Source organism: Granulibacter bethesdensis CGDNIH1, from assembly GCF_000014285.2.
GTDB classification, from domain to species: Bacteria; Pseudomonadota; Alphaproteobacteria; order Acetobacterales; family Acetobacteraceae; genus Granulibacter; species Granulibacter bethesdensis.
The window spans coordinates 1979833-2027500 of record NC_008343.2 but is presented as its reverse complement, the minus strand read 5'-3'; the positions used below and the strand labels follow the sequence as shown (position 1 = coordinate 2027500).

The following is a 47668-nucleotide window of genomic DNA, read 5'->3' as shown; positions in this document are numbered from 1 at the left end:
AGCGACTGTTTAGTAAAAACACAGGGCTCTGCGAAGTCGAGAGACGACGTATAGGGTCTGACGCCTGCCCGGTGCCGGAAGGTTAAGAGGAGGTGTGCAAGCACTGAATTGAAGCCCCGGTAAACGGCGGCCGTAACTATAACGGTCCTAAGGTAGCGAAATTCCTTGTCGGGTAAGTTCCGACCTGCACGAATGGCGTAACGACTTCCCCACTGTCTCCGGCATCGGCTCAGCGAAATTGAATTCCCCGTGAAGATGCGGGGTACCCGCGGTCAGACGGAAAGACCCTATGAACCTTTACTGCAGCTTTGCAGTGGCACCAGGAAAATGCTGTGTAGGATAGGTGGGAGGCTTTGAAGCATGGGCGCTAGCTTGTGTGGAGCCAACCTTGAAATACCACCCTGCGTTTTTCTGGTGTCTAACCGAGACCGGTAAGCCCGGTCCGGGACCCTGCATGGCGGGCAGTTTGACTGGGGCGGTCGCCTCCCAAATGGTAACGGAGGCGCGCGATGGTGGGCTCAAGCCGGTCGGACATCGGCTGTTGAGTGCAATGGCATAAGCCCGCCTGACTGCGAGAGCGACAGTTCGAGCAGAGACGAAAGTCGGCCATAGTGATCCGGTGGTCCCGCGTGGAAGGGCCATCGCTCAACGGATAAAAGGTACTCTAGGGATAACAGGCTGATCTCCCCCAAGAGTCCACATCGACGGGGAGGTTTGGCACCTCGATGTCGGCTCATCACATCCTGGGGCTGGAGCAGGTCCCAAGGGTTCGGCTGTTCGCCGATTAAAGTGGTACGTGAGCTGGGTTTAGAACGTCGTGAGACAGTTCGGTCCCTATCTGCCGTGGGTGTTGGAGACTTGAGAGGATCTGTCCCTAGTACGAGAGGACCGGGATGGACGCACCTCTGGTGCACCGGTTGTCGCGCCAGCGGCACAGCCGGGTAGCTATGTGCGGACGGGATAACCGCTGAAAGCATCTAAGCGGGAAACCCACCTCAAAACCAGGTCTCCCTGAGGGCCGTGAAAGACCATCACGTCGATAGGCCAGGTGTATACGTGCGGTAACGCACTCAGCTAACTGGTCCTAATAGCCCGATAGGCTCAAGAACTTCCATCATGCACAGAAGTCATCCACACATGACAAACAGCACATCCTAAAAAACACCAGAACATCCCATCACAACACCACCCAAAAAGGTGGGTTGGACGACCTGGTGGCTATGGCGGGGAAACTACACCCGATCCCATCCCGAACTCGGACGTGAAATGCCCCAGCGCCCATGGTACTGCATCTCAAGATGCGGGAGAGTAGGTCGCCGCCAGGTCTTCCAACCCACCCCTCACGCTACCTACCACCACAAACGCGGGGTGGAGCAGCCCGGTAGCTCGTCAGGCTCATAACCTGAAGGCCGCAGGTTCAAATCCTGCCCCCGCAACCATACTTTCCAATGTCATAACCGCCCGGATCATCCCGAGGCGGATTTTTTGTGTCATTTTTCCGTGAGTTAGCCCTCGCTCAGCGGCTCTCATCGCGTCCCGGTCGAGGCCTCTGGGTGCCACGACGTCGATTTGCCTTTGGGGGTATTTTCGTGGGTATCATCCCGGCCTCGGCAGGAGATACCCCCATGGCCCTCAAGGAGCTCGAAGTCCGCTAAGCCACCAAGCGGGCAAAAGACTATAAACTCACCGACGGCGAAGGCCTCTACCTTCTCGTCCGCCCCAACGGCTCCAAGCTGTGGCGGATGAAGTACCGCTATGGCGGCAAGGAAAAGCTCTTGAGCTTTGGCGCCTATCCCGGCGTGTCGTTGGCGGAGGCGCGGCTGCGCCGCGCCAAGGCCAAAGTGGTGCTGGGCGAGGGGGGCGATCCTGGCGCGGGCAACAAGCCTAGGACGCAGATGACCTTCGAGGAAGCGGCACGCAAATGGCATGGCCACCGCCTCGACGCGCTCGATGCCGGGCATGCCACAAGGCTGCTGACCCGGCTCGAGCGCGATGCCTTTCCGGTGCTTGGCAAGCTTGGCTTGTCTGTCATCACGCCGACCGATGTGCTGGCGATGGTACGGCGGGTCGAGGCGCGCGGCGCGCTCGACGTCAGCCGGCGTTTGAAGCAGCATGTCAGCCAGATCTATCGTTTTGCCATCGCCCATGGCTGGGCCGAGCGGGACCCGGCCGAGCATCTCGGCCAACTGCTCAAGCCCAAACCGCGTACCCGGCATATGCCGCGGATTGGCCGCAGCGAGCTGCCTGCGCTGATCCGGGCGATTGACGGCTATGACGGCGAGGAGACGCCGCGGCGTCGCGCAGTGACCCGGGCGGCGCTGTTGTTCACGCTGCTGACCTGGGTGCGGACCAACGAGACGCGTCATGCCCGCTGGGAGGAGTTCGAGGATCTCGACGGGGCGTCCCCGGTCTGGCGAGTGCCGGCCGAGCGCATGAAGATGGTGCGTGAGCATGTCGTGCCGCTGGCACCCGCGGTTGTCGCGCTCCTTCAGGAGGTGCGGGTCTATAGTTTGGCGGACTATGTCTTTGTCGGTGAGAAGCCCGACCAGCCGATCTCGCAGAACACGATGATCTATGCCTGCTACCGGATGGGCTATCGTGGTCGCCAGACCGTGCATGGTTTTCGTGGGCTGGCCTCGACCTGGGCCAATGAGGCCGAATGCTACCAGCCCGACTGGATCGAGATGGCGCTCGCTCATGTCGAGCGCGATGAGGTGAGGGGGGCGTATAACGCCGCGCTCTATCTTTCCCCGCGCCGGCGCATGCTCGAGGACTGGGCCGGTTTCATCCAAAGCCATCTGAGCGCGGCGCCCGTGGCCGATGAGGCCTTGGCCGTGGCCAAAAGTAGCGGGCAGGGTCGGCTGCTCGAAGCCAGCCCTGCCTGACCGATTATTCGCCTGACAGATGCGCAGCCGCGGCGCTCTTGGCGGCCTTCACGCCCTTCGGCTTGGCTGCGCTTGCGACCTTGGTGCCCGGCTTGCGGCCGAGGCCGATCTTCTTGGCCATCACCCGGCGGCTTTCCGAATAGGTTTCGGACACCATCGGATAGTCGGCCTTGAGGTTATAGCGCTCGCGATACTGCTCGGGCGTCAGGCCGTTGGTGGCGAGGTGGCGGCGCAGCGTCTTGTAGGGCTTGCCGTCGATCATCGAGATGATGTGGTCCTTCGAGGCCAGCGACTTCCGCACCGACACCGCAGGCGTGTATTCGGTGGTGTCGACGGCGTCTGCTGCCGCCGTCTCGCTGCCGCCGGCCAGCTTCAGGATGGCGCTGTGCATGCTGCCGAGAAACGCCGGGACCTGCTCGGCGTCGATGCGGGTATTGGGATTGCCCAGCCAGGCAATGGTCAGTTCGGTGGCGAGTTCGACCGCATGTGCGGCATCGGTGATGGTTTCGTCAGCCATGGTCTATCCAGATGGGAGTGGCAGGAGAGTTGAAACGCTGCGCGTGAGCTGCCCCCTTCTGAGTGGTCCATCGACTATGACAGTCTGGATCAAGGAAGGGACGATGCATGCCTGCCAAGAAGCACAAGCCTGAGGAGATCATCGGGAAGCTGCGTGAGGTCGAGATCATGCTGGGCCAGGGCGGGACGACCGCTGAGGCATGCCGGCGGATCGCGGTCAGCGAGCAGACCTACTACCGCTGGCGCAAGGAGTACGGCGGCTTGAAGACGGATCAGGCGCGTCGGATGAAAGATCTGGAGAAGGAGAACCTGCGGCTGCGGCGTGCGATCTCCGACCTGACACTGGACAAGTTGATTTTACAGGAGGCGGCGCGGGGAAACTTCTGAGCCCCGCGCGACGCCGACGCTGCATCGACCAGGTGCGAGAGGTGCTGGACATATCCGAGCGGCGGGTGTGCCGCGTGCTGGGGCAGCACCGGTCGACACAGCGCAAGGTGCCGTGCGGGGCAGATGACGAAGAGGTGCTGACCGACGACATCGTCGCGCTGGCCAAGCAGTACGGGCGCTACGGCTACCGCCGGGTCACCGCACTGCTGCATGCGGCGGGCTGGTCGGTGAACCATAAACGGGTGGAGCGGATCTGGCGGCGTGAAGGCCTCAAGGTGCCGCAGAAGCAACCTAAACGTGGCCGGCTATGGTTGAACGACGGCTCATGCATCCGGCTGCGACCGGAGTATCCGGGGCATGTGTGGGCGTACGACTTCGTCGAAGCGCGGACGCATGACGGGCGCAAGTTCCGGATACTGACCATCATCGATGAGGCCAGCAGGGAATGCCTGGCACTGGTCGTCGCGCGCCAGCTTCGACACGAAGACGTGCTGGCAGCGCTTGCCGACCTGTTCATCGCGAGGGGTCCGCCCGCGCATATCAGATCGGATAACGGCAGCGAGTTCATCGCTACCGCGGTTCAGAAATGGCTTGGGCAGGTTGGCGTGAAGACGCTGTACATCGCGCCGGGTTCGCCGTGGGAGAATGGCTACAACGAGAGCTTCAACGGCTCGCTGCGCGATGAGCTGCTCAACGGCGAGATTTTCTACAGCCTCGCTGAAGCAAGAGTACTGATCGAGGCGTGGCGCCGTCACTACAACACCGTCCGGCCGCACAGCAGCCTGGGCTACCGGCCGCCCGCACCACAAGCGGCGACACCGCCATTGCCGGCCTCCGGTTCCGCTTCGCTCCACCTACGACCGGCAATGGCGGCGGAGACGACAATGCACTAACTAATAACCCGGACCACCCGATGGGGGCTGCTCACTTGTCGTAACGGATGGTACGTTTGCGGTTTCGCCGTCCGGGAATGACGGGAATGGCTCCGACGTCACGGAGCGAACGGCGCAGCCGGTCGGCATCATAGCCTTTGTCAGCAAGGAGATAACGCATCCGGCCCGCCCGTTCGAGAAGCGCGGGGGCTGCCTTCACGTCGCTGACATTGCCGGCTGTCAGCATCAGGGCATAGGGGCGGCCGATGACATCGGTGAGCGCGTGGACCTTGGTCGTCCATCCGCCGCGTGAGCGACCGATCGCCTGGATCTGGCGCCCCCTTTTCCACCGAAGGCCGCGCGCTGCGCCTTGATGTAGGTGCTGTCGATCGCGGTGCTTTTCGTCACCACGCCAGCATTCACCAGCGCGTCGAGCAGCTTGAGCCAGAAGCCACGGCGCGACCAGCGGTTGAACCGGTTGTAGATCGTCGTGGAGGGCCCGTAATCGGCCGGACAGTCGCACCAGCGACAACCGACCTTTAGCACATGTACGATCCCGGAGATCACCCGCCGGTCGTCCACTCGCCGCGCGCCGGGCTGGTTCTTCGGCAGATGCGGCTCGATCGCCGCCCACGCTTCATCCGACAACCAGAACAGCGCCATGCCTCAATCCTCCTGATCCACCCGACAGTGAATCAGGAAAAACAGCATCCCTCAAGATGCTGATTGGGTTTCGACCCTAGCATTACAGTTGCGTTCTTGATCATGATCTGAATCAATGGGTGACCATGACGAGGGAGGTCGTGGTGACGGGGGCATCGATCGAGGCGACGCTGGAGCTTTGGGCATCATCGCTGCGCGAGGTGAAGGCGCGGATGCGGCCCTTGTTCAGCCAGGCGCGTGTGGCGGCATCGGCGAACAGTTTTCTGGATGGCTTGCTGGGCGACGAGCGCCGCAAGACCGGGTGGATGCGCGCCGAGGCGGCGGGCGATGCAGGACCGTGGCGGCAGCAGGCGATCCTGGGGCGCGGGCGGTGGGATGCGGATGCGCTGCGCGACATCGTGCGCGACTATGCCGTCGAACATCTTGGCACCGATGATGCGGTGCTGGTCATCGACGAGACCGGGTTCCTGAAACAGGGCAAGGCGTCATGCGGCGTGGGGCGCCAGTACACCGGGTCGGCCGGCAAGGTGACCAACTGCCAGATCGGCGTATTCGCCGCTTATGTCTCGCCCAGGGGCCATGCTTTCGTCGACCGGGCACTTTACCTGCCCAAGAGCTGGACGGCCGACCCGGCCCGCCTGGCGGCCGCGCATGTGCCGGAGGGCACGGCATTCGCCACCAAGCCGGCGCTGGCAGTGCAAATGATCGAGCGCGCGATCGCGGCCGACATGCCGTTTGCCTGGGTCTCGGCGGATGCGGTCTACGGCGTCGGCGACATCGAGCAGAGCTTGCGCCGTGCCGGCAAGGGCTATGTGCTGGGCGTGAAGGGCGACCATCGCTTCGGCTCATGGGGCGACAAGCCGGTCGTCGCGGGCACCGCCGCGCAGATCGCGGGCGAACTCGATCCTGCTGCATGGCAGCGTCTGTCCGCAGGTCAGGGCACCAAGGGCGAGCGCTTTCACGACTGGGCCTATTTCGAGCTCGCCGACCTGGACGCCGACGAGTACGTCAATGGCGCAATCGGGACATGGACCAGAGGCCTGTTGATCCGCCGCCACGTCGCCGGTGACGACCTCGCCTTCTTCACCACCTGGTGCCCGGCCGGTACGACCATCGAAACCCTGGTCGGGGTCGAAGGGCATCGCTGGGGCATCGAAGACAGCTTCGAGACGGCGAAGAACGAACTCGGCCTCGACCACAACGAAACCCGCTCCTGGCATGGCTGGCACCGGCACGTCTCGCTCGTCATGCTGGCCTTCGCGATGCTGGCGGCCATCCGCACCCGCGCCAATGCCACGCCCCCAAAAAGACCCTGGACGATACCACGGAGATGATCCGCTGGTCCGTCCAGGAAATCCGCCGTATCGTCATCAGGCTCGCACAGCGGCGCATCGCGCCTCGCCACGTCATCGCATGGTCATGCTGGCGACGCGCCCATCAAGCCGCCGCTCGACGCGCGCATGTCCGATCAAGAACGCAACTGTAATGCTAGGGTCGAAACCCAATCAGCATCTTGAGGGATGCTGTTTTTCCTGATTCACTGTCGGGTGGATCAGGAGGATTGAGGCATGGCGCTGTTCTGGTTGTCGGATGAAGCGTGGGCGGCGATCGAGCCGCATCTGCCGAAGAACCAGCCCGGCGCGCGGCGAGTGGACGACCGGCGGGTGATCTCCGGGATCGTACATGTGCTAAAGGTCGGTTGTCGCTGGTGCGACTGTCCGGCCGATTACGGGCCCTCCACGATGATCTGGCCCCCGTTTCACCGGACGGGTTCAAGCGGTTGCAGAAACCAATGCGCGATGTTCGCGCGGTGAACGCATTTTGAGTCCTGAATGGGGGTGGTTGTCGTTGTAGTCTTCGATCCATCCGGCAAGCGATGTCAACGCGGTGGATGCATCGGGCAGCGGCGAGACGCGGACGTAATCGCGCTTGAGGGTATGGACGAAGGCCTCGGAGATGCCGTTGGACTGCGGGCTGCGGACGGGGGTGAAGCAGGGTTTGAGGCCCAGCTGCCGGGCAAAGGTGCGGGTTTCGCGGGCGGTATAGGCCGAGCCGTTATCGGACAGCATCTCGACCGGCACGGGCGCGCGCATTCCGCCGAAGCGGGTTTCCACGGCCTCCAGCATGATATCGCGCACGTCCGAGCCGCTGATGCCCGCATTGGCGACCGCGCGCCAGGCGATGATCTCGCGGTCATGGGCGTCGATGATGAAGGCGCCGCGCACGACCTCACCGTTCCAGCAGGTGAACTCGAAGCCGTCCGAGCACCAGCGCAGGTTCGAGCGGATCGCCACCACGACGCCGTCATGGCCATAGTCGGCCCGCTCGGTATAGCGCCGCGCCAGCAGCAGGCGGTCCGCCGCCATGATGCGGTAGACGCGCTTGTGGTTGACCAGCGCCAGTCCATCGGCGCGCCGCTGTCGATTGAGGACCGCCGCGATGCGGCGGTAGCCGTAGGTGGGCCGCTGCGCGGCGATCTGGCGGATGCGGGGCAGCAGGTCCGCGTCGTCGGCCTTGGCGTACGGCCCGCGAGTCCGGGTGCGGCCGGTCAGGCGGTCGTACACCGTCGAGCGCCCGACCCCGAGCGTCTTGGCGACCAGGCTCACCGGATAGTCTCCGGCAGCGGCGAGTGCATGAGCAAGCTCGCTTTTTTTGGGCGCGAGCGCTCCAGCGCTTCCTTCAGAATCTCGACCTCCAGCGTCTTGCGGCCGAGCTGGCGCTCCAGTTCGCGGATGCGGGTCTCCATCTCGCGGACCTGGCGATTGCTGGTCACGTCATCGTCGCCGGCGACCGCCACGCTCCCGCCTTCCAGCATCAGTCGCCGCCAGCGGTACAGCAGGTTGGGCGCCACGCCGTTGCGGCGCGCCACCACCGATATGCTCTCGCGACCGTCGAGCGTCTCCTCGACGATCCTCAGCTTCTCAGGCGTGCTCCAGTAACGGCGACGACCGCCGTCGGTGATGATCTCGGACACGGACATAAGCCTATGCTCAGGGGATAGCCCCAAGCCTCCTTCTTAGAGCCCGACCGAAAATTGAGTTGAGCGATTTCAGTCAGTTGTGATTCACCGGGGGTTGCGAAGACCACGGGGATCACATGGGCTGGACCGAAACCGCTCGCCGGAGACATGACAGAAGAGGGCTGCGGTACGCAAGCGACTGCACCGATGGGGAATAGGCGCTGGTTGCTCCGTTTCTGGCCCGAACGACGAAGGTAGGCCGCCCGCGGCTCCACCGGGCACGGGATGTGTGGAACGCGATCCAGTACCTCGCAGCGACGGGGTGCCAGTGGGCGCAGTTGCCCCGGGACTTTCCGCCGTTCACGACGGTGCAGTATCATTTCTACCGGATGCGCGACAGCGGCCTGCTCGATGCGATCAACGCGGTGCTGGTGACCGGGGTGCGGGTCGCGGAGGGCCGCGAGGCCGAACCGACGGCAGGCATCATCGACAGCCAGTCGGTCAAGACCACCGAGGCCGGTGGGCCGCGCGGCTATGACGCCGGCAAAAAGATAAAGGGGCGAAAGCGTCACGTCGCGACCGATACGGCAGGCAATCTGCTCGACGGACTGGTCCGTCCTGCCGACATCCAGGATCGCGATGGCGCGCCGGAACTCATCGCACGCTGCCGGGACGCCTATCCGTCGCTGTCACGCCTCTTTGCCGATGGCGGCTATGCCGGACAGAAGCTGGCGACCGCCATCGAGCATCTCGACCGCCTCGCAATCGAGATCGTCAAGCGCTCCGACGCCCATCGCCCTTCGACTTCGCTCAGGAGAGCCTTCGTCGTCCTGCCCCGCCGATGGGTGATCGAGCGCACCATTGCATGGCTCAATCGATGCCGCCGCCTCGCCAAGGACTGGGAGGCAACCATCGCCTCATCCGAAGCGTGGCTCCTCATCGCTTCCATCAGGCGAATGACCCGACGCATCGCAAAGATCGAATTATGAGTCGGGCTCTTAGCACGCTTTCCCAAAATGCGATCCCGATGGGAAAGCCGTTAGCTTTCCCGCGCCGCGTCCTTTTGCTATGAGGCGGCGTCGAAAATGGCTGGCTTGGTCTGGGTAGGCCCAAGCCCCTCCTGATCGGAGGCTCTGTTCCGGCCCCCGCCGTGAACCCCCGACAGTCCCGGTGCCGAAAGGCATCATCGGGTCTGTCCGGGTTGTCATCGTGACGATGCTCCTTGGCGGATCGCCAAAGGAGTGAGCCATGCCTGTATCCGGTCCCATCCTCGTATTCCTCGCCAACGGCACTCAGGGGAGCGCCGTCGCGCGCGTCGCTCGCGAGCGCGGGCATCTGGCGCGGGGGCTGATACGCAAGCGATCCAGCGACAGTGCCGGCCACGCCGTGATCGGCGATCTGGACGATCCGGTCAGCCTTGCCGCGGCAGCGGAAGGGTGCGCCCACGCCGTGCTTCAGGTGCCGACCGGCGAGCAGCCCACCATGATTCGCCAGGTCGGGAACGCGCTCGATGCGCTACGCCATGCCCGCGTTCGCTCGATCGTCCTGAAGCTGGCGAGCGCCAGTCGCCCCGCTCCCTGCAACGAACCGAGCTTTGTCGCCAACGCCGCGATCGAGGCACTGGTTCGCAGCGCCGGCATCCCCGTCGCCATCGTGCGCCCGACCATGTACCTCGACAACCTCCTGAAGCCGTCCGCCCGCGCCGATATAGCGGAGCGCGGCGTCTTCTCCCCGCCGATCGCGAGCGAGCAGCGGATTGCATGGACCAGCGCCGACGACTGCGCGCTGGCTGCGATCGTGCTGCTGGAGCAGGATCGCTTTGGCGGCGATCACCTCGTGAGTGGACCGGAGAGCGTCACGGGCGACGAGCTGGAGTCGCGCCTCTCGGCCGCGCTGGGCAAGCCGATCAGCTATCATGCCGAGCCGCTGGACGTGTTCGAGCGTGACGTAGACGTGGCGATGGGCCTTGGCATGGGCCGGCGCATCGCATCCAAGTTCCGCTACTTCCGCGAACATCCCGACGAAGCCGACCAGATACTCGCCACGGTGCAGGACCCGAAGGGGCTGCCGGGCTTCACCCCGACCAGCATTAAGGCTTGGGCGCGGCAGAGACGCCAGCTTTTCCAATAAAAACTGGGTCATCGCGTTCTCGAAACATCATTCGGTGAGTTTCGAGAACACGATCCCTATTCCCGTTTCACCATCCCAAACGAGACGGTGCCGGCAGTCTCGTTCGCCGTTCCCAATGGGGACTGCCTCAGGCGTCCTGATTGAAAACGGGCGGATCAAAGTGGCTTCAACGCCAATGTCGCAATGAACGTCGGCAGATAATCGTCGATGACGAAGCGCGACGCTGGCGCACGGGCCTCTGCAAAGCCTGCGATCCTAAAGCCCGCCTCGGTCTGGCCACCAATCTGATCGGTCAGGCTGTGGCCGAAAACCAGCGTTTCACCGCGCTCGACTTTCGCATCCAGTTGGCCGGGTTCCATGTCCTGCGTGTCAGCGTAGGGTATCATGTGCATTGGGCGAATGAGCCCTTGCTCCCGCCATTGGGGATCGCGGTCGCCGACGAAGACGACCGGGTTATAGAAACTGGCCAGCAGCCGGCCGCCCTTGCGAAGGGTCCGGTAACATTCCTTCCAGACAGGCCGAACGTCGGGCACATATAGGTTTGAAATGGGGTGGAAGATAACGTCGAAGGACTCGTCCGAGAACGCCGACAGGTCGCGCATATCTCCCTGGATCGTGGACAAGGCCAACCCATCCCTCGCTGCCACCCTACGGTCCTGTTCCAACTGCCCTTCCGAAGCATCGAGGACGGTAACATTCGCGCCCGCCGCAGCAAGTATGGGGGCTTGCTGACCGCCAGCGGACGCCAGGCAAAGGATGTTGCGGCCCGCCACTTGGCCCAGCCAATCCTCGGGCATATCGGCCGGGATCAATCGTACCGACCAATCGCCTTGCAGGGCTGCCGCAATGGTCTGCGGCGACGCCGGACGGGACCATTCGCAATCCTGCGCTGCGAGATTGTCCCAAGCTGCTTGATTATACGCGACAATGTTATCCGGCGAACTATTTGAGAATGTCATGATGATGCCTGTAAAACGCTCACTCTGACGCAGTCGATCATGCGAGGCCGATGCGGAACAGAACGTGAGGGAATGACATAAAACCAAGTCATGTCTGCGCCGTTTAAGCGCAGGCTCAACAGGGATCGCGCGATGCGATCGACCGAGATGACTTCGTTACAGGACCACTGTCAGGGCACTCCAGTATCACAGAACAGATAAGCGCGGACTGTCTGAAAAGCAAATTGCTCGAATGGCGGGTGTCTCGATACTCGATCCCAATGGGAATGCGTCGGTCGTCTCGCGGCCCGTTCCCAATTGGGAAGGGTGTTGCCTTGGTCGATCCCTCAGAGCCCGACTCATAATTCGATCTTTGCGATGCGTCGGGTCATTCGCCTGATGGAAGCGATGAGGAGCCACGCTTCGGATGAGGCGATGGTTGCCTCCCAGTCCTTGGCGAGGCGGCGGCATCGATTGAGCCATGCAATGGTGCGCTCGATCACCCATCGGCGGGGCAGGACGACGAAGGCTCTCCTGAGCGAAGTCGAAGGGCGATGGGCGTCGGAGCGCTTGACGATCTCGATTGCGAGGCGGTCGAGATGCTCGATGGCGGTCGCCAGCTTCTGTCCGGCATAGCCGCCATCGGCAAAGAGGCGTGACAGCGACGGATAGGCGTCCCGGCAGCGTGCGATGAGTTCCGGCGCGCCATCGCGATCCTGGATGTCGGCAGGACGGACCAGTCCGTCGAGCAGATTGCCTGCCGTATCGGTCGCGACGTGACGCTTTCGCCCCTTTATCTTTTTGCCGGCGTCATAGCCGCGCGGCCCACCGGCCTCGGTGGTCTTGACCGACTGGCTGTCGATGATGCCTGCCGTCGGTTCGGCCTCGCGGCCCTCCGCGACCCGCACCCCGGTCACCAGCACCGCGTTGATCGCATCGAGCAGGCCGCTGTCGCGCATCCGGTAGAAATGATACTGCACCGTCGTGAACGGCGGAAAGTCCCGGGGCAACTGCGCCCACTGGCACCCCGTCGCTGCGAGGTACTGGATCGCGTTCCACACATCCCGTGCCCGGTGGAGCCGCGGGCGGCCTACCTTCGTCGTTCGGGCCAGAAACGGAGCAACCAGCGCCTATTCCCCATCGGTGCAGTCGCTTGCGTACCGCAGCCCTCTTCTGTCATGTCTCCGGCGAGCGGTTTCGGTCCAGCCCATGTGATCCCCGTGGTCTTCGCAACCCCCGGTGAATCACAACTGACTGAAATCGCTCAACTCAATTTTCGGTCGGGCTCTCAGAACCGGTTCCCAACAAGCTGCCGCACGGTGCCGTTATCCATCTCCACGGCAGCATCCGACTGATCACGCCCGAGAATGTGCGAGAGAGCCTCGTTCTCGGCGAAGCTGAGGAGCCCCTAGAGGCTGTTATGAACCTATCACACTACGAATATTGCTTTTTTGTTTGATGCTGCCGACGGAGGGTGCCTTGTCGGTGTGACCGGGGCTCTCTGATGACCGGTCGATCAACATCATTATAAAGCACATAGCTCAACCGTAGTATTTCGATGCCCAGCCCCACACGTTGTACCAGTATTCACGACATTACCGGTCCATAACAGCCTCTAGTTTTCTAGACGCCTTCCGCTTTAAAAACCTGCTGCCGTTCGAACGCGACGGGCGACAGCATCCCGTTCCTGACCTGCTTGCGTACAGGGTTGTAGAACATCTCGACGTAATCGAACACGTCCTGCCGGGCTTCCTCACGGGTTTTATAGGTGCGGCGCCGGATACGCTCGCGCTTGAGCGAGGAGAAGAAGCTCTCGGCGACGGCATTGTCATGGCAGTTGCCGCGTCGGCTCATCGAGTGCTCAAGATCGTGAGCCCGGATGAAGGCCGCCCACTCCATGCTGGTGAACTGCGAGCCTTGGTCGGAGTGGATCAGCACCCGCTGCTTCGGCTTGCGCCGCCATACCGCCATGTGCAGCGCCTGCAGCACCACATCGGTGGTCTGTCGGCTCTGCATCGACCAGCCCACCACGCGGCGGGAATACAGGTCGATCACGCAGGCCCGGTCTGGCGCAGCGACGTCGAACTGGCGGTCCAGCGTGTTGTCGACCGCCAGGGACGGCTTGCCGCCATGGCTCCAAGGCCGGCGCTTATAGCCGATCTGCGCCTTGATGCCCGCCAATCTGGTCAATCTGGCAACCCGGTTCGGGCAGCAGGTTTCGCCGTGATCCAGCAGGTCGTCGTGCAGCTTGCGGTAGCCATAGACCTTGCCACTGTCTCTCCAGGCCCGCCGCCGCAGCTCCGTTTGCCGGGCATCTTCCCGAGCCCGCCGGCTCAGCGGGCTCTTGGGCCAAGCATAGAAACCGCTGGGCTGCACGGCGAGGCAGCGGCACATGGCCCGCACGCCGAAGCGATCACGATGCTCGGCAATGAACGCGTATCTCACTTTGCATCCCGAGCGAAATACGCGGTGGCTTTTTTTTAGGATGTCGCGCTCCTCGGTTACCCGAGCCAACTCGCGCTTCAGCTGGCGGATCTCGGCATCCTTGCCGACATCGCCGGATACGACCTGCGCCAGCTGCCGCTTCCACGCATACAGCGAGTGCGCACTGACCCCGAGCCGCTGCGAGACCTCCGCTACCCGATACCCGCGCTCGGTGATCTGGGCCACCGCGTCACGCTTGAAGGCATCACTGAAATTCGGCTTCCCCATCATCGCCTCCTGTCCTCAAAATTAGGATCCAAGGCGTCCAGAAATCTAGGGGCTCCTCACAAGGCGATTGGCGCGACCGGCTCGCTCGACACCGAGGAGCTGCTGGAGGCGGAACTCGCGAAGTATCAGTTGATCCGTGACACGCTTCGTGGCTGGCTCGCGGCCGCCGAGGTCAGGGTAGAACGCGACTGGCAGCAGCTCCTTATGAAGTTCCTGCTGCTGATCTTCCCGAAGTACGTCGCGATACTCGAGAACGTGCAGATCGCCGACGTGTACTCCACACCGGGTCGAGCGCGCAGGCGCTTCATCGACATTGCGCTGGTGGACGCCGCCGGGAACCTAGACGTCATCGAGATCAAGCGGCCTCGTGGGGGCCTGCTGGCGGGTGGCGACTACCGCGAGAACGGCTTTCCGAGCCGGGAGCTCTCCGGGACGATCATGCAGGCGGAGAAGTACTTGTTCCACCTGTCTAAGTGGGGGCTGGACGGCGAGCGTGTGCTGACGGAGCGGTACGCCGCGAAGCTGCCTCCCGGGATGTCGATACGGGTTACGAACCCGAAGGCCATCGTGATCCTCGGGCGGGATCCGACGGGTGGGGTCGGTGGCGAGCAGGCGGTGGATCTCGAGGTGGTCAGGCGGAAGTACGCGAACGTGATGGACATCATGTCCTATGACGACCTTCTGCGCCGCCTCGACAACGTCATCGCCTCGCTTCGCAGCCGGATCGACGAAGAGACTGACATCTGAGCGCGTGAAGGGTCAAAACCGAGCGGTTCTGACACCAGAAAGCCGCGCCAAGGCGAGATGAGCGAACGGCAGAAATTACGCCTGCAAAAAATGGGGCTTCCAATGTCTGCATCCTGGTCGCCAGGACGGAAGGGAAGAGCGGCAGCTCCCGACCAACATACGTCGTCTGTATGCCGTGGTGGGAACGTCGGCTCAATCCAGAACCCGTCATTCACTGCGGCCAGCCCTGCGAACTGGGATACGTCCTAGTCTAGGTCACTCGCCGATCGATAGCGAGTATTGAAGGACAACAGCCGTCACTATGCCAACAAAGAACCGGATTACCTGAGCAGCGCTTCTGGACGTGCGGCGGAAGCGCCGCCTTACGCCGGAACTCACCATTCGCCATGCGACATCCAGGTTCAGCCGACCATTAGCGCATGAGATCGTCGGCAAAGCGGCGGAGCAGCTTGCGCAGTTCGTCCAATTCCGCATCCGTCCAAGACGCCAAGATGCGATTGGCGAGCCGTTCGCGCGCCGCATTCAGCGCAACGATCATGTCGAGCCCCTTGGCGCTGACTATCGCCTCACGCACACGCTTGTCCGTCGCCGATGGTCGGCGTTCGACAAGGCCCAGATCCTCCAGTTTCGCCATCTGACGGCTGACCGTCGTATGATCCCGACCGGTGCGATCCGCCAGGTCGACGACCCCAATCGGTCCATATCGCCAGATCCGCCCAAGCAGGGGGAACAGCGCCCGGTCGAGCGCGATGCCCGCCTCCTCGATCAGCCGGTCATCGCGGCGGGGGCGGTTCATCTCGTCAACCAGATCGATGACGGCGCTGTGCAGGTCGCGCAGAATTTCGCTGTCGTGTGTATTATTCACGCTTTTGGTTGCTTCGTGGGTTGTGTCCATATATGTGCATATTGCACATTTATTCGTGGAGAGGGCAATTATATGTGCATATTGCACATTTATTCGTGGAGAGGGCAATGTCGTACGACACCGACGTCCTGATCATTGGCGCAGGGGCCGCAGGCCTCACCCTGGCCATCGATCTCGCGCGCCGCGGCGTGGCCTTCATGCTCGTCGAGCAAAACGAGCAGCCGTTCGGCGGCTCCCGGGGCAAGGGGATCCAGCCCAGGACGCTGGAGGTGTTCGAGGATCTCGGCTTTGTTGATCGGCTTGCTGCAATGGGGGCGCCCTATCCCCCGATGCGGGAATATCGTCCAGACGGAAGCACGCATGACACGTCGCTGACCGGAGACGCCATGCCGACCCCGGCCGAACCCTACGCCGCGCCGTTGATGGTGCCCCAGTTCGTAACCGAAGCCGTCATGCGGGAGCGGCTGGCCGAACTCGGACACAGGCCCGCATTCGGCCGGAAACTTTTAGAGTTCGACCAGGATGCCGATGGCGTCACCGCGCGAATCGCGGATGCCGCTGGCGACCATGTCATTCGCGCCCGCTATCTGGTTGGCACGGACGGCGGTCGCAGTGTCGTGCGCCATGCACTCGGCATCGGGTTTTCCGGAAAGACGCTCGGCATCCGCGCATTCGTCGCCGATGTGCAATTGGAGGGACTCGATCGGACCGCATGGCATCGGTTTCAGCACGGCAACGGCGCGACGCAGGTGATGATCTGTCCGCTCGCCGGGACGGACCTCTTCCAGCTTCAGGGGCCGGTGCCTCTGGAGGGGGAGGTCGACCTGTCGCCCGCTGGCCTGACCGCACTGGTCGCGGCGCGGAGCGGCATGCCGTGGATTGTCATCCGTTCGGTCCAGTGGTCGTCGATCTATGCGATGAACGCGCGCTTGGCGGACCAATATCGGAACGGGCGTGTCTTCCTCGCCGGTGACGCTGCGCACATCCATCCCCCCACCGGCGGCCAGGGTCTCAACACCAGCGTACAGGACGCCTATAATCTCGGCTGGAAGCTGGCGGCAGTTCTTGCACACGCGCCGGTGGCTTTGCTCGACAGCTACGAGGAGGAACGCCGCCCGATCGCGGCGAACATGCTCGGGCTGTCGACCCGCCTGCTCGGCGAAGCACAGCAGGGGCCGATGCGTCGCAACCGCGAGGTCAGGCAGCTCGATCTCGGCTATCGTGGCTCGTCGCTGTCTGTCGCGGCATCACAGACCGGCACGAGGCTCCAACCCGGCGATCGTGCGCCGGACGCACCGTGCCGCGGCCGCGCTGGCCAGCCGACACGGCTATTCACCGTGTTTCAGGGGCCGCAATGGACGCTGCTCGGCTTTGACGCCGGGGCGCGGCCAGTCGCTCGTCCGGGCCTTCGCATGGTGCTGATCGGTGATCGAGGCGACCTCTTGGACGATGGCGGTCATATCGCCGACGCCTATGGATTGCGCGCCGACGAATGGGCGCTCATCCGGCCGGATGGCTATTTGGCCGGGGTGTTTGGCACCCACGAACGCCAGAACGGGCTCGAACGCTATCTGGACGGCGTTCTCCCCGCCAAATTGCGATGACGCGCATCAGCGTCATCTGCCATCACTCGCTATCCCACCGATACGGCGGTTTCGAGAGCCATTATGATGAAGCGGGCATCACGACTGGAGCATGGATATGAGCGATCAAGAAACCGGCGTGATGGTGCAACGCCGTATCATCCCCTTTCCGTCCTCGATCAGCGCAGAGGCGCGCGCCAGTCTGGAACGGCTGGTGAACGCGGATGGCGTTCCGTTGAACGCGCTCTACACCATGCCCTCGCCCGACGATCATGCTGGCTGGATGAGGGTCAAGGCCGCTGCGGACGGACATTATGCGGCCGCCATGAAGGAACTGGCCGGCACGCTGCGCGCGGGCGTGGAGACGATCCGAACCTGTGATGCCACCATTCATGTCGCGACGCCCGATACCGTGACCGCGCCGGACTGCGCCTATCTGGACTTCCATGGCGGCGCACTGGTGTTCGGGGGCGGCGATGCCTGCCGCGCGCAGGCGCGGATGCAGGCGGATCGGCACGGGGCGCTATGTTACGGCGTCGATTACAGGATGCCGCCCGAACATCCCTATCCCGCAGCGCTAGACGATGCCGTGGCGGCGTATCGCCATGTGCTCGAATACCATGCGCCGTCACGCATCGTCGTCGGCGGACGATCGGCAGGCGGCAATCTGGCGGTTGCGATGCTCCTGCGCGCAAAGGATGAAGGGCTTGCCCTACCCACAGGGTTGGTTCTCTTATCGCCGCAGGTCGATCTGACCGAGTCCGGCGACAGTTTCCAGATCAACCAGATGGTCGATGTCGTGCTGCCCAGCTCGCTGATACAAAACAACCAACTGTACGCCGGTGGTGCTGACCTGTCGCACCCCTATCTCTCGCCCTTGTTCGGTGATCTCAGCGACTTCCCGCCGACCTTCCTTCAGTCGGGTACACGGGACCTCTTTTTGTCCAATACGGTCCGCATGCACCGCGCGTTGCGCCGGGCGGGTGTGGATGCCGAACTCCATGTCTTCGAGGCGATGCCGCATGGCGGGTTTCAGGGAAGCACACCGGAAGACCATGAGTTGGCCGGTGAAATGTCGCGGTTTGTCGCCGCTCGTTGGCGGTGACCCGCTTTGCCGGTTGTGTCCCACGGGGTGGTGTAGCTGAGGGGTGGCCATCGGCGATCTTCGGATAGGTTTGGGTTGCGACACTCAACCGACGGAGACCCCGATGACCGACGATACGATGAACCTGCAGGCGCTGGTGGGAAAGAGCGCGGATGCGGATTTCCTGCGCGAGATGATCGGCTTTGCCGCGCAGCGTTTAATGGACCTGGAGGTCGGCAGCCTGACCGGCGCGGGCTATGGCGAGAAGAGCAGCGATCGGCTTGCCCAGCGCAATGGCTATCGCGAACGAGACTGGGAAACCCGCGCCGGTACGGTCGAGCTGCGCATCCCCCGTTTGCGGACCGGCAGTTACTTCCCGGCCTTCCTCGAACCCCGGCGCCTCGCCGAGAAGGCGCTGACTGCGGTCGTGCAGGAGGCGTACATCCAGGGCATCTCGACGCGCTCGGTCGATGATCTGGTCAAGGCGATGGGGATGAGCGGTATTACCAAGAGCCAGGTTAGCCGGCTGTGCGAGGAGATCGACGTGCGCGTGAAGGCGTTCCTCGACCGGCCCATCGAGGGCGACTGGCCGTATGTCTGGGTCGACGCCACGTACCTGAAGGTGCGGCAGGCCGGGCGCATCGTCTCGGTCGCGGTGACCATCGCGGTCGGCGTGAACGGCGACGGGCGGCGCGAGGTACTGGGTATGGCGATCGGCGCGTCCGAGGCTGAGACGTTCTGGACCGACTTCCTGCGCAGCCTTGCCCGGCGGGGCCTGCGCGGCGTGAAGCTCGTGATCTCGGACGCGCACGAAGGCATCAAGGCCGCCGTCTCGCGCGTGTTCAGCGCGACCTGGCAGCGTTGCCGGGTCCACTTCGCCCGCAACGCCATGGCGCACGCCGGCAAGAGCGGGCGCCGTGTCGTCTCCGCCTTCATCGCCACGGCATATGCGCAGGAAACACCGGAGGCCGCCAGGAACCAGTGGCGTAAGGTCGCCGACCAATTGCGCCCCAGCGTCCCCAAGCTCGCCCGGATGATGGATACCGCCGAGGAGGATGTGCTGGCCTACATGTCGTTCCCGCCGCAGCATCGCACCAAGCTGCACAGCACGAACCCGCTCGAACGCCTGAACGGCGAGATCAAGCGGCGCACCGGCGTGGTCGGCATCTTCCCCAACGAGGATGCCATCACCCGTCTCGTCGGTGCCCTGCTGCTCGAGCAGAACGACGAATGGGCAGTCCAGCGCGGGCGCTACATGACGCTGGAAAGCGTCGCGCAATTGAGCGATGATCCCACCGTCTCGCTGCCCGACATGGCAGCCTGAACACCCCGGCCTGACCGGAGATCAATGCGGCTACGCCGCCAAAGCTACACCACCCCGTGGGACACAACCGCTTTGCCGGGACCCGATTCCGGTGGGGAAACCGCATGCCGAGATGAGCGACTGGTAATTCTTTAAAAGTGCCAGGGCCATGCTGAATGGCCGACTTGGATCAAACCAGACGTATCGCTCCCCCAGCGCGGAACGGCGGGTTTGTCCCAGAATCCATCATTCCCCAGTTGCTCGTCGAAAGGTCGGCCGGACATGAACGGATGTCTGATGTTGGGGAGCGTGCAAGGACGTTTAAACGTCGCATTGTGGGTCGTTGCCGCCTCCGGGTTGTGCTCTCCGGATCAATCGTCATGTGCGTCCAGTAGCATGCGCAGCTTTTCAGCATCTTTCGGCGTGGCGGGATTGTAGATGATCATTCCCAGCTCCGGCCGGCCTTCCACAGCGAATGACGAGTAATCCATCGCGAGCAGTCCTGCATTGGGGTGACGGATTCGCTTCACCCCTTCGCCATGAGCGATCACGTCGTTGTCCTGCCACAATGCAACGAACTCGGGGCTGACCGCGCTGAGGTCTGCTACCAGCCTCGTGACCTCGGCGCTGGTGCTTGCATTTACCCGCGCTACGTCCGCGCGAAAGGCGCCGACGACGAAGCGCGCGATGCTTTCCCAATCTTTGTTCCGGCTGCGGACATGCTTGCTGCCGAACATCAGGCGAAGGATGTTACGATCTTCGCGCGGCAGCTTGGAATAGTCGGTCAGGAGTACCGTCGCTGCGTGGTTCCAGCCAACCACATCCCACATCGCCGTCTTGATGATCGCCGGGCTCAGCACCATCCCGTCAAGCACGCGTTGCAGCCGGGGGGTGATGCCATCGACCGGCTGATAGCGCGCCTCGGGAAGGCGACCCAGGCCTAGCATGTACAGATGCTCACGTTCCGGCTCGGTCAACATCAGGCCCTTGGCGATCCGGTTGAGAACGTCTGCGGATGGCGCACCGCCGCGCCCCTGCTCCAGCCAGGTATACCATGTCGGACTGATATTGGCCCGGCTCGCCACTTCCTCACGACGCAACCCAGGAGTGCGTCGCCGACCGCCGCCAAACCCGAATGCCGCCGGATCGAGGCGGGTGCGGCGATCACGCAAATAGATGCCGAGCTGGTTAGGCGCTTCGCTGGCCATCATCGATCCTGTTGCAGCTTATACCACGATAAGCTCACTACTTTAACAGGGTTCAGCGAACGGCGATACACCGCTCAGACAACAAGGAGATAGCTCATGCGGGTGTTCCTGACCGGCGCGACCGGCTTCATCGGTTCGCATATCATTCCCGAACTGCTCGACCGTGGCCATCAGGTGCTCGGTCTCACGCGATCCGACGCAGGCGCACGTCAGCTTGAAGCAGCCGGTGTCGATGTCCATCGCGGTAATCTGGAAATGCCCGAGACGCTTGCACGAGCCGTCTTGGAGGCCGATGCGGTGATCCACTGCGCGTTCGACCATGATTTCGCGAACTTCGTCGAGAACACCAAGAAGGACGAGCGCAACATCGCGGCCATGGGAGAGGCGCTGGAGGGAACGAGAAAGCCGATCCTGATCACTTCGGGGGTCGGCATCGGCACCCCGCTGAATGGCGGGCCAGCGACAGAAGACGTGCTGAACCCGCACCACGCCAATCCGCGCATCGCGACGGAACTCGCAGGCGCGGCACTCATGGCGCGACGCATTGATGTGCGTACGATCCGATTGCCCCAAGTGCACGACACTACCAGGGCCGGGCTGATCACGCCGCTGACCGCCGAAGCACGTCGGGCGGGGGCGGTGGCTTATGTCGGCGAGGGGCAAGCGCGCTGGTCCGCCGCGCACGTCAGCGACGTGGCGAAGCTCTACGTGCTAGCCCTCGAAAAGGGCGAACCGGGCGCACGTTACCATGCCTCGGCGGAGGAGGGCGTCACCGCGCGCGCCATTGCCGAGGCGATCGGCAAGGGCAGCGGGCTACCAGTGCGCTCCGTCGCGGCGGACGAGGTCGAACATTATTTCGGTTGGATGAGCCCCTTTGTGAGCCTCGACATGACGGCGTCGAATGCCTGGACGCGCGCAAGGATCGGGTGGGTGCCGACCGGGCCCGATCTCCTCACCGATCTTGCCGCGATGGACTATTCAGTGATCACCGCGGCGTGATCCACTACCGTTGCTCGCTGGCTGGTGGGGTCACCACCGAGCCAGTCAGCAATGCCATGAACGCATGGTGCGTGGCATTGCTGGCCCGTTAACGCATGAGCCAGCAGCCGAATTGCAAACCCACGAGAGGTTTTGAAGGTCGCCTTATAGGTCTGTCACGGCGCGAACGCCCTGCCTCCGCAGCCAGTCGGCGTACCAGCTGGGCCAGGGGGGCGGTCGGTGAGCCCGGATGGCCTATGCCGAAGCCATGGCCACCGCATGTTGCGGCAGATGATTGGCCGGCCACCCTCGCGCACCAGATTTGGGTTCATTGTAAGGGGAAATCAGGCTCCGCTAAGGCGATTGTCGAAGTTGCGCGGCTGATATTTTCAGGACCACCCCTGGGTGGCCAAAGGCCGGCTTGATAATGCTCACGCCGCAACTCGTTGCGCTCCCCTAAGCTGGAGAAGCCCCACAAATGCGTGATCCGCAGGTCTCCGTCCAAGGCGTATAGGGCAGTGACGAGGTGTTCGGTGTAGCGGCGGGCGGGCCCGACGGCCTCTTCCCAGCCGGCGAGCGTCGGTGAAAGGCCGCCGGGTACGAGATGGTAGGTCCGGAATTCGAAGATACCGCCATAGTGTCTTGCCACGGGATCGTCAGACGCGCTCCAGTGGACGCACTGCCGAATGGATCATCGCTGCGTAGCGCTCGCTTCCTTTCCAGGCCAAGTTCCTGCGCATCGGAGAACGAACGCAACACGATGAGATCGCCGATCCCCCCATGTTCGGTCGTCTACATGCCCAAGGTCGATCCGGTTAGTGCGTCAGCCAGCCAGGCCCGCGCGCCCTGTTTGCTATCTCGCGCTGCGAAGACCGAACCAGAGAGCGTAGCGATCTCAAATAACATGTCCCCTCCCAGGCGCCTTTGAACCCAATCCGGCCGCTGGATAGATCGGCAGGATATCCCCAAACCGGCAGCTTCACCAACTTGCAGCAGTCCGGCTTCTCCGTGCCCGAAGGACCGTTTTGGGCAAATACAATCGGGAACAGGTTTCCGGAAAACGGCTCAATGTGAACGCATCGGAGACCGATCCTACCTTTACTGTCCCGCTGCGCCTTTCCAATCACAAAATCCCGATGATTGCCCCCGCCGCCCATCTGCTACAAACCTGCAGTAGACAGGTGAGGCAGGCGATGACGGGCGTACAGCACGACGGGCATATCAGTACGGTGGAAGAACTAGCGGCGCTGTATGGCGCCGTCGCACCGCCCTCGGTCATCAAGGAGGTGGATCATATCCATCCGATCTATCGCCCCTTCATCGAGGCTGCGCCCTTTGCCGTTCTGGCGACGGCGGGGTCGGGCGGACTGGACGCTACCCCACGCGGCGACCCGGCAGGTTTCGTCCACATTGAAGACGCCAAGACCCTGATCCTGCCCGACCGGCGCGGAAACAACCGCATCGACAGCCTGCGGAACATCATCGGCGATCCGCGTGTGGCATTGCTGTTCATGGTGCCGGGCATCGGCGAGACGCTGCGGGTGAACGGGACCGCCGAAATACTGGCAAGCCCGGATCAGCTCGCCGCTTTCGCGGTGGCAGGGCAAGCGCCCAAGTCGATACTTCGCATCACAGTGACCAGCGTCTTCTTTCAGTGCAGCCGCGCCGTGATCCGCGCCGGATTGTGGAAGCAGGAGAGTATGGTCGCGCGTGACAGTCTGCCCAGTGCTGGGGCCATCCTGCGAACGCTATCGCAAGCGGCGATCGACGGGGACGCTTATGACCGAGCATTACCGCAGCGGATTGCCGACACCCTATACTGAGATACTGACGCCGGTGCGCTCTCTCGAAACGCGATGCCTCGGCCGTCTCGCTGTCAGTCCCCAAATGGGAAGCTTCGCGAGAAGGTCGGCTTCAAGCATGCCGCCGTCGCTGTTGCCGCAAGCTCGCGGTCATCATGCACGCCATGCTGCGCTCCAGCGAACTATTCACTAGGAGCGCCGCTACCGCCTGATCCAAGGCCTCGGCAGCGCCAATGGCGTGGCGAGGCGTCCCTGCTGGGACGAAGGCTGGTCCATTCCGCTTCGGACGTTGCACCGCGAACCCCGGTTCGATGCGTGCGGAACGAACATCGGAAGGACCACCTGGGAAGCCCCATGATACGGCGGCTCATGTCGACCGTGAAGACGACCGTGACCTAGCAAACAACGTCCGTACACAAAGGTGCTTGCAAACCCCGCTATTAGACGACGTCTGAGGTTCAGAAGCGACGAAAACGGCGCGAATGACCGGATGTGGGTCCTCCCAGTCGCGAACTGCCAAACGGCTTCCAACCCGTCGGGTACTATATGGCTCGGAACGTCGCGCGGACGTGCTCTACGAACGTTTCGGCGTTCTCCATTGCCGCAAAATGCCCACCGCTCGCGGCCTCTCCAAAATAGCGTAGATCGGCAAAGCGCGCCTCAGCCCATCGGCGGGACAGCCGCACCTGCTCACCGGGGAACATGCTGATACCGGCTGGCAGCGGCACGGGTGAACTCGGCATCCCTTGCCTCATTTCTCGCGCGGCTTCCCAATAGAAGCGAGCCGAACTGGGCCCCGCGTTCGGCAACCAATACAGCATGATGTCGTCGATCAGATGGTCGAGCAGAATGACCCGTTCGGGTTGCCCATCGCAGTCAGATACGTCCTGAAAGAGCGCATAAATCCAGCTCGCCAGTCCAACGGGCGAGTCTGCAAGCGCGAAGGCAAGCGACTGCGGTCGTGTGCATTGCAGCTTCATATACCCCGAATAGTCGCGGTCGTAGCGCGCCGCATCATCCAGCATCTGCTGCTCCGCCGGCGTCGCATTCGCCCGTTCCTCGGGTGTCGGCTGGGTCATCACCATGTTGAGGTGGATGCCGGCGAGACCGGGCATACGCATATGCGCCAGCGCCGTGGTGACTGCAGCACCCCAGTCTCCGCCTTGCGCCATCCAGCGATCGCCATAGCCGAGCCGCTGCATCAGCACGCCCCACGCTGAAGCGGTGCGGCCGACGCCCCAACCCGGCTCGGTTGGTTTATCGGAGAAGCCGAAGCCGGGCAGCGCTGGAATAACGAGGTGGAAGGCGTCTGACGCGTCGCCGCCATGCGCGTACGGGTCGCTGAGCGGGCCAATCACGTCGCGGAACTCGAGCACCGATCCCGGCCATCCGTGCGTCAGGAGCAGCGGTGTGGCATCCGATACAGGGGACCGAACATGCAGGAAGTGGATGCCGAGCCCATCGATCACCGTGCGGCTGCTGCCCCAGCCATTGAGCAGCTTTTCCGTGGCACGCCAGTCGTAACCGTCCTGCCATCGCTGCGCGAGCGCGCGGATGCGGTTCGATTGCGGACCCTGCGACCCGTCCTGCACCGTGTCGGCATCGGGCCAGCGGGTGCGGGCGAGGCGATCGACCAGATCGTCGAGGTCGGCTTGGGGAATGCGAATAGAAAACGGCTGGACGGCGTTGCTCATGATAAGACTCCGGAATGAGCGATCAGAGTGTCGGGGCAAGGATGGCTTCGACGCGCGTCCAGTCGGTCTTGCCGTAACGATCATTGTCGAGGGGTGAGAGCTTGCCCCGCCCGCTCGACATGTCCCGAACATATTGCATGCCCTGCCAAGCTGGGAACGGCGCATCGGTGCGTGGCGACAGTGCGCGCGCAACGCGGATCAGCTTGGAGAGACGCCCAAGCCCACCCGCGCGGAACGGTTTCCAGCGGCGACCATCAAGCCGCGTCATCAGTATCGACAGGTCGCGTGGGGATACGACGTCGCCGGCGATACGCAGGAAACGGGGCGCTTCGGTATCGAGTGCCACGTCGGCGGCATAGTCCGCGACATCGTCCTTCGTCGTGAAGTCGAGCGGCTGGTCGGCGTCCCCCCAGTAGAGGATGCGCCGAAAGCGCGGCAGCACAATCGGCGCCTCACCGGTCAGCAGGTCGGCGAAGGCGCCGTTGAGGATCGAGGTTGCGCGGATCGGCGCTGCATCGACACGCGCCATGAAGCGGCGTCGGAGGTCCATGTTGCGATTGTCGCCGGGGCGGGTCTTCGTGAAATCGAGCGAGAAGTCCGACGAGATGAAACGGGGTACGCCTGCCGCGACCGCCGCATCGAGAAGACGGCCTTGAAGATCGAGAATGACCGGTTCCAGTCCGTTCAGGACTGAGACGATGCATCCTGCACCCGCCAGCGCATCCGACAGCGCAGCGTGATCGGCAAAATTGACCGGAACCGGCGTTCCGCCCCGCGCACGCACGGCATCTTGCGCCGCAGTTGGCGTCCCGCTGCGGACCAGCGCCCGCACTTCCACGCCACGCCGAACCAGAGCAGACAGCACACGTCCACCGAGATCGCCCGTCGCACCCGCAAGCGCGATCGTCCGCTGCGCGAACCCGCCGTCATCGCGGCCGTTCACGTCCTGATGCGTCATCCCCGCCATCATCAAACCCTTCGCAAGAAACTGAACTATACCGTTCAGTTTTATCTAACGGACGCATGGCCTATATGGTTGCGTGATGCAAACGCTTACCGACCCGAAGCCCGGTTCAGCCAAACGACGACGCGGTGGTCGACCGTCCGCCGACCAGGCCGGCGACGTCGATCGCCGGATCCTCGATGCCGCCACGGACCTGTTTCTGCGGATGGGATATGACGCGACGAGCTGTGATCAAGTCGTGGCTCAGGCGGGGGCGGGGAAGGCGAGTCTCTACGCCCGTTATGCTAATAAGGAGGCGCTGTTCGCGGCCGTGGTGCGGCGGATGGTGGATCACACGCTGGTGCCGTCAGGCGCGGTGCCGTGGCATCTGTCCGTCCAAGACCGGCTGCGCGCGGTGGGGCATAGCCTGCTGGAGCATGCGTTGACGCCCGAGGCGGTCGCGCTGATGCGTGTTGTTGTCACCACCGCGCACCGGATGCCCGATCTTGCCCGGCTGGTGGACCGGATCGGTCGCGATGGCGGCGTGACGTGCGTTGCTCAGGCGATTGCTGGAACCAACGCGGTGCCCGACCGGATCGCGCAAGCATCGGATGTTGCGGACCGGTTCATCGACATGGTTTTCGTGCCCCACCAGATGCGCGCACTGATTGGCGACGATCGCGCTCAACTCAATGCGACCGCAGCACGTCGCATCGACGATGCGATCGATCTGCTCACACGCGCGGGGTTATTAAATACAGTCGACGCGGTTTAGGTCGCCTCGATCCGTATTTTTTTATATGCCATCCTTATAAGAACGCTGCCGAGCCATCGGGTAGGAAGGTGTTTGCCACATCACCTTCCGCGGACATGAATAAATAACTGAAGTTGGGAAGCGGAAAACGACCTGCCAATGACCGCAAGTGGGTCATTTTACAAAATTCCTACTGTTTTTGATGCCGTTCGCCTCAGCATCCCATTCCTACGAAATCGAGGAATGGGATGCCAGTTAATTCACAAAACCCTGTCCGATGTCAGCACTGGTTGACATTGAGGCCGTTGATGACGCTATTGTAGGTCTGGAGCAGCGTTTCGGCGTCTTCTACCGCCCTCGGCTTCATCATTTGGAACGAGGCGCCATTCCTGCGATCCTTGGCATAGGTGCCGTCCTCGGTACGCTGGATGATATCGCGTCCCGCTGCGAGATAGGCATTGGCGTGCAGCATAAAGCTCGCGCATGCCGTCTTGTCCTTCTCGCGGACCTTGTTGTCGAACTGGACGGCCATGGTATTAAACTGGTCCAGGGACGCTTTGAATGCTGCCTTCTGGTCGCCCAATCCCTTGCCATTGAGTACGCCGGAGGCATGATCCATGCTTTCCTTGAGATAATAGACGGTGCCCTTGCGATAATAGTCCAGGGTATCCTTCTTCGTTGCCTCGAACGCGGCCTTGATGCGCGCGCGGTCCGCGGCGTCGATGGCTTTTGCATAGGTAGCCTGGGCCGATGCAACATTGTCCAAGGCGGTAAGCAGCGCTGGCTGGAGTTCCCGGCCATGGGCGCCGTTGTCGCTCACATAGGTCTTGGCCTCAATATAGTTCGCCATGTCGCGATAGAGCGGCGCAATCTTGGCAAGCGCTTGGCTATAGGTTCGCGCCGCCCCGTCGAGTTCCGGCATGGCGGGCTTCATGGCCAATGCCTTGTCCAACTGCACTTTGATTCGGTCGATGCCCGGATCGGACGGAAAGAAAAGTTTTGTCAGGTCCTTGCCGCTGTCGAAAACCGGTTTGATGGAGCGCTGATAGGTGGCCACTATGTCGGCAAAGGGCGTGCGCGCCGTATTGGCCGCTTCGACATAGGCATTGTATTTCTGCATCTCGTTCTGGTCGGCAGCCGCTGTCACCGCGCTTGAATTTCCCTCTCCCTTGCTTCCGCACGCAGAAAGCGCGAGCACGCAAGCGGGAAGAGCCATGGAGCGAAGCAGTATCCTGAACACAAAAACGACCTCAGTTTGGTTGATGCCAACAGGCGGTTCCAAGTCTTTGGTTGGAAAGACTTTCGGACCGCGGCGCTCCCTATGCCCCCCTTGGGTACGCCTTTCAAATTTGGGAATTTTTATAACCGCACTGATGGGTAGAGTTTTGTGCTCCATCCAAGCGGATCTGCTGTTCTTCGATTGCGATCACTATCTCGTAGCATAGTGATGGTCAGCGCCTGGCTACACCGATGAGAGCGGTTGAAGGGATGGGCAGGATCATTCGATCACCAGCCATGTCTCGCACCTCAGCAACGACGGCGGCCCTCTCGGTATCACTCAAGCTGATCCAGTCGGGGGACATACCGAACAAGGTATCGGGCTCGGCAAGTGCGCTGACATCGAGCGCATAGTCGCGGGTGACATGTTGGATCTGGGGATCCTGATATCCCGCGGCGATGAGTTCGCGGGCAAAATCGCTCGGGTCGCTCAACGCCTTGACCGCATTCGGCATGGTCATGCCGTCGCGCCCGGGAAACAGCTTGCGACGGATCTGGCCGAGCAGGAGAAAGGTTGCCGCCCCGCCATCCTGCCAAGTCGTGACCACGCCGTGGCCACCCCGCCGCGTTACTCGTGCCATTTCCGATAGACCCTTGCGCCAGTCAGGAAACATGATGACGCCGAAGATCGAGAAGACCGCATCAAAGAGGCCGTCTTCCAGAGTCAGGGCCTGTCCATCCATGACGCATGCTTCGACATTGGGCAGGTTCGCAGCAGCGATGCGTGCCACCATGCCGGGGGAGAAGTCGGTTGCAAGCACGCGTGCGCCGGTACGTGCCGCTGCCAACGTCAGCGCGCCAGTCCCGGCCGCCACGTCCAGCACGTGGCTTTCTGATGTCAGAGCGACCTTTGCGAGTGCCGCCTCGGCATAAAGGGACGTGAATGGATGCGCCGTTTTCTCATAATGCTGGGCGGCTGTGTCCCAATGATCTGGGTTTTCATAGGCAGGCATAATCGACGCTCCACGAATCATGTAACTTGATAAGTATCGTGATATGGAGCCCTTGCCAATCTCGATGGCGCCGTGAAGGATCACATCGTGCGTAACGACAGCCGCCTTTCGCGAATGCTCCATGTGCTGCTCCACATGGCGCGTCATGAGGGACCAATGACCTCCGAGGCGCTCGCCCGCATGCTGGGTACCAACCCGGTCGTGGTACGGCGCACGATGGCTGGTCTTCGGGATGCAGGGTATGTGCGGTCGGAAAAGGGCCATGGCGGCGGCTGGGTGATCGCGCAGCCCTTGAAGAATGTTTCGTTGCTGGACGTACACCGCGCGGTTGGCGGACCCCGCCTGTTCGCTATCGGCCATGAGAACGCCAATGCCGACTGCGCTGTCGAGAAAGCCGTTAATACTGCGCTGGAGGGTGTGCTCCGTGACGCCGAGGCGCTCCTGGTGGCGCGCCTCGATTCCGTCAGCCTGGCCGAACTGGCGCGCGATTTCGACGCACACTGCGATGCGGCTAGCTAGAAAGCCGCATCCTCACCCGATCTGATCATATCGATTACCGCGCGCAGGGCCGGTGCCATCTGCCGTTGCTGGGGGTAACACAAATAATAGCCGGGAAAGGGAACCGACCACTCCGCCAGCAGCGGAACGAGGGCACCTTGCGCAAAAGCGTCGACGACAGACTCCTCCTTGAGGAAGGCGATCCCGATGCCAGCAAGCGCGGCGTCCACCATCACGGCGCGGCTGCTGGTGATCAACGGCCCTTCGACCGCCACCGAGAACCAGTGGCCCTTCTCGAAAAACTCCCATGCATAGGGGCCGGGCTGCCCCGGCCAGCGCCAGCGGATGCAACGATGCTGGAGCAGGTCCTTTGGCGTTTGCGGAACGCCGTGCTCGGCCAGGTATGCGGGCGCGGCGACAGCCAGCTGGCGAATATCCTCGCCTAGCCGAAGTGCGACCATGTCGCGTTCGATCACCTCGCCGATACGGATTGCGGCATCATAGCCGCTGCCGACGATGTCGACGACCGTGTCATCAATCGTGAGATCGAGCGTGATGTCGGGGAACGCGCGCGCCAGCCTCGGAAGGATCGGCACTACGAACCTGTCTGCGGCAGCATGGAAGCAGTGCAGGCGGACTGTACCGGCCGGCAGCTTCGCGGCAGTACGCGCCTGCTCCAGGGCGCCCGTCAGGCTGTCGATCGCGGGTGCGATATCACCGAGCAGCGCGGCGCCAGCCTCGGTCAACGACACGCTGCGGGTGGTGCGATGGAGCAGGCGGATGCCTAGCCGCTCCTCCAGGCCGCGGATCAACTGGCTCAGCGCCGAGGACGATACCCCCAACTGCTCGGCCGCCCGGCTGAAACTCCGTTGCTCGGCGACGGCTGCAAAGGCGCGCAAGGCACCGAACTCGCTGGGATGGATCATAGGGGGCATCTCAGCATTGTGAAGCTGACCTTACAAGCCTGGGTAGCAAATGGTCGATTATCCGCTTGGAGTGAAGCGCTACATCTGGCGGTGAAGGAGAACAGCTATGAAGACATGGTTCATCACGGGTATTTCCCGCGGCCTCGGCAAGGCGCTCGCGCAGGCAGCGCTCGCTCGAGGCGACACCGTCGTCGGCACGGTGCGCGAGGCTGCGCCGGATTTGGAAGTGGGTCATGGTACGCTGCATGTCCTGACCGTCGATCTCACCGATGCGGCGGCGATCGCGCCGGCTGTAAGTGCGGCCTTCGACATGGTTGGCCACATCGACGTGCTGGTCAACAACGCCGGCTATGGCCTGCTCGGGGCGATCGAGGAAGCGACGGACGCCGAGTTTCAACGGCTGTTCGCGGTCAACGTCTTTGCACCCTTTGCCATCATCCGCGCCGCGCTTCCCGTCTTGCGGCGGCAGGGCAGCGGTCACATCCTGAACATCACCTCGATCGCAGGCCGTGCGCCAGCGGGATCGTCCGGCCTCTATTCGGCGACCAAATCCGCGCTCGAAGGCCTGACACAGAGCCTAGCCCAGGAAGTCGCGCCTTTCGGTCTCAAGGCCACGGCCATCGCACCCGGTGCCTTTCGTACCGACTTTCTCAGTGGTCATTCGATCCGCCGCAGTCAGGGCAGCGAGCAGTATGCCGAAAGCGTCGGGAGCGGAATCGCACGGCTCGACGCGATGGCCGGGCGCCAGATCGGCGATCCGGACAAGGCAGCTGCGGCGATCCTCGAACTGGTCGACACGCCCAATCCGCCGCTTCATCTGCTGCTTGGGAGCGACGCGCTGCGACGTGCCCGAGAGAAGCTCGACGTGGTGATCGACGAGATGGATCGCTGGGAAAGCGTAACGCGTTCGACCGATTATGAGGAAGATGCCTGAGCGGCCGGGCCTGAGCAGCTATCACCTTAAACGAAGGGGCCACCCAGCGGTGCAAGACCAACCCGCCCAAGGTCCGTCTACGGGAACAGGGGAGGGGGCGCTTTGACGCAATGCTTGGGCCCCGTCAGCATTGGTTGCGGCGCAGCTGCGATCCGGCGCGCGTCATGAGGAGCGCAACGACATGACCAACCAGAAGAGCGGCATTATGGTCCAGGGCCGTTTGATACCGTTTCCCTCATCGATAAGCCAGGAAGCTCGCGCCAGTCTCGAACGACTGGTGAATGACGATGGCGTCCCGATCAACGCGCTCTACTCGATGCCACCGCCGGACGATCATGCGGGTTGGATGAAGATCAAGGGGGCAGCGGACGGGCATTACGCGGCGGCAGTGAAAGGGCTGGCCGGTACGTTGCGTGCCAGCGCCGAGACGCTTTGCATCAGTGAGACCACGATCCATGTCGCGACGCCCGAGACCATATCGGTGCCGGATGGCGCCTATGTGGATTTCCATGGCGGAGCGTTCGTGTTTGGTGGCGGCGAGGCGTGTCGCGTGCAGGCGCGGATGCAGGCGGATCGGCTTGGGGCGCTCAGCTACGGCGTCGATTACAGGATGCCGCCCGAGTATCCCTATCCGGCGGCATTGGATGACGCGATGGGGGCGTATCGCTACGTGCTGGAACGGCATGCACCGTCGCGTATCGTCGTGGGCGGGCGATCGGCGGGCGGCAACCTTGCTGTCGCGATGCTCCTGCGCGCGAAGGACGAAGGACTGCCCATGCCCGCCGGCATGGTTCTCCTGTCTCCAGAGGTCGATCTGACCGAGTCCGGCGACAGTTTCCAGGTTAATCAGATGGTGGATGTCGTGCTGCCCGGATCATTGATGCGGAACAACGCGCTGTATGCCGGTGGGGCAGACCTGTCGCATCCTTATCTCTCGCCATTGTTCGGAGATTTAAAAGGCCTGCCACCGGCCTTCCTTCAATCCGGCACGCGAGACCTCTTCCTGTCCAACGCTGTACGGATGCACCGTGCACTGCGCCAAGCGGATGTGGATGCCGAACTGCATGTCTTTGAAGGGATGCCGCACGGAGGATTTCAAGGGAATACCCCGGAGGACGACGACTTGGCGGCCGAGATAGCCCGGTTCGTTAAAGCTCGCTGGCAGTGACGTACTCTTCAAAATTGTACCCAATGAAAACAGCGATGCATTCGGTTTCAATGCGACTTGATGCCTCATAGTCGAGCCGCCGCTGCTTGGACCATTTGTCGCAGATTTTTACCGCCTCGGCGCCTTCAGACCTAGCTGGGGGTATCGATGGGGGTGCTGGCCCGTAGCGCAACAGGAATAGGCAGATGATTCATATAGATAGGTGTTAGCGTGGGTGCAAAATTATCCTGCCCCCGCAACCATCTCAAATCAACATACTAATATAATACACAAAACCGATCCCCAATTCCTAAAGGGGACCGGCTGTACATGCGTTCAAGCAAAATACGCGGCAGAAATCGCTGACGTATCAGTGCTTACCAATAATATTTATGTGGCCTTCTGGTTCCGGTGTAAGAAAAAACAGCCTCAACAGGATCAATGGAACCTCTGGTAATGAGACGGCCAATGGCCTTGTCTTTACGACGAGCCGGGCAGATATCATGCAGATGGCTGTACCAGTTGGGAGATTCAGAGGCATCACGTGATCCTCCATACCCACAGCGATCCAGGCGATTGGCCCATCGATGATTACGACCATACTTCAGGCTGTGATGATAGGTGCGAGACATGGGAGTTTCCCTCCATGACGCACGGAGTCATTTCCGAGCGTACCTACATCGTGCGCACTCCGTTATTGGAAATGATGATTTTCATAATGTTCTCCGACAGGATTGATAAACGCTTGCCCTCCTTGACTGCCCAACCAGCGTATGTTCGGCAATATAAAGGTGCTCGGCTGCGTTAGTCGTTTTTATCGATGTGAAAAATAGGCAGACTCCATCTGGGACAGGATTTTTTCTTCCTGCAACTTGAGAATGGTCCTGTCGATCTGATAACGCATAGGGAAACCGGGCCGCATGACGAAGCCGAGATTTTCCGGACGTAGTGTAGCGCCTGTTACGATCAGTGATTGGGTGGGGTTCTGTTGGATATAATAATCGAGCTGTGATGCATCTCCCAGAATGGCGGATGTTTTGCCCTGGATCAGTTCATCTACAGCATCGGACAGGAGCGTATATCCGTGAACGTTCAGGCCGGTATCCAAGGCAAAAGTCATGGCGATGCTGCCTTTCATCGCACTGACCGGGCGATGGCCTAGTTCAGTGATATTGTCCACGCGCTGATTGATTTCTGAAGCCGTCATCACGCTGGTAATGCTGGATGTGACATAGGCCACAATGCCAACGCCACAGAGCAGCCAGATGGCGGCAATGATCCGTGCACCGGCTCGCTCTGGCACGGTGCCGGACGTTTGATTGCCGGTCAGCATCGCCATCATATCATAGAAGGCGCCCGACAGAGAGGAACTCCAGTGGGGTGATGAATCCTTCAACACATGCCGGTGCATGATGGCTGTGATCAGTGTCGCCACCAGGATCGCCAGAAAAATCAACAAATAGTTACGCAGATGGCCGGAAGCAGCCAGTTCGCTCAGAAGTCTGGAAAGGCCGGTACTATTGTGTTTGACGATCATCATCCGCAGCCCGGTCTGAAACCAGGGCTGGCTGAAGATCACTTTCTCCATACGCTGGCTGCTGATTGTCAGGCCGACCGTACCGACATCGATCTCCCCGCGCTCAAGAGCGGAGAGAAGATCGGCTATCGTTTCATAGCGGTGATAATGGGTGATCCAGCCCTGCATCTGTGACGTCTTGTCCCATAGATCAATGGCCAGCCCGGCCGGATGATCATTCTTCTGATGCGGCAGCACGAAAGGCGGATCGATAAAATAGCCTGCATTGATTACACCATGCTCGGCGGTATTTTTATCCGCTGCCATAGCATGGGCAGGAGGGAGGACGACTCCCATCAAGCCTGCCTGAGCCAGTATGGAGAACAGAAGGAAACAGAGCCTAAACACAGAACGGAGAGGGCGTCTGAAAGCGTTAGAAAAAAACGGTGTCATGGGCCTATGAATAACCGGGATGCCGCGTTCTGTACCTTACGGCGATATGAAAAATGATGGATCGGTGTGCGGGAGTGATAATTGCCGATCGCCATCATCATATTTCCGCCTGATGCATTCAGATGATCTCGGAGGATGGCTCCTGCCGCTGCGATATTGAAACAGGGATCCATCAGCAGCCTGACCCGTGTGGCCTGAACGGAAAGACCGGTAAAATGGGCAATCGGCTCTATCCAACTGGTATTGATCTGCATCAGACCGAGATCTTCTGTCCCGTTCGCATTGCGATGCACAACTCCGACCGCCCCTTTTTCCACCGCCTGAATTGATGGCAGTACACGGGGCGGAAGGTGGTAGTAAGATGCAGTCGATGCCATACAGGCAATATAGGGTATGCTCACGTCAGGTTGATCTTTGGTGGAGTATCCTGTGAAGATGAGGGAGGAAACATCATATGACAGCTAAACGCAATCAGTTTACATTCGTAATAGCTGGAATGCGGTTTCGCCTGTTTCCTTGGAGCCAGAGTGGTCAATTTCAGGCCCGTTCTTCTGCGGATGCGGGTTTTACCCTGATCGAGATGCTGGTTGTCATCGCCATTCTGGGAATTCTGGTGGGATTGGCTGCTCCGGCCGTGTTGCGCCAACTGGGAGGCGCACGCCAGTCTGTGGCAAGGCAGGCCGTGCAACGCATTGGCTCAGTCCTTGATCTCTACAGGCTGGATATGGGCAGCTATCCTTCGACGTCCGACGGCCTGGGTGCTCTTGTCAATCGGCCGGCCGCGGATGCCGATGCGTGGAATGGCCCCTATCTTAAGGATCGCAGATTGCCACAGGACCCCTGGAATCATCCATTCCTGTATCGGTCACCTTCAGCGCGGGAGGAAATGCCGTATGATCTGTGCTCTCGTGGTGAGAAGAATGTGTCGGGCGATGTTCCTGCGCCCGGCATGATCTGCAACGAATGACAAGACATTCAGGGGCAGATCCCCGGCTTGTGCTTCAGCGCCCTTTAACAACCCTTTCGGCGGCGCGGGATAAGGGCACCCGGCGCCAGTCCAGCATCGTGACGATGCCTTTGTCCGGATTCAGCTGCACTGTTGCCACGCGCGCGGCGGCCTCCCGACCATCTGCTTTCCGGATAATCAGTACTGCGACAGTCACGGCGATATGATCACTGCTGCGTATATCGGCGGGACTGGAGGCTGATGGCAGCCTGATCCCATCCACCTTCGTGGCACGGAGCAGTGCATGCATAACCAGCGGATCAGAAGCCCCGGTATCCGGTATATCAGGCTGATAGAGAGACAGATGGGGGCGCAATCGGTCCAGCAGGGCAGGAGTCATTCCAGGTAATGACAACAGGCCATCCAGTGACGTGAAATAGTGACCCGCTACGGCCTCCATTGTGCTGGAGGTAGCAAGCCGGGCCAGATCCGCCTGTTCCTCCGTTGTCATCAGGGCAGGGGGAGTGCGCCAGAGCACGATATTGCGGGCCACCATCGCTGCCGTGGCCGACCTTATCCCTGTTGCCTCCATCAGATATTGCAGGGCGAGCACGGAGGCCGTGTTAGGGTTTATTTTATCTTTTTCTGGTTCGATCCGGATAACGGCCTGAGCATCCGCTAGTGCCCAACGATAAAGGGCCGCCTTGATCGGCCATTGACCGGCTGCAAGACGAAAAATGGCGTCCTGCACGGCCCCATCTGCTTCCGCATCGGCCTGTTCCGCGGCGACCAGAGCCGTAGAGAGTCTCAATTCACTTTGCCCGGTGGCAACAATACGGCTGCTGATGATCGTCAGCGGCACAATGCCCCACAGCACAATCAGCAATGCAAAGCCACGATCGCGGCCTGATCTGGTCAGGCCAGTTGCTGTCCGATCTTTTCGCGGCCGCTTCAGCGTTCCAGCCCCAGCGAGTGTCTTACATGGCGGTTCGGATCGGCGGAGCCGGTAGGGCGCAGATGATTCAGCTCCTGCGGGACAAGGGCGGCATCACGCAGATTCTGCCTCAGATCTTCGGTCAGGGCACGCGCATCCCGCTGGTCATGAATGACATGGGGCGTGACCAGAATCAGAAGTTCGGTGCGGCTACGATTATTATTCTGCTGCCCGAACACACTACCGAGTACCGGCACGTCTTTCAGGAACGGCACACCGCCATTGGCGCGGGAGTTATTATCGCGGATCAACCCGGCCAGCCCGACAGTCTGTCCATCCTGCACCACGACGCGGGACTGTACGCTACGCTGCTGGAAAGCGGGGGAGGAAATGCCGTTAGTGTTGATACTGGTATCAACATCGCTGACTTCCTGTGAAATATCGAGCGTGACCAGACCGCTGTTATTGACGCGGGGCGTTACGTTCAGGATCACGCCGGTTTGCTGATAGCTGACCGCGTTGATGATGGCTGATTGCCCGATTGTCGCCTGTGACTGGGCTGTCAGATAAGGTACCAGCGCTCCTACCTGAAGCCTTGCAGGTTCGTTATCCAGCACCATCAGCTCCGGCGAGGAGAGAACCTGCACCTTGGTGACGGATTGCAGCAGCGTCATGGCCAACTGGGAGCTGCTGCTGCCGGTCAGCAGGAAGCCGTTGGAAAATCCCGGTATCGCCGCGGCAAGAAGACCGCCAGTACTGGCCGTCGCGGCTGTCGCTGCCGCGGTTTGCATGGCGCTGTTGAGGCCACCTTCACGGAAAAAGAATTGTGTACCATATCGCAGGGTATCGTTCAGCGCGACTTCGGCAATGATAGCGTCAATCCGCACCTGAAGTGGCAGAATGTCGATTTTACGGAGCATGGTCTCAATCGGGCCATACTCGCTTTCCGTTGCGAAGATCAGAACGGCATTATTCTGCGTATTCGGCACGATGCGCAGTGTATTAGGATCGGTACCCGCATCATCCATATTGCCGGCAGAGCCACCGCCCGCACCGGTCAGGGAGCCGAGCAGGGGGTTGCTGCTGCCCGATTGTGGTTGTGAGGCATCTCCCGTATTGCCGGCCTGCGGTAATCCGCCATTGCCGCCGGGGGTCATGGAGGAGGTTCCTCCTGTCATGCCGCCATTGATTCCACCGGCCCCTCCCTGTGCGGCGGAGGATTGTGACTGGCCCGCGGGACGTGTGGTGTTGCGTGGTGTTGGCTGGGCAGTCACGCGCCCCGGCGTGAAGGCTTGTTGCAGGACATAGGCGACATCGTTGCTGCGGCCATTTTGAAGGTAATAGACATGCCAGCTTCGGGTTGATTGCCGCCGCCTTTGCCCGACCATCGTATCGATCCGTCGCAAATCCTCGATCTGTCTTGCACTGCGGGCGACGGCCAGAACGGCATTGATCCGGTCCATCGGCAATATCCGTACTACGCCGGCCAGTGCGCCTCCCTGCTGACTGGAGGCGGCGGTCTGAAGAGCCTGTGCGTATTCCTTGGCCCCTCCGGCATCGGCGGGGAAAAGTGCAAAGGACTGTCCGGCCAGCATATCCACATCAAAAGCCTGGATCAGTCCGATCATGACTTCCCGCGCCTGTGGATCGCCGGAAACCAGCACGGCATTTCGCCCGGCATCGGCTGCGATTTTCGCGCCATTCTGTGCATAAGGCTGTAATGTTTTGGCCAGTTGCTCGGCCGAGGCGTAGCGTAGCGGTACGATGGTGGCCCCGCCATTCAGAATCGCTTCACCATTTTGTCCAGCGGAGGCTGTGATGCCCGCAGCGGCACCGATGGGCAGAACACGATACAGCCCTTCTGTCTGTACGACCGCCGCTCCGTTCTGGTTCAGCAGAACCTGAAGCGTCGGCAGGAGGGCCGTAGCACTGAGCGGCTGGGATGTATGAAAAGTCGCCGTGCCATGCACGGATGGGTCGATAGTATAGTTTACCTTGAGCAGGCCGCCCAAAATCTGGGCGCTGACATCACGGATATCGGTATCCGTGAAATTGAGAGTTATGTTGTTGCCACCGGCCTCTGCCATATGGCTGCCTGACGCTGTGCCGGACTGGATCGGAACCCGTCCATAGCTGATCTGCCCGTGTGGCGGAAGGCTGGGTGCCAGGGTGGTATTAACCTGTCTTGCGGCAATGCCAGCATCGCGGGTCAGAGGTGGCAAGGGTTCCAGTTGCGGCGGTTCGTCTTTTCCGCAACTTGCCAAGAAGACAGGCATGCACAGGCAAAGGGACTGCAAGGATACAGCAGCCGAAAAGGAAAAGGCCCGTGAGAAAACGTGTTTACCCGTGGGTGTCATGAATATTCCGGCAAGCCGTTTCAGGGGCCGGTTTATGGTAATCCGTCAGAGAAAACCGCCACTGCCTCAAGATAGGATATCAAGGTGGTCATGGATATGACGTGCGGCTTTATCAGTGGAGAACCGGGTAAGCAAGTCACTTTTACTGCCTTGCAAGGTCCGGCCTCCACTATAAAAAGCACACGTTATAAGCTGAGGATCATCAGGACGCTATCATGCGACAGAGGAACTGCGCTGACGGGTAACGGCAATAGCAGTGGATGTCATCGCGTTGTCAGCGAAGTCATTCAGCAGCACGAGCGGCTGGCGCGGCAGGAAACGACCGCCCGCTACGCCCCGGACCCAGGGGATCGTTGCAGCATCAAACACGGGCTTGGTGGCTAGCAGTGGTGAGGAGGCATCTCCATCTCCCAGAATAGCTGCGGCTGCGCCTGATTTCGTGTTGGTGGCGGTACCTTGAAGCTGCAGCACGGTGTAATCCGCACTGGACTGTCCGCCAGCATTCATATTGTTGAGCGCACCCAAAATAGAGGCAGGGCAGGTGGTCCCATAAGCACCATCGCTGTAGGAATCATATCGAGTGACGGTTCGGTAGGAGCCGCTTTGATACAATACGATCAGGCGTTTGTTGGCTGAGATCAGGGAAGCATAGGAAGAGCCGAACGCAGTTTTATCACCGCTCTTGATCCCCGCCCCATATTGCGACAGTGCGGAAGACAGTGCGGAATCCAGCGTGCCCTGTGAAGGGATCATGGCATCGTTGTAAAGACCCTGTGAATTGATGTGCAGGACTACGATTTCAGAGGGGTTGGCTTTCAACCAGTTCAAAACATCTGCCAGGAAGGTAGTATAGGAACCGCCTGGGATCATGTTATGTTGGTGAAACAGGCCAAGTGCCTGTTCTGACGCACCTGCCGGAAAAATATAACCGGGGCGGAAATCGAAATACCGGATCCCCAGATTCAGCATTGTGGCCGTATCATCTTTTTGAGTCACGGCCAGATTGCGGATCACACGGGACAGGGTGCTTTGGGGCAGTGCGCGCAGGAACCCGGTGCCTCCAAGGCTTAGCAATTGGCGACCAACCGGAGAAATATTATTCAGCAGAGAATTCAGCAGAGCATCCAGGCGACGGTTATTGGCGAACAGATCGCCAAGACGCGGCATCCCATTCATGCCGGCATCATGAGCACCCGGCAGCACGAATACACCGAAAGGCTGTGAAGCAAGCCGGGGTGTGGCGTTTACCAGATCCCCCATCCACGTATTATAACGATCCGTCAGATACATGTAGAACTGATATGCATGCGATAGATCGCTGCATGCAGGGGGGGAAACGCCTCCGTCGAATGCGTTCAGGATCGTGTCGCTGATTGCCGCATTGTAAAAACCGTAGCTGAGGCTGAAATTGCCGCCTGTGATTGACCGCTGGGAGGCCAGCATGGATCCCAGATCGGTGCTGCTCAGGCGATCCCCGAACGGAGCGATTTCGGTATTGCTGCGCTTGATCTGGTTGCCTGCAATCTGTGCGAACCAGTTGACCGATTTTGTCTGAAAAGCAGCGGTCAGTCCCGTTACGCTAAGCTGAGCGGTACGGCTATCGAATACCCCAGGATTTTGAACGGTATAATTTTGTGTTCCTGCATTCACGCCGATGGTGCGGAATGCTGCAGACAGGGCGGAATCCAGAAAAGTCGTGATCTGGGCATTGACAGTATAGGTGGGATAAAAAATGGATCTGAGCCAGCTGGTAAAGCTCCATGCGTCGGCTTCTTCAGCGATGGCCAGCCCGGCCACAGAAGCTGCTGTTCCACCGGCGATGCCTTTGAGCAGATTACGTTTTGTTATTGATGTGGGGATACGAGGATCATTGTGCATGTGATACAGCCATATAAAATTATTTCGTCATTAATATTTTGAGCTATTAATGATTGAAATAAAAAATGTGAATTTTCTGAATGAAACCGTAAAATTTTTCTTTTGGATTTTCAATAAAATTTTTTAAAATCCTATTCCCTGGCGTTCCTCGCTGTATAAAATCTGCAGTTTTCACTCTCCTGTCCGCTGGGTTCCGAGTAATCGCCGTCGCATCTCATCGATGATGGCTGGGGATGGCTGTTCATCCGGTTGTGACGTAAGGGGTTGGTTCGACCCGGAGGATTGCGGGGCGGTCGTGGTGCTTTGGGAGGGAGTGGTGACCGCGTTATCGGCGGCACGCTGCGGGTGTAATGTCATGGTTCCCACCGGCCCACTCAGCGTGACTGTTCCTGCTTCGATGCTGGTCACTGTATAGCCTTCGATGCTCCCGCCTGCGCTGATGGCGATGGAGTGAGGTTCTCCCGCGAAAATCGCCTTGCGGTCACCTGGGCCGGTGATAATGCCGGTCAGGCGAGGCAAATTGATATGACCCGTTTCTGAACTTGGCAGCGGGCGTCGCCGTGGTGCGAACAGGGGCCGTGCAAGAATGACTTTGACTGCTTCCTCCGACGTAAAGGCGGGAAGGGGCGGGGTGGCAGCGGTGGTTTTTGGGGCAACAGTGCCCGGTTCGGCTCCCACGTGGGATGCCTCTGGTGCAAAAGCCAGTTTGAAGATGACCCCGATCAGGAGACAGCACAGGAAAAGAGGCAGCAACAGGCGGCTGATTGTCATGGCTGCGCCTGATGGGAGGAGGGGACAACAGCCAGTGCGGATACGGTCATGGTCATGTCGATGGGGGGTGAGTACCCAATGTCGCCAGGCTTGATCGCACCTGCAATGGAAGCGTGCATCTGTATTTCATCAGCAATGATCTGAGGGGAAGCCTCGCCAAGGCCGGCAATCAAGGCGATGATGGCGGGCCAGCTTCCTCGTACGGACAGGCGAAGGCTGATTTTCCGGTAGGTGCCGAGAGTGTCTGCGGGCAATGTTTCCACACTCAGCAGGGAAACGCCAGTTTGCTGGCTCAGTGCCCGCACGCTTTCCTGAATCTGGGCCGCATTGGCCGCATCGTTCGGGCTTTGCAGAAAGGCGGTATTCGCTGCATTTCCACGCTGCATGAGCGTGCGGGTTTTTTGTAGGGCAGGCAGGGATGCAACAGCCCCCTGCATATGTGCCAGCAGCGTAGTGCGATCCTCGATCCTGTACTGTCGTGCTGCGTACCAGCCCAGCAGCGGTGAGATGATGCCCAGCCATGTCACAACCACAGCCAACAGGGCAAGCCCGAAGGCACAGAACTGGCCTGCCCGGCCGGTAGGAAGTTTAAAGCTGTCGTTTGTGCCTGCCTGTGCCAGAAAACCCCTGATCATGGTCTTGCCTCCGGTCTTATATCCAGCCGGATGGCGAACAGGTCGGTTTTCTCATCCGGACTACGCATCACCGGAGCGGTAAAGGCCGCGTTGCGGATGAAAGGATTGTTGCTGAAGGATGCCATCAATTGGGCGGCTGCTCCTGACTGGCCGCTGATGGTGATGGCGCGGCGGGACAGGGTCAAATCGCTGATGAAACTGTCATCCGGCAGGGCATCGGTCAGAATTTTCAGCATGCCGAGTACATCTCCGCTGCGGCCGCCTCCTTCGGCCAGAGCCGCCTGTTTTGCCTGTTCCGCGGTATTGGTGCGGCGCAGGGCAGACGCTGCCTGTGCTTCTGGTTTGAGGCTGGCGATGGTCTTATCCAGCCGTCCCAGTGTCATCGATTGATGGATGAAAGGGGTTGCCACTGTGAGGATCAGCAGAGCGGCGCATCCTGCCCATGCCCATCGTGCCGCAATAGCATAGCGTCCCCTGTTCCGCTCCCGAATGTCGGCATTACGGATCGGAAACAGGATTGTTTCCGCCTCTACCTGACGGGGGAAGAAGCCGAGGCTATTCAGCCACGAAAGATGCGGTGGAAGCCAGGAGGAGGGGAGCAGATGCAAACGAATGGTCAGTTTCTGCTGCGCCTGATCGCGTGACAGGATGTCGTAGGTCCACAGCACAGTGTCAGCTGTAAAGGGTGTCAGGCGGTCCATTTCATGGGCCAGTACCTGGTCGAGCCATTCTTCGGCTGTCGTCGACAGGGTTACTGTGCGCATCAGGGGCAATATCCCGACGCTGTGCAGAACCGGAGTGGCCCGTTGTTGCCACTGGTCGAGAATACTGCGCAGGACGGCAAGCTCGGCGGCCTGTGTCGTGCGATAAATGCCCAGATTCTGCACGCGTGTACCCCGGATGAGGGATAGGGTAACACGGGGAGAAAGAAGGGGATCATCCTGTTCCACAATGGAAAGACGAAGCAAATTTTCGTGTCGCCCGGCCAGTGTCAGCAGACGTGCGCGGACCCTGGCAGGCAGGCAGGCAGCAAGATGCGTGCCCCACCATGTGAAAAAAGCGCCGATTTTGTCCGATAGCGGCTTCAGAGCCGTCCGGATGGGCGCCAGCAGGCGCGTGATGTGGGATGCTCCTGGAGCAAATGAAATCGTCATGGACGTTCCGTATCAATACGCGGCGCGATGATCAGAACCTGCTCCTTCTGGGTCAGGGAGCGGCGCAGGCTGAGGCGGATCAGGGATGGAATGGCAGGCCCTTCCCAGCGGCCGGACCAGTGACCCTGATCATCCTGATAGGCAATGGCCAGTGCCTGAACCGGCGCCAGCAGCGTGGCCTCCTGCCAGTGTAACGGATGCCGTGGGGTGCCGTTGATATGGCGTGTCCATCGCAGGGTCAGCGCATTATCCCGTACCAGCAGAACCATGTCGGCAAGAGTGGAGTCGGGGCTGGATGGATCATCCTCGCTGCCCGGCATCAGGGCGATGAAGAATAACATTCGATTGTCCCCGTGCGGCCAGGGAAGGGGATTGCTGTCATCGGTCGGCAGGCCGGGACGCATCGTACGCAGCAAGCTGCGCAGGGCGCGATCTGCGCCTTCCAGCGCGGGGCCACCTGCCTGCATCGCGTCCTGATGCTGCTGTGCCAGAAAACCGAAACGGGTGCCTTCGGTCAGCCCCACGATCAGAAAGCCCAGCACCACCAGCGCCACCAGAACTTCCAGCAGCGTAAATCCGGCATTCTCTTGCCTTCGATCGCCTGATCGCATCATCGCACCCCCGCCATTTGCCGGGTCACCAATGTGACGAGGGGCGGCATGCCATCTGTGCTGCTGACGGAGGAAGACCAGACCGAGACAGTGATTTCCGACAGCCACAGCGGCATTTGCAATCTCGGCGCCTGCATCAGCGGTCTCACCACGACACGCCAATGCATGGCGTTACGGTCCTCACCCTCCCATATATGGGTACGGGCCAGCGTTGCGGGCGCGGCATGGATCGTCTCATCCAGATGATTGCGCGCTATAACCAGAGCCAGCCTCATTTCCTCCGCCCGCCGGGCAGAGCGCAGGCCGATCAGACTGCCATCAAAAATTTCACTCAGCGCCAGAGCCAGAATGATGAAAGCGATCAGCGTTTCCAGCAGGGTGAAACCGCTCTCCCGGCCAGTGCCGTGTCCAGCTGTGGAGACATTACGGCACGACATTGACGGTGCCGGTCAATGGATTGGTCCGCACGTTGATAGAGGTAGACCCCGCACTGACAACAAGCCCGTCACCCTTCGCGCCGCCATGAGGCAGAAACAGCAATGTGACCTGGGTATCGTCACCCTGCTTTGCTGCTTCACTGTCTTGCGAGAGGCGATGCAGTGTGACGCCGCGCAGCTGTACAGGCATCGCGTTGTCCCGTTGCAGCGTGGCATGGTCCAGGTTGGCGGTGACCCTGACTGTATGACCTGACCAGATTGCCTGGCTGCGGGCGAGGCGAAATTCGATGGCGATGGCGCGTGCCGCATCCCGGGCTTTCAGTCCCTCCGGTATCCGTGTGCCGTATAACAGGGCAATCCCCGTCCCGACCCCCAGAATGGCCAGCACCACGAGCATTTCCAGCAGGGTAAATCCTGCTTGCCGACGGCCTGAATTGGAAGTCGCCTTTTTCATTGCGCGGCCAGATCGTTCAGGCTGAGCATAGCCATCAGCACGGAGCTGACAATTCCGGCGACCATTGCCCCCATGGCAACGGTGATGGAGGGTGTGACCAGCGACACGGCTCGCTGCATCCGGATGCGGAACGTATCTTCATGAATATCGGCAGCGCGCAGACAGAGCGGGCCGAGCCGGGCGCTTTCCTCACCCAGCCGCAAAAGCGCAATGGTACGGGCCGGGAACACGTTCTGTTCAGCGAGAGCATTGGCGAAGGAGCCCCCCTCACTGGCATTTTGCGCTGCCAGTCGTACAGCGTCGACGGCAGCGCGATTACCGAGGGTTTCACGAGCGATCCCGAGCGCATTGATGAGCGGCACGCCATTGACCAGCAGGCTGCCGAGCGTGCGTGTCAGCCTTGCGGCCAGCAATTCCCGCCAGATAGCCCCGATCAGCGGCAGGCGCAGGCCGAACCGATCCGCGACCAGACGCGGCCCGTCCCGTCGCAGCAGCCACCACACCCCTGTCAGCACCCCAAGCATGAGCATCAGCACTGTCGGCAGCCAGACGGACAGATTCCGGCTCAGCCCGAGCAGGAAACGGGTCGAGGCCGGCATCGCCGCCATGTTCTGCTCAAACAGAGGGGCAAATTCCGGCAGCACCTGTGTCAGCAGCAGGAGGACGGCACCGGTTGCGGTGACCAGCAGCAGCGCGGGGTAAATCAGGGCAGAGACCAGCGCGGCATTCATAGTCTGCTGTCGTTCCAGATAGGCTGCCAGCCGGTCCAGCGTGGCGGCCAGACTGCCTCCCGCCTCCCCCGCGCGGACCATACCGGTATAAAGGGGGGGAAACGCGCGGGGATGCTCAGCCATGGCATCGGCCAGCGGGCTGCCATCCCGCACCCGGTTCCGGACGGCTTCGATCAGGCGGACGGACTCCCGCCGTGCGCTGTGCTCTCCCACGAAGCGGAGCGCACGGTCCAGATCCTGTCCAGTTTCCAGCATGATGGAGAGTTCACGGGTGATGCGTGTCAGCTCCGCCTGCTTCATGCCGGTAATCGGACGGCGCAGGCGCTGCATCAGCGTGTTCAGCCTCAGCGGGGCAATCTCAAGTGGTACAAGGCCTCGCCCATGGAGGGCTGTTTCGGCTTCAGGCACGCTGGCGGCATACAGGGTTCCCTGAGTGATCTCTCCCGTGGTCGACAGGGCGGTGAACCGGAAGGCTATACCTCCTGTAGGGCTACCTGAATAATGCGCGGACTCACTCACAACGCGTCCTCACCATGGTGCAGGCAGCGTGTGATCTCCTCCAGCGAGGTTTCTCCGGCCAGTACGGCATCCAGCCCGGCCTCGAACATGGTGCGCATGCCGGCGGCGCGGGCTGCTTCCTCAATCTCGGCCTCCCCGGCGCGGGCATAGATCAACCGGTCAATCGCAGCATCGGGTTCCAGAAACTCCGCAACGGCCATCCGACCGCGATAGCCGGTCTGGCGGCAGGCCGGGCATCCAACGGGGTGCCATAAATGGGGCGTTTGCCCGGCAGGAGCGTGCTCGTCCAGTCGGAAGCGCTCGATCAGCGCCGATGGGGCCGGGGTCGATGTTTTGCAGGCCGGGCAGAGCACACGCACCAGACGCTGGGCCAGCACACCGCGCAACACGGCGGTCAGCAGGTAATCTTCCAGCCCCATATCGCGCAGCCGGGTTACGGTTGCGGCGGCGGAATTGGTATGCAGGGTGGACAGCACCAGATGTCCCGTCAGCGCCGCCTGTGCCGAGATCTGTGCGGTTTCGAGGTCGCGCACCTCGCCGACCATGATGACATCGGGATCTTGCCGCAGGATGGCACGCAGCAGTGCCGCGAAACTCAGGCCGATCTGGGGCTTTACCTGTATCTGGTTGATGCCCCGGAGCTGATATTCCACCGGGTCTTCGATGGTGACGATCTTGCGGGTCGGGCTGTTGAGACTGTTCAGCCCGGCATAAAGCGTCGTGGTCTTGCCGCTGCCGGTGGGGCCGGTGACCAGAACGATGCCATTCGGCATGGACAGACAACGTTCCAGCTTTTCCCGCACTGTCGCGCGCAGACCCAGACGATTGAATTCGAAAGCGACGGCGCTGCGGTCCAGAATACGCATCACCACTGTTTCGCCATACAGGGAAGGCACGGTGGAGACACGGAAATCGACCTCCTGCCCGCGTACGGCCAGCTTCAGCCGTCCATCCTGCGGCAGTCGGCGTTCGGCGATGTCCAGCCGGGCCATGATCTTGATACGGGATGTGATCGCCGCGGCCGAGCCGCCGCGCGCGGAGACGCCTTCCGCCTCATGCAGCACACCGTCATAGCGGTAGCGGATTGCGATCCGGTCTTCGAACGGCTCGATATGGATGTCGCTGGCACCGGTTTCGACTGCCCGGCTGATGATCTGGTTGACCAGCCTGATCACCGGCGCATCGCTGGACAGATCGCGCAGTCTCTCCGTGTCGTCGGCCCATCCGTCACTGTTTGGTTCCGCCTCGTTACCAGTATCCTGAAGTGCGTCTGTTTCAGGGTAAAGACGTTGCAGCGCGGTCTCCACCATGATCGGCACGGCGATGCCGATGCGCACAGGCCTGCCCAGCGCTGCTGCCACGGAGTCGCATGCAAATTGATCCAGCGGATCAGCCATGGCGAGGGTCACTGTGCCGTCCGTTGCGATAGAAACCGGTAGAATGCGGGAGGTACGCAGGAAACGCCGCGGCAATGTGCCGGCAAAAAGCGGAGTATCAGGAAAATCAGCCTCCT

40 protein-coding genes, 1 tRNA gene, 2 rRNA genes and 5 pseudogenes (2 of these 48 running past the window's edge) are annotated in these 47668 nt (G+C 61.2%); 21 read left to right on the top strand and 27 right to left on the bottom strand.

Annotation, left to right across the window (positions count from 1 at the left end; translation table 11 throughout):
• The 5 genes and pseudogenes from GBCGDNIH1_RS21505 to GBCGDNIH1_RS25090 all read left to right on the top strand — a co-directional run.
• Positions 1 to 1109: ribosomal RNA gene (locus GBCGDNIH1_RS21505) — 23S ribosomal RNA — on the top strand; it begins 1629 nt to the left of the window's first position.
• A 101-nt stretch (positions 1110 to 1210) separates the two neighbouring features.
• Positions 1211 to 1325 (top strand): 5S ribosomal RNA (rrf, locus tag GBCGDNIH1_RS21500).
• Positions 1326 to 1362: 37 nt separating this feature from the next.
• Positions 1363 to 1439: transfer RNA gene (locus tag GBCGDNIH1_RS21495), tRNA-Met, on the top strand.
• A 243-nt stretch (positions 1440 to 1682) separates the two neighbouring features.
• A pseudogene (locus tag GBCGDNIH1_RS25095) lies at positions 1683 to 1862 on the top strand (Arm DNA-binding domain-containing protein); the annotation flags it as partial.
• 33 nt (positions 1863 to 1895) lie between these two features.
• Entirely contained in the window at positions 1896 to 2885 is a 990-nt protein-coding gene (locus tag GBCGDNIH1_RS25090; RefSeq protein WP_332455268.1) for a tyrosine-type recombinase/integrase, read from the top strand.
• A gap of 4 nt (positions 2886 to 2889) precedes the next feature.
• Here GBCGDNIH1_RS25090 and GBCGDNIH1_RS21485 read toward each other — a convergent pair whose 3' ends face one another.
• The gene (locus tag GBCGDNIH1_RS21485; RefSeq protein ID WP_011632501.1) at positions 2890 to 3402 is read right to left on the bottom strand and encodes a MucR family transcriptional regulator; all 513 of its coding nucleotides are present in this window, start codon (positions 3400 to 3402) and stop codon (positions 2890 to 2892) included.
• Positions 3403 to 3509: 107 nt separating this feature from the next.
• On the opposite strand from GBCGDNIH1_RS21485, the gene GBCGDNIH1_RS21480 reads away from it, so the two are divergent.
• Positions 3510 to 4681, top strand: a protein-coding gene (locus GBCGDNIH1_RS21480) for an IS3-like element ISGbe1 family transposase (RefSeq protein ID WP_095206541.1) whose coding sequence is annotated in 2 segments (ribosomal slippage) — positions 3510 to 3774 and positions 3774 to 4681 — 1173 coding nt in all. Because the reading frame shifts where the segments join, the coding sequence is not laid out codon by codon here.
• 34 nt (positions 4682 to 4715) lie between these two features.
• Here GBCGDNIH1_RS21480 and GBCGDNIH1_RS21475 read toward each other — a convergent pair.
• Positions 4716 to 5323 (bottom strand): annotated as a pseudogene (locus tag GBCGDNIH1_RS21475) (IS5 family transposase); the annotation flags it as partial.
• 125 nt (positions 5324 to 5448) lie between these two features.
• On the opposite strand from GBCGDNIH1_RS21475, the gene GBCGDNIH1_RS21470 reads away from it, so the two are divergent.
• Both GBCGDNIH1_RS21470 and GBCGDNIH1_RS21465 read left to right on the top strand, forming a co-directional pair.
• Complete coding sequence (locus GBCGDNIH1_RS21470) at positions 5449 to 6657, top strand: IS701 family transposase (protein ID WP_080504511.1); 1209 nt, start codon at positions 5449 to 5451, stop codon at positions 6655 to 6657.
• A gap of 234 nt (positions 6658 to 6891) precedes the next feature.
• Positions 6892 to 7104 (top strand): annotated as a pseudogene (locus tag GBCGDNIH1_RS21465) (transposase); the annotation flags it as partial.
• Here the strand turns inward: GBCGDNIH1_RS21465 and GBCGDNIH1_RS21460 are convergent.
• Positions 7096 to 8303 (bottom strand): IS3-like element ISGbe2 family transposase gene (locus GBCGDNIH1_RS21460; protein WP_232449641.1). Its coding sequence is split into 2 segments (ribosomal slippage): positions 7096 to 7979 and positions 7979 to 8303, totalling 1209 coding nucleotides; the frame shifts between segments, so codons are not numbered across the junction. The pseudogene GBCGDNIH1_RS21465 and the gene GBCGDNIH1_RS21460 sit on opposite strands and share 9 nt — an antisense overlap.
• Positions 8304 to 8419: 116 nt before the next feature.
• Here GBCGDNIH1_RS21460 and GBCGDNIH1_RS21455 point away from each other — a divergent pair.
• Together GBCGDNIH1_RS21455 and GBCGDNIH1_RS21450 are read left to right on the top strand one after the other, a co-directional pair.
• Positions 8420 to 9271: pseudogene (locus GBCGDNIH1_RS21455) on the top strand (IS5 family transposase).
• Positions 9272 to 9530: 259 nt separating this feature from the next.
• A complete protein-coding gene (locus GBCGDNIH1_RS21450; protein ID WP_011632494.1) occupies positions 9531 to 10412 on the top strand; it encodes an NmrA family NAD(P)-binding protein in 882 nt (293 codons plus the stop codon).
• 155 nt (positions 10413 to 10567) lie between these two features.
• Here GBCGDNIH1_RS21450 and GBCGDNIH1_RS21445 read toward each other — a convergent pair whose 3' ends face one another.
• The 3 genes and pseudogenes from GBCGDNIH1_RS21445 to GBCGDNIH1_RS21435 form a co-directional block, all read right to left on the bottom strand.
• A complete protein-coding gene (locus GBCGDNIH1_RS21445; RefSeq protein ID WP_025318651.1) occupies positions 10568 to 11371 on the bottom strand; it encodes a class I SAM-dependent methyltransferase in 804 nt (267 codons plus the stop codon).
• A gap of 338 nt (positions 11372 to 11709) precedes the next feature.
• A pseudogene (locus GBCGDNIH1_RS21440) lies at positions 11710 to 12561 on the bottom strand (IS5 family transposase).
• Between the two features lie 412 nt (positions 12562 to 12973).
• On the bottom strand, positions 12974 to 14062 hold the full coding sequence (locus GBCGDNIH1_RS21435; RefSeq protein WP_080504548.1) for an IS3 family transposase: 1089 nt from the start codon (positions 14060 to 14062) through the stop codon (positions 12974 to 12976).
• Positions 14063 to 14191: 129 nt separating this feature from the next.
• Here GBCGDNIH1_RS21435 and GBCGDNIH1_RS21430 point away from each other — a divergent pair, with 129 nt between their 5' ends.
• Complete coding sequence (locus GBCGDNIH1_RS21430; protein WP_025318654.1) at positions 14192 to 14809, top strand: Shedu immune nuclease family protein; 618 nt, start codon at positions 14192 to 14194, stop codon at positions 14807 to 14809.
• A gap of 412 nt (positions 14810 to 15221) precedes the next feature.
• On the opposite strand, the gene GBCGDNIH1_RS21425 is transcribed toward GBCGDNIH1_RS21430, so the two are convergent.
• A complete protein-coding gene (locus GBCGDNIH1_RS21425) occupies positions 15222 to 15704 on the bottom strand; it encodes a MarR family winged helix-turn-helix transcriptional regulator (protein ID WP_011632490.1) in 483 nt (160 codons plus the stop codon).
• Between the two features lie 77 nt (positions 15705 to 15781).
• Here GBCGDNIH1_RS21425 and GBCGDNIH1_RS21420 point away from each other — a divergent pair, with 77 nt between their 5' ends.
• The 3 genes from GBCGDNIH1_RS21420 to GBCGDNIH1_RS21410 all read left to right on the top strand — a co-directional run bounded on the left by GBCGDNIH1_RS21420 (position 15782) and on the right by GBCGDNIH1_RS21410 (position 19665).
• Positions 15782 to 17278 carry an FAD-dependent oxidoreductase gene (locus GBCGDNIH1_RS21420; protein ID WP_011632489.1) on the top strand — a complete coding sequence of 499 codons (1497 nt, stop codon included), beginning with the start codon at positions 15782 to 15784 and terminating at the stop codon, positions 17276 to 17278.
• A gap of 97 nt (positions 17279 to 17375) precedes the next feature.
• Positions 17376 to 18362, top strand: coding sequence for an alpha/beta hydrolase (locus GBCGDNIH1_RS21415; protein ID WP_025318655.1), 987 nt, complete (start codon positions 17376 to 17378; stop codon positions 18360 to 18362).
• A 103-nt stretch (positions 18363 to 18465) separates the two neighbouring features.
• Positions 18466 to 19665 carry an IS256 family transposase gene (locus GBCGDNIH1_RS21410; RefSeq protein ID WP_043452970.1) on the top strand — a complete coding sequence of 400 codons (1200 nt, stop codon included), beginning with the start codon at positions 18466 to 18468 and terminating at the stop codon, positions 19663 to 19665.
• Between the two features lie 350 nt (positions 19666 to 20015).
• On the opposite strand, the gene GBCGDNIH1_RS21405 is transcribed toward GBCGDNIH1_RS21410, so the two are convergent.
• Complete coding sequence (locus GBCGDNIH1_RS21405; protein ID WP_011632486.1) at positions 20016 to 20855, bottom strand: helix-turn-helix transcriptional regulator; 840 nt, start codon at positions 20853 to 20855, stop codon at positions 20016 to 20018.
• Between the two features lie 93 nt (positions 20856 to 20948).
• Between GBCGDNIH1_RS21405 and GBCGDNIH1_RS21400 the strand changes: the two genes are divergently transcribed.
• Positions 20949 to 21851: an SDR family oxidoreductase gene (locus GBCGDNIH1_RS21400; protein ID WP_011632485.1), complete on the top strand. Its 903-nt coding sequence runs from the start codon at positions 20949 to 20951 to the stop codon at positions 21849 to 21851.
• A 307-nt stretch (positions 21852 to 22158) separates the two neighbouring features.
• Here GBCGDNIH1_RS21400 and GBCGDNIH1_RS25145 read toward each other — a convergent pair whose 3' ends face one another.
• Positions 22159 to 22479 carry an NIPSNAP family protein gene (locus GBCGDNIH1_RS25145; RefSeq protein ID WP_011632484.1) on the bottom strand — a complete coding sequence of 107 codons (321 nt, stop codon included), beginning with the start codon at positions 22477 to 22479 and terminating at the stop codon, positions 22159 to 22161.
• 421 nt (positions 22480 to 22900) lie between these two features.
• Between GBCGDNIH1_RS25145 and GBCGDNIH1_RS21390 the strand changes: the two genes are divergently transcribed.
• Positions 22901 to 23653 carry a pyridoxamine 5'-phosphate oxidase family protein gene (locus GBCGDNIH1_RS21390; protein WP_232449640.1) on the top strand — a complete coding sequence of 251 codons (753 nt, stop codon included), beginning with the start codon at positions 22901 to 22903 and terminating at the stop codon, positions 23651 to 23653.
• A gap of 521 nt (positions 23654 to 24174) precedes the next feature.
• On the opposite strand, the gene GBCGDNIH1_RS21385 is transcribed toward GBCGDNIH1_RS21390, so the two are convergent.
• Both GBCGDNIH1_RS21385 and GBCGDNIH1_RS21380 read right to left on the bottom strand, forming a co-directional pair.
• The gene (locus GBCGDNIH1_RS21385) at positions 24175 to 25326 is read right to left on the bottom strand and encodes an epoxide hydrolase family protein (protein WP_011632481.1); all 1152 of its coding nucleotides are present in this window, start codon (positions 25324 to 25326) and stop codon (positions 24175 to 24177) included.
• 22 nt (positions 25327 to 25348) lie between these two features.
• Positions 25349 to 26284, bottom strand: coding sequence for an aromatic alcohol reductase (locus tag GBCGDNIH1_RS21380; RefSeq protein ID WP_025318658.1), 936 nt, complete (start codon positions 26282 to 26284; stop codon positions 25349 to 25351).
• Positions 26285 to 26369: 85 nt separating this feature from the next.
• Here GBCGDNIH1_RS21380 and GBCGDNIH1_RS21375 point away from each other — a divergent pair, with 85 nt between their 5' ends.
• Positions 26370 to 27044, top strand: coding sequence for a TetR/AcrR family transcriptional regulator (locus tag GBCGDNIH1_RS21375; RefSeq protein WP_025318659.1), 675 nt, complete (start codon positions 26370 to 26372; stop codon positions 27042 to 27044).
• Between the two features lie 259 nt (positions 27045 to 27303).
• Here GBCGDNIH1_RS21375 and GBCGDNIH1_RS21370 read toward each other — a convergent pair whose 3' ends face one another.
• Together GBCGDNIH1_RS21370 and GBCGDNIH1_RS21365 are read right to left on the bottom strand one after the other, a co-directional pair.
• Entirely contained in the window at positions 27304 to 28239 is a 936-nt protein-coding gene (locus GBCGDNIH1_RS21370; RefSeq protein WP_043454278.1) for a YiiG family protein, read from the bottom strand.
• Between the two features lie 235 nt (positions 28240 to 28474).
• A complete protein-coding gene (locus GBCGDNIH1_RS21365; protein ID WP_238595332.1) occupies positions 28475 to 29401 on the bottom strand; it encodes a class I SAM-dependent methyltransferase in 927 nt (308 codons plus the stop codon).
• Here GBCGDNIH1_RS21365 and GBCGDNIH1_RS21360 point away from each other — a divergent pair.
• Positions 29342 to 29773, top strand: coding sequence for an Rrf2 family transcriptional regulator (locus tag GBCGDNIH1_RS21360; RefSeq protein WP_011632476.1), 432 nt, complete (start codon positions 29342 to 29344; stop codon positions 29771 to 29773). The two genes, GBCGDNIH1_RS21365 and GBCGDNIH1_RS21360, sit on opposite strands and share 60 nt — an antisense overlap.
• On the opposite strand, the gene GBCGDNIH1_RS21355 is transcribed toward GBCGDNIH1_RS21360, so the two are convergent.
• The gene (locus GBCGDNIH1_RS21355) at positions 29770 to 30678 is read right to left on the bottom strand and encodes a LysR family transcriptional regulator (protein ID WP_125911033.1); all 909 of its coding nucleotides are present in this window, start codon (positions 30676 to 30678) and stop codon (positions 29770 to 29772) included. The two genes, GBCGDNIH1_RS21360 and GBCGDNIH1_RS21355, sit on opposite strands and share 4 nt — an antisense overlap.
• Before the next feature lie 106 nt (positions 30679 to 30784).
• Between GBCGDNIH1_RS21355 and GBCGDNIH1_RS21350 the strand changes: the two genes are divergently transcribed.
• Positions 30785 to 31612: an oxidoreductase gene (locus GBCGDNIH1_RS21350; RefSeq protein WP_011632474.1), complete on the top strand. Its 828-nt coding sequence runs from the start codon at positions 30785 to 30787 to the stop codon at positions 31610 to 31612.
• 181 nt (positions 31613 to 31793) lie between these two features.
• Entirely contained in the window at positions 31794 to 32780 is a 987-nt protein-coding gene (locus GBCGDNIH1_RS21345) for an alpha/beta hydrolase (RefSeq protein WP_043454276.1), read from the top strand.
• A 793-nt stretch (positions 32781 to 33573) separates the two neighbouring features.
• On the opposite strand, the gene GBCGDNIH1_RS21335 is transcribed toward GBCGDNIH1_RS21345, so the two are convergent.
• The gene (locus GBCGDNIH1_RS21335; RefSeq protein ID WP_157692024.1) at positions 33574 to 34632 is read right to left on the bottom strand and encodes a transporter substrate-binding domain-containing protein; all 1059 of its coding nucleotides are present in this window, start codon (positions 34630 to 34632) and stop codon (positions 33574 to 33576) included.
• Between the two features lie 92 nt (positions 34633 to 34724).
• A complete protein-coding gene (locus GBCGDNIH1_RS21330) occupies positions 34725 to 35129 on the bottom strand; it encodes a lytic transglycosylase domain-containing protein (RefSeq protein WP_011632470.1) in 405 nt (134 codons plus the stop codon).
• A 53-nt stretch (positions 35130 to 35182) separates the two neighbouring features.
• On the opposite strand from GBCGDNIH1_RS21330, the gene gspG reads away from it, so the two are divergent.
• Entirely contained in the window at positions 35183 to 35695 is a 513-nt protein-coding gene (gspG, locus tag GBCGDNIH1_RS21325) for a type II secretion system major pseudopilin GspG (protein ID WP_011632469.1), read from the top strand.
• Between the two features lie 34 nt (positions 35696 to 35729).
• Here the strand turns inward: gspG and GBCGDNIH1_RS21320 are convergent, their stop codons facing one another.
• From GBCGDNIH1_RS21320 to GBCGDNIH1_RS21270, 11 genes are all read right to left on the bottom strand, one after another.
• Positions 35730 to 36551 carry a type II secretion system protein GspK gene (locus GBCGDNIH1_RS21320; protein WP_162288475.1) on the bottom strand — a complete coding sequence of 274 codons (822 nt, stop codon included), beginning with the start codon at positions 36549 to 36551 and terminating at the stop codon, positions 35730 to 35732.
• 74 nt (positions 36552 to 36625) lie between these two features.
• On the bottom strand, positions 36626 to 38830 hold the full coding sequence (gene gspD / locus GBCGDNIH1_RS21315) for a type II secretion system secretin GspD (protein ID WP_050748458.1): 2205 nt from the start codon (positions 38828 to 38830) through the stop codon (positions 36626 to 36628).
• 348 nt (positions 38831 to 39178) lie between these two features.
• A complete protein-coding gene (locus tag GBCGDNIH1_RS21310; protein WP_011632466.1) occupies positions 39179 to 40843 on the bottom strand; it encodes a phosphatidylinositol-specific phospholipase C domain-containing protein in 1665 nt (554 codons plus the stop codon).
• A 171-nt stretch (positions 40844 to 41014) separates the two neighbouring features.
• Positions 41015 to 41614, bottom strand: a complete 600-nt coding sequence (locus GBCGDNIH1_RS21305) for a hypothetical protein (RefSeq protein WP_011632465.1) — start codon at positions 41612 to 41614, stop codon at positions 41015 to 41017.
• Positions 41611 to 42249 (bottom strand): type II secretion system protein GspM, encoded by a 639-nt coding sequence (gene gspM, locus GBCGDNIH1_RS21300; protein ID WP_011632464.1) that lies wholly within the window; start codon positions 42247 to 42249, stop codon positions 41611 to 41613. Before gspM ends, GBCGDNIH1_RS21305 begins: the two co-directional genes overlap by 4 nt.
• Positions 42246 to 43403 carry a PilN domain-containing protein gene (locus tag GBCGDNIH1_RS21295; RefSeq protein ID WP_011632463.1) on the bottom strand — a complete coding sequence of 386 codons (1158 nt, stop codon included), beginning with the start codon at positions 43401 to 43403 and terminating at the stop codon, positions 42246 to 42248. The genes gspM and GBCGDNIH1_RS21295 overlap by 4 nt, the downstream gene beginning before the upstream one ends.
• Complete coding sequence (locus GBCGDNIH1_RS21290) at positions 43400 to 44017, bottom strand: prepilin-type N-terminal cleavage/methylation domain-containing protein (protein ID WP_011632462.1); 618 nt, start codon at positions 44015 to 44017, stop codon at positions 43400 to 43402. The genes GBCGDNIH1_RS21295 and GBCGDNIH1_RS21290 overlap by 4 nt, the downstream gene beginning before the upstream one ends.
• Positions 44014 to 44451 (bottom strand): type IV pilus modification PilV family protein, encoded by a 438-nt coding sequence (locus tag GBCGDNIH1_RS21285; protein ID WP_011632461.1) that lies wholly within the window; start codon positions 44449 to 44451, stop codon positions 44014 to 44016. The genes GBCGDNIH1_RS21290 and GBCGDNIH1_RS21285 overlap by 4 nt, the downstream gene beginning before the upstream one ends.
• Complete coding sequence (locus GBCGDNIH1_RS21280; RefSeq protein ID WP_011632460.1) at positions 44438 to 44905, bottom strand: GspH/FimT family pseudopilin; 468 nt, start codon at positions 44903 to 44905, stop codon at positions 44438 to 44440. Before GBCGDNIH1_RS21280 ends, GBCGDNIH1_RS21285 begins: the two co-directional genes overlap by 14 nt.
• A complete protein-coding gene (locus GBCGDNIH1_RS21275; RefSeq protein ID WP_011632459.1) occupies positions 44902 to 46155 on the bottom strand; it encodes a type II secretion system F family protein in 1254 nt (417 codons plus the stop codon). The genes GBCGDNIH1_RS21280 and GBCGDNIH1_RS21275 overlap by 4 nt, the downstream gene beginning before the upstream one ends.
• Positions 46152 to 47668, bottom strand: the 3' portion of a protein-coding gene (locus GBCGDNIH1_RS21270) for a GspE/PulE family protein (RefSeq protein WP_050748553.1). Its footprint extends 250 nt past the window's final position; the window shows 1517 of its 1767 coding nt (coding positions 251-1767); its start codon lies beyond the right edge, outside the window; its stop codon occupies positions 46152 to 46154. The genes GBCGDNIH1_RS21275 and GBCGDNIH1_RS21270 overlap by 4 nt, the downstream gene beginning before the upstream one ends.

Bases quoted from the DNA above. Each gene is read 5' to 3' on its own strand.
- GBCGDNIH1_RS25090 (WP_332455268.1), top strand. From the start codon at position 1,896: ATGACCTTCGAGGAAGCGGCACGCAAATGGCATGGCCACCGCCTCGAC.
- GBCGDNIH1_RS21485 (WP_011632501.1), bottom strand. From the start codon at position 3,402: ATGGCTGACGAAACCATCACCGATGCCGCACATGCGGTCGAACTCGCC.
- GBCGDNIH1_RS21470 (WP_080504511.1), top strand. From the start codon at position 5,449: ATGACGAGGGAGGTCGTGGTGACGGGGGCATCGATCGAGGCGACGCTG.
- GBCGDNIH1_RS21450 (WP_011632494.1), top strand. From the start codon at position 9,531: ATGCCTGTATCCGGTCCCATCCTCGTATTCCTCGCCAACGGCACTCAG.
- GBCGDNIH1_RS21445 (WP_025318651.1), bottom strand. From the start codon at position 11,371: ATGACATTCTCAAATAGTTCGCCGGATAACATTGTCGCGTATAATCAA.
- GBCGDNIH1_RS21435 (WP_080504548.1), bottom strand. From the start codon at position 14,062: ATGGGGAAGCCGAATTTCAGTGATGCCTTCAAGCGTGACGCGGTGGCC.
- GBCGDNIH1_RS21425 (WP_011632490.1), bottom strand. From the start codon at position 15,704: ATGGACACAACCCACGAAGCAACCAAAAGCGTGAATAATACACACGAC.
- GBCGDNIH1_RS21420 (WP_011632489.1), top strand. From the start codon at position 15,782: ATGTCGTACGACACCGACGTCCTGATCATTGGCGCAGGGGCCGCAGGC.
- GBCGDNIH1_RS21415 (WP_025318655.1), top strand. From the start codon at position 17,376: ATGAGCGATCAAGAAACCGGCGTGATGGTGCAACGCCGTATCATCCCC.
- GBCGDNIH1_RS21410 (WP_043452970.1), top strand. From the start codon at position 18,466: ATGACCGACGATACGATGAACCTGCAGGCGCTGGTGGGAAAGAGCGCG.
- GBCGDNIH1_RS21405 (WP_011632486.1), bottom strand. From the start codon at position 20,855: ATGATGGCCAGCGAAGCGCCTAACCAGCTCGGCATCTATTTGCGTGAT.
- GBCGDNIH1_RS21400 (WP_011632485.1), top strand. From the start codon at position 20,949: ATGCGGGTGTTCCTGACCGGCGCGACCGGCTTCATCGGTTCGCATATC.
- GBCGDNIH1_RS21385 (WP_011632481.1), bottom strand. From the start codon at position 25,326: ATGAGCAACGCCGTCCAGCCGTTTTCTATTCGCATTCCCCAAGCCGAC.
- GBCGDNIH1_RS21380 (WP_025318658.1), bottom strand. From the start codon at position 26,284: ATGACGCATCAGGACGTGAACGGCCGCGATGACGGCGGGTTCGCGCAG.
- GBCGDNIH1_RS21375 (WP_025318659.1), top strand. From the start codon at position 26,370: ATGCAAACGCTTACCGACCCGAAGCCCGGTTCAGCCAAACGACGACGC.
- GBCGDNIH1_RS21370 (WP_043454278.1), bottom strand. From the start codon at position 28,239: ATGGCTCTTCCCGCTTGCGTGCTCGCGCTTTCTGCGTGCGGAAGCAAG.
- GBCGDNIH1_RS21365 (WP_238595332.1), bottom strand. From the start codon at position 29,401: ATGACGCGCCATGTGGAGCAGCACATGGAGCATTCGCGAAAGGCGGCT.
- GBCGDNIH1_RS21355 (WP_125911033.1), bottom strand. From the start codon at position 30,678: ATGATCCATCCCAGCGAGTTCGGTGCCTTGCGCGCCTTTGCAGCCGTC.
- GBCGDNIH1_RS21350 (WP_011632474.1), top strand. From the start codon at position 30,785: ATGAAGACATGGTTCATCACGGGTATTTCCCGCGGCCTCGGCAAGGCG.
- GBCGDNIH1_RS21345 (WP_043454276.1), top strand. From the start codon at position 31,794: ATGACCAACCAGAAGAGCGGCATTATGGTCCAGGGCCGTTTGATACCG.
- GBCGDNIH1_RS21335 (WP_157692024.1), bottom strand. From the start codon at position 34,632: ATGGGAGTCGTCCTCCCTCCTGCCCATGCTATGGCAGCGGATAAAAAT.
- gspG (WP_011632469.1), top strand. From the start codon at position 35,183: ATGACAGCTAAACGCAATCAGTTTACATTCGTAATAGCTGGAATGCGG.
- GBCGDNIH1_RS21310 (WP_011632466.1), bottom strand. From the start codon at position 40,843: ATGCACAATGATCCTCGTATCCCCACATCAATAACAAAACGTAATCTG.
- GBCGDNIH1_RS21305 (WP_011632465.1), bottom strand. From the start codon at position 41,614: ATGACAATCAGCCGCCTGTTGCTGCCTCTTTTCCTGTGCTGTCTCCTG.
- gspM (WP_011632464.1), bottom strand. From the start codon at position 42,249: ATGATCAGGGGTTTTCTGGCACAGGCAGGCACAAACGACAGCTTTAAA.
- GBCGDNIH1_RS21295 (WP_011632463.1), bottom strand. From the start codon at position 43,403: ATGACGATTTCATTTGCTCCAGGAGCATCCCACATCACGCGCCTGCTG.
- GBCGDNIH1_RS21290 (WP_011632462.1), bottom strand. From the start codon at position 44,017: ATGATGCGATCAGGCGATCGAAGGCAAGAGAATGCCGGATTTACGCTG.
- GBCGDNIH1_RS21285 (WP_011632461.1), bottom strand. From the start codon at position 44,451: ATGTCGTGCCGTAATGTCTCCACAGCTGGACACGGCACTGGCCGGGAG.
- GBCGDNIH1_RS21280 (WP_011632460.1), bottom strand. From the start codon at position 44,905: ATGAAAAAGGCGACTTCCAATTCAGGCCGTCGGCAAGCAGGATTTACC.